Origin of the sequence: Streptomyces sp. 1114.5 (assembly GCF_003635085.1) — a bacterium.
Classification (GTDB): domain Bacteria; phylum Actinomycetota; class Actinomycetes; order Streptomycetales; family Streptomycetaceae; genus Kitasatospora.
Map to the genome: position 1 here is coordinate 1,813,874 of NZ_RBXE01000002.1, position 57,671 is coordinate 1,871,544.

At 72.3% G+C, this 57,671-nt stretch carries 35 protein-coding genes and 3 rRNA genes (2 of these 38 running past the window's edge); 26 read left to right on the forward strand and 12 right to left on the reverse strand.

Annotated features, from left to right (window positions below; genetic code table 11):
- The 3 genes from BX285_RS31060 to BX285_RS31070 form a co-directional block, all read right to left on the reverse strand.
- Window positions 1-918, reverse strand: partial view of an extracellular solute-binding protein gene (locus tag BX285_RS31060; RefSeq protein ID WP_259470862.1) — the 5' portion only. Its footprint begins 360 nt before the window's first position; the window shows 918 of its 1,278 coding nt (coding positions 1-918); the start codon lies at window positions 916-918; the stop codon falls past the left edge of the window.
- Window positions 919-1,114: 196 nt separating this feature from the next.
- Entirely contained in the window at window positions 1,115-1,873 is a 759-nt protein-coding gene (locus BX285_RS31065) for a DeoR/GlpR family DNA-binding transcription regulator (RefSeq protein ID WP_097234852.1), read from the reverse strand.
- On the reverse strand, window positions 1,860-2,966 hold the full coding sequence (locus BX285_RS31070) for a LacI family DNA-binding transcriptional regulator (RefSeq protein ID WP_121178931.1): 1,107 nt from the start codon (window positions 2,964-2,966) through the stop codon (window positions 1,860-1,862). Before BX285_RS31070 ends, BX285_RS31065 begins: the two co-directional genes overlap by 14 nt.
- A gap of 226 nt (window positions 2,967-3,192) precedes the next feature.
- Here BX285_RS31070 and BX285_RS31075 point away from each other — a divergent pair, with 226 nt between their 5' ends.
- Window positions 3,193-5,670: an RICIN domain-containing protein gene (locus tag BX285_RS31075; RefSeq protein ID WP_121178932.1), complete on the forward strand. Its 2,478-nt coding sequence runs from the start codon at window positions 3,193-3,195 to the stop codon at window positions 5,668-5,670.
- Between the two features lie 102 nt (window positions 5,671-5,772).
- On the opposite strand, the gene nagA is transcribed toward BX285_RS31075, so the two are convergent.
- On the reverse strand, window positions 5,773-6,951 hold the full coding sequence (gene nagA / locus BX285_RS31080; RefSeq protein WP_259470863.1) for an N-acetylglucosamine-6-phosphate deacetylase: 1,179 nt from the start codon (window positions 6,949-6,951) through the stop codon (window positions 5,773-5,775).
- Window positions 6,952-7,037: 86 nt separating this feature from the next.
- On the opposite strand from nagA, the gene BX285_RS31085 reads away from it, so the two are divergent.
- From BX285_RS31085 to rrf, 8 genes are all read left to right on the forward strand, one after another.
- Window positions 7,038-7,940, forward strand: a complete 903-nt coding sequence (locus BX285_RS31085) for an SIS domain-containing protein (protein WP_121178934.1) — start codon at window positions 7,038-7,040, stop codon at window positions 7,938-7,940.
- Window positions 7,937-8,989, forward strand: a complete 1,053-nt coding sequence (locus BX285_RS31090) for an ROK family protein (protein WP_121178935.1) — start codon at window positions 7,937-7,939, stop codon at window positions 8,987-8,989. Before BX285_RS31085 ends, BX285_RS31090 begins: the two co-directional genes overlap by 4 nt.
- Window positions 8,986-9,957, forward strand: coding sequence for a 1-phosphofructokinase family hexose kinase (locus BX285_RS31095; RefSeq protein WP_121178936.1), 972 nt, complete (start codon window positions 8,986-8,988; stop codon window positions 9,955-9,957). Before BX285_RS31090 ends, BX285_RS31095 begins: the two co-directional genes overlap by 4 nt.
- Window positions 9,945-10,781, forward strand: coding sequence for a class II fructose-bisphosphate aldolase (locus BX285_RS31100; protein ID WP_121178937.1), 837 nt, complete (start codon window positions 9,945-9,947; stop codon window positions 10,779-10,781). Before BX285_RS31095 ends, BX285_RS31100 begins: the two co-directional genes overlap by 13 nt.
- A gap of 141 nt (window positions 10,782-10,922) precedes the next feature.
- Complete coding sequence (locus BX285_RS31105) at window positions 10,923-11,912, forward strand: phospholipase (RefSeq protein ID WP_259470864.1); 990 nt, start codon at window positions 10,923-10,925, stop codon at window positions 11,910-11,912.
- 437 nt (window positions 11,913-12,349) lie between these two features.
- A 16S ribosomal RNA gene (locus BX285_RS31110) occupies window positions 12,350-13,873 on the forward strand.
- A 276-nt stretch (window positions 13,874-14,149) separates the two neighbouring features.
- Window positions 14,150-17,270, forward strand: a 23S ribosomal RNA gene (locus BX285_RS31115).
- Window positions 17,271-17,341: 71 nt separating this feature from the next.
- A 5S ribosomal RNA gene (gene rrf, locus BX285_RS31120) occupies window positions 17,342-17,458 on the forward strand.
- The 16S, 23S and 5S rRNA genes sit together here, the layout of an rRNA operon.
- 78 nt (window positions 17,459-17,536) lie before the next feature.
- Here rrf and BX285_RS31125 read toward each other — a convergent pair.
- From BX285_RS31125 to BX285_RS31140, 3 genes are all read right to left on the reverse strand, one after another.
- The gene (locus tag BX285_RS31125) at window positions 17,537-18,517 is read right to left on the reverse strand and encodes a ParB N-terminal domain-containing protein (protein WP_121178939.1); all 981 of its coding nucleotides are present in this window, start codon (window positions 18,515-18,517) and stop codon (window positions 17,537-17,539) included.
- Between the two features lie 931 nt (window positions 18,518-19,448).
- On the reverse strand, window positions 19,449-19,733 hold the full coding sequence (locus tag BX285_RS31135; RefSeq protein ID WP_121178941.1) for an acyl carrier protein: 285 nt from the start codon (window positions 19,731-19,733) through the stop codon (window positions 19,449-19,451).
- A 76-nt stretch (window positions 19,734-19,809) separates the two neighbouring features.
- Window positions 19,810-20,442 carry a 2OG-Fe dioxygenase family protein gene (locus BX285_RS31140; protein ID WP_179852660.1) on the reverse strand — a complete coding sequence of 211 codons (633 nt, stop codon included), beginning with the start codon at window positions 20,440-20,442 and terminating at the stop codon, window positions 19,810-19,812.
- A gap of 489 nt (window positions 20,443-20,931) precedes the next feature.
- Here BX285_RS31140 and BX285_RS31145 point away from each other — a divergent pair, with 489 nt between their 5' ends.
- The 11 genes from BX285_RS31145 (at window position 20,932) to BX285_RS31195 (ending at window position 37,044) form a co-directional block, all read left to right on the forward strand.
- The gene (locus BX285_RS31145) at window positions 20,932-23,448 is read left to right on the forward strand and encodes an amino acid adenylation domain-containing protein (RefSeq protein ID WP_121178942.1); all 2,517 of its coding nucleotides are present in this window, start codon (window positions 20,932-20,934) and stop codon (window positions 23,446-23,448) included.
- Window positions 23,445-24,746: an ATP-grasp domain-containing protein gene (locus tag BX285_RS31150; protein ID WP_097234839.1), complete on the forward strand. Its 1,302-nt coding sequence runs from the start codon at window positions 23,445-23,447 to the stop codon at window positions 24,744-24,746. Before BX285_RS31145 ends, BX285_RS31150 begins: the two co-directional genes overlap by 4 nt.
- A gap of 53 nt (window positions 24,747-24,799) precedes the next feature.
- Window positions 24,800-26,743 (forward strand): hypothetical protein, encoded by a 1,944-nt coding sequence (locus BX285_RS31155; RefSeq protein ID WP_147465253.1) that lies wholly within the window; start codon window positions 24,800-24,802, stop codon window positions 26,741-26,743.
- 233 nt (window positions 26,744-26,976) lie between these two features.
- Window positions 26,977-27,171 carry an MbtH family protein gene (locus BX285_RS36940; RefSeq protein ID WP_147465254.1) on the forward strand — a complete coding sequence of 65 codons (195 nt, stop codon included), beginning with the start codon at window positions 26,977-26,979 and terminating at the stop codon, window positions 27,169-27,171.
- Between the two features lie 61 nt (window positions 27,172-27,232).
- Window positions 27,233-29,041 carry a condensation domain-containing protein gene (locus BX285_RS31165; protein ID WP_121178945.1) on the forward strand — a complete coding sequence of 603 codons (1,809 nt, stop codon included), beginning with the start codon at window positions 27,233-27,235 and terminating at the stop codon, window positions 29,039-29,041.
- A gap of 2 nt (window positions 29,042-29,043) precedes the next feature.
- Entirely contained in the window at window positions 29,044-30,693 is a 1,650-nt protein-coding gene (locus BX285_RS31170; protein ID WP_220783991.1) for an amino acid adenylation domain-containing protein, read from the forward strand.
- Window positions 30,662-32,236, forward strand: coding sequence for a carbamoyltransferase C-terminal domain-containing protein (locus BX285_RS31175; RefSeq protein ID WP_097234835.1), 1,575 nt, complete (start codon window positions 30,662-30,664; stop codon window positions 32,234-32,236). Before BX285_RS31170 ends, BX285_RS31175 begins: the two co-directional genes overlap by 32 nt.
- 109 nt (window positions 32,237-32,345) lie before the next feature.
- The gene (locus BX285_RS37580; RefSeq protein ID WP_183107259.1) at window positions 32,346-33,182 is read left to right on the forward strand and encodes a hypothetical protein; all 837 of its coding nucleotides are present in this window, start codon (window positions 32,346-32,348) and stop codon (window positions 33,180-33,182) included.
- Window positions 33,183-33,198: 16 nt separating this feature from the next.
- Window positions 33,199-34,122, forward strand: coding sequence for a 3-oxoacyl-[acyl-carrier-protein] synthase III C-terminal domain-containing protein (locus tag BX285_RS31185; protein ID WP_121178946.1), 924 nt, complete (start codon window positions 33,199-33,201; stop codon window positions 34,120-34,122).
- A gap of 115 nt (window positions 34,123-34,237) precedes the next feature.
- A complete protein-coding gene (locus BX285_RS31190) occupies window positions 34,238-36,091 on the forward strand; it encodes an FAD-binding oxidoreductase (protein WP_147465255.1) in 1,854 nt (617 codons plus the stop codon).
- The gene (locus BX285_RS31195) at window positions 36,088-37,044 is read left to right on the forward strand and encodes a formyl transferase (protein ID WP_121178948.1); all 957 of its coding nucleotides are present in this window, start codon (window positions 36,088-36,090) and stop codon (window positions 37,042-37,044) included. Before BX285_RS31190 ends, BX285_RS31195 begins: the two co-directional genes overlap by 4 nt.
- Before the next feature lie 66 nt (window positions 37,045-37,110).
- Here BX285_RS31195 and BX285_RS31200 read toward each other — a convergent pair whose 3' ends face one another.
- From BX285_RS31200 to BX285_RS31210, 3 genes are all read right to left on the reverse strand, one after another.
- Window positions 37,111-38,265, reverse strand: coding sequence for a glycine amidinotransferase (locus BX285_RS31200; protein WP_097234831.1), 1,155 nt, complete (start codon window positions 38,263-38,265; stop codon window positions 37,111-37,113).
- 50 nt (window positions 38,266-38,315) lie between these two features.
- A complete protein-coding gene (locus tag BX285_RS31205; protein ID WP_121178949.1) occupies window positions 38,316-39,857 on the reverse strand; it encodes an AMP-binding protein in 1,542 nt (513 codons plus the stop codon).
- A 192-nt stretch (window positions 39,858-40,049) separates the two neighbouring features.
- The gene (locus BX285_RS31210; RefSeq protein ID WP_121178950.1) at window positions 40,050-41,363 is read right to left on the reverse strand and encodes a peptide ligase PGM1-related protein; all 1,314 of its coding nucleotides are present in this window, start codon (window positions 41,361-41,363) and stop codon (window positions 40,050-40,052) included.
- A 215-nt stretch (window positions 41,364-41,578) separates the two neighbouring features.
- Between BX285_RS31210 and BX285_RS31215 the strand changes: the two genes are divergently transcribed.
- The 6 genes from BX285_RS31215 to BX285_RS31240 all read left to right on the forward strand — a co-directional run bounded on the left by BX285_RS31215 (window position 41,579) and on the right by BX285_RS31240 (window position 54,952).
- On the forward strand, window positions 41,579-42,742 hold the full coding sequence (locus BX285_RS31215; RefSeq protein ID WP_183107260.1) for a GNAT family N-acetyltransferase: 1,164 nt from the start codon (window positions 41,579-41,581) through the stop codon (window positions 42,740-42,742).
- 89 nt (window positions 42,743-42,831) lie between these two features.
- Entirely contained in the window at window positions 42,832-43,572 is a 741-nt protein-coding gene (locus tag BX285_RS31220; protein ID WP_147465256.1) for a trans-aconitate 2-methyltransferase, read from the forward strand.
- Between the two features lie 256 nt (window positions 43,573-43,828).
- On the forward strand, window positions 43,829-45,541 hold the full coding sequence (locus BX285_RS31225) for an ABC transporter ATP-binding protein (protein ID WP_257032238.1): 1,713 nt from the start codon (window positions 43,829-43,831) through the stop codon (window positions 45,539-45,541).
- Window positions 45,538-47,307 carry an ABC transporter ATP-binding protein gene (locus BX285_RS31230; protein WP_121178953.1) on the forward strand — a complete coding sequence of 590 codons (1,770 nt, stop codon included), beginning with the start codon at window positions 45,538-45,540 and terminating at the stop codon, window positions 47,305-47,307. The genes BX285_RS31225 and BX285_RS31230 overlap by 4 nt, the downstream gene beginning before the upstream one ends.
- A 73-nt stretch (window positions 47,308-47,380) precedes the next feature.
- Window positions 47,381-47,686, forward strand: a complete 306-nt coding sequence (locus tag BX285_RS31235) for an acyl carrier protein (protein WP_179852658.1) — start codon at window positions 47,381-47,383, stop codon at window positions 47,684-47,686.
- Between the two features lie 27 nt (window positions 47,687-47,713).
- The gene (locus BX285_RS31240) at window positions 47,714-54,952 is read left to right on the forward strand and encodes a non-ribosomal peptide synthetase (protein WP_121178955.1); all 7,239 of its coding nucleotides are present in this window, start codon (window positions 47,714-47,716) and stop codon (window positions 54,950-54,952) included.
- Window positions 54,953-55,007: 55 nt separating this feature from the next.
- On the opposite strand, the gene BX285_RS31245 is transcribed toward BX285_RS31240, so the two are convergent.
- Entirely contained in the window at window positions 55,008-56,309 is a 1,302-nt protein-coding gene (locus tag BX285_RS31245) for a pyridoxal phosphate-dependent aminotransferase (protein ID WP_121178956.1), read from the reverse strand.
- Window positions 56,306-57,671: the 3' portion of a KamA family radical SAM protein gene (locus tag BX285_RS31250; protein ID WP_121178957.1), read on the reverse strand. 38 nt of this gene lie beyond the right edge of the window; only the last 1,366 of its 1,404 coding nucleotides appear in the window; its start codon lies off the right edge, out of view; the stop codon is at window positions 56,306-56,308. The genes BX285_RS31245 and BX285_RS31250 overlap by 4 nt, the downstream gene beginning before the upstream one ends.

The window sequence follows — 57,671 nt, forward strand, 5'->3', positions numbered from 1 at the left end:
GGAGCCGAGCGGGCCCGCCTTGCCGGGGATGGGCGCGACGCCGTAGTCGACCTTGCCCTCCTTCGCCATCCGGATCAGCGACGGGTGGCCGTCGAGCATGGCGGCCTTGCCGGCCGCGAAGTCCGCGAAGGCGGTCTTGCGGTCGGTGGTGGCGGGGTTGGCGTAGGTCAGGCCGGGGTCGACCAGGTTGGTCCTGAGCCAGCGGAAGGTGTCGATGTCGGCCTGGCTGTCCAGGGCGTACGAGCCGTCCTTGGCGGTGGGGCCGCCGCCGTTGCCGAGCTCCCAGATCATGCTCTCGCCCTGGGCCTCCTCGGGGCCGAGCGGCAGCGCGTACGGGGTGACGCCGGGGACCTTGGCCTTGACCTGTTCGGCGGCCTGGCGCAACTCCTCCCAGGTGGTGGGGGGTTGGGCGACGCCGGCCTGCTGGAGGAGCGCCTTGTTGTAGAACAGGAGCCGGGCGGAGGAGACGAACGGGATGCCGTACTGCACGCCCTTGACCTGGCCGGCCCTGGCGAAGCTGTCGATCAGGTTGCCCCGGGTGGCGGGGGAGAGCACGTCCTCCGCCGTGTAGAGGAGGTCGTCGGCGACCTTGTCGGCGTAGCCGCCGGTCTGCAGGACGTCCGGCACGTTGCCGCTCTGGATCATCGTCTTGACCTGCTGGTCGATGTCGTTCCAGTTGACCACCTGGACGTCGACCCTGATGTCGGGGTTGGCTGCCGTGAACGCGGTGGCGACGCCGTTCCAGTAGGCCTTGGAGCTGTTGGACTCCTTGTCCCCGTAGTCGGCGGCGACGAGTTTGAGCGTCACCTTGCCGTCGGCGTCGGTTCCGCCGCCGCTACTGCCGCTGCTGCCGCAGGAGGTGAGGGTGAGGGCGCCGAGGGCACACACCGTGAGGAGGGCCGGTATCCGTTTGTCCACCGCAGGGACCGCCTTCGTTCGTGCTTGATCTGGTGATCGCAGATGCTTGAAGTGAGCTGGTTTTGCGCAGGTTTGAAAGAGCTTGCTGCGTCCGAGGGGCCATGTCAACGGCGGAACGGCAGAAAAGCCCGCCCGGAGCCACGGAAAAGCCCGGCCGGGGAGGCCCCGGCCGGGCGTCGTGGGTGGTGCGCGGGAGTCAGACCCGCTGGACCCGCACCCCGCAGGCGGCGAAGGCCTCCTCCTCGGCCGCATCGGCCTCGGTGTCGGTGACCAGGTCGTCCACCTCGGTGAGCGGGCAGATCCGGGCGAAGGTGACCCGGCCGATCTTGCTGCTGTCGGCCAGGACCACCGAGCGCGCGCTGCTGCGCAGGAACGCGCGGTCGGTCTGCGCCTCCATCTCGTCGTGGGTGGTGCAGCCCTCCTGCGGGGTCAGGCCGTCCACGCCGATGAAGGCGAGGTCGAGGTGGTACTGGGCGAGCATCCGGTCCGCGGCGGGGCCCACCAGTTCGTAGCTGGTGGTCCGGGCGATGCCGCCGACCACCACCAGGCGGACGTCCGGGCGCACGATCAGGTCGGCCGCGATGTTGACGGCGTTGGTCACGATGGTGATCCCGCCGCGCTCGGCCAGCACGCGGGCCAGCTCGCTCGTCGTCGAGCCGCCGGTCAGCCCCACCACCGCGCCGTCCGGCACCAGCCGGTCCGCCGCGAGCGCGATCCGGCGCTTCTCCGCCTGCCGGGTGCCGTGCTTGTGGCGCAGCGGCAGTTCGAGGTTGACGGCGCCGGTGACCGCCCCGCCGCGGGTGCGGTGCAGCAGGCCCTGGTCGTGGAGCTCCTGGAGGTCCCGGCGGACGGTGGCCGAGGAGACCCGCAGGAGTTCGGCCAGCTCGTGCACGTCGGCGCTGCCCGCCTCGGTGAGGTGCGCGAGGATCCTGGAGGTGCGGTCAGCTTTGAGCATGTCGGAAGTGTAGTGCGCCGCCGCACGGGGAGGACTCCGCGCAGAACTGCGCACGCTGCCCGCCGACCGGCCCGGTGTCGGCCGCCGGCCCGATGTCGACGGCGGGCCCGGTGCTGTCCCGGACGACGAGCTCCGGGCGCAGCAGCTGGAGCGAGTTGGCCGGGGCGCCCGACCGGCGGAGGGCGCGCAGCAGCAGTTCGACCGCCTCCCGGGCCATCTCCCGCTTGGGGATGGCGACGCTGGTGAGGGCGGGCCGGGCGAGCCCGATCTCCGGGCTGTCGTCGTGGCCGACGATCGACAGGTCGTGCGGGACGCAGCGGCCGGCGGCGCGGGCGGCCTCCAGGGCGCCGAGGGCGAGGACGTCGTGAGTGGCGAAGAGCGCGGTGATCCCCGGGTCGGCGGCCAGCGCGGCGCTCGCCGCCGCGTACCCGCCCGCCGGGGTGGGTTCGGGCGCGAGGTGGACGGCCGTGTCGGGGACGGTGAGGCCGTCGGCGGCGAAGGCGCGGCGGAAGCCCGCGACCCGCGGGGCGTGGTCGGGGCTGGCGAGGACGGCGACGCGCTCGTGCCCGAGCTCGCGCAGGTGGCGTCCGGCCAGCTGCCCGGCGCGCTCGTAGTCGATGGTGACCACCGGGAAGCGGTCGGGGGTGTCGGTCTCCCAGGCGCACAGGGCGACCGGGAAGGAGGCCTCGGCGAGCGGCGGCAGGTGGTCGATCAGGTCCCGGTCGCCGGCGATCAGCAGCGCGTCCACCGAGCGGCTGGTCAGGCCCGCCAGGTGCCGCGCGGCGCGCTCGCCGTCGAGGCGGGTGGTGCACAGCAGCAGGTGGTAGCCGTTCTCGTCGAGGACGTCCTCGACCTCCTCGACGATCGAGGCGTAGAAGGGCGCCGTCACGGTCGGGACGAACAGGCCCACCGTCCTGGTGGCGCCGGTGGCCAGCGAACGCGCGACCAAGTTGGGCGTGTAGCCCAGCTCCTCGACCGCGGCGCGCACCCGCGCGGCGGTCGCCGAACTCACGGCTCCCCGGCCCCTGATGACGTTGGAGACGGTCTGCTTGGTGACCCCGGCGCGCTCGGCCACGTCCTGCATCGTCACCATGGGGGTCCTTCGGAATTGACCGGTCAACTTGGTTCCCGTGCAACCTAGGACACCGCTGCGGGGCCGTCAAGCAGCGGGATCTCAGCGCGCTTCGAGGGTTTCTGCCAGCTCTCTTGATTTACCGGTCAACCCGACCGTATCTTCCGCATGGCCGACGGCCGGAACCGCCGTCCCCCGGCCGCGTCTCCGTTCCGCACCCCCACCCCCACAGGGAAGAGGAGAACAAGTGCCAGCCCATCGACGCCGATTGCTCGCAGCCCTCACCGCCGCCGCCCTGGCCGCCTTCGGCACCGGTGCCCTCACCGCCGCCCCGGCCGCCGCTCGCCCGGCTGCGCCGCCGCCCGCACCCCCGACCGCCGCCACGTACACCGTCACGGTCGGGAAGACCGGCTCGTACCCGTACCCGGACGACACCCCGGCCGCCGTCTACACGGACAAGGACGGCACCTTCTACTTCCAGCAGTCGCACTCCCTCTACGGCGCGAACGACTCCCGGCAGTGGGACTTCTACACCGGCCGCGACTTCGACCACGCCACCAGGTCCGCCACGATCAGCGACGCCGTCAACCCCGCCGACCCCACCGACCGCAACGACGACACCACCGCACGCTGCAACAACAGCCCCACCGGCCGGCAGTCCAGCTACGCACCGACCGGCTCGGGCTACGCCCAGCGCAACTACTGCGACCTGTCGGGCGTCTGGGTCGACCCGGACACCGGCGACTGGTACGGCCTGGTGCACAACGAGTTCACCCCGCAGCCCTTCGGCGACGGCCTGCACTACGACGCCATCGACTACGCCGTCTCCACCGACCAGGGCCGGACCTGGACCATCCGGGACCACGCCATCACCTCGCCGTACAGCACCACCCGCGGCGACACCGCCGCCTTCCCCGCCCAGACCTACTCCTACGGCGACGGCGACCAGCGCCTGTTCACGGACACCGCCTCCGGCTACTTCTACGTCTTCTACGGCTCGCGGATCGTCGACAAGGGCGGCAGCTGGGGCGCCTTCCAGCAGCACGTCGCCCGGGCCCCGATCGCCGCCAAGATGGCGCCCGGAAGCTGGCAGAAGTGGTACGACGGCGCCTGGTCGCAGCCCGGCGCGGGCGGCCGGGAGAGCGACCTGGTGCCCGCCGACTCCGCGAACCCGACCGGCTACCTGCCGCCCGCCAAGGAGTACGACCCGGCCAACCCCGGCACCGTCAAGCAGCAGATCGCCGCCGGGACGCTCGCCCCCAGCACACCGCTGTTCGTCATGAACATCGCCTACGACGCCTACCTGGGCCTCTACCTCGGCACGCCGCAGGCCGTCGACCAGAGCGGCAACGCCCCGCAGCAGATCTACGCCACCGCCGACCTGTCCACCCAGCAGTGGACCCTGCTCGGCGACACCGGCGGCTACCACACCGCCTCCTGGTACCGCTGGTTCCTGGACAGCGCCACCCTGACCGGCTCCACCATCGTCGGCAAGACCTTCCGGTCGTACTGCGCCTTCGCCTGCTCCGGCTCGGACGGCCAGTACGCCGAGCTCACCGTCGGCTCCAGCCGGCCGGCCCCCGCGCCCTTCGACCCGACCAGGACGTACCGGATCGCCAACGGCGACGGCCGGGTGCTGGCCCAGCGCAGCGGCAGCCCGGCGACCACCTCGCTGCCCGGCGCCACCGGCTCCGCCCTGGAGTCCTGGTCCTTCGTCGGCAACGGCGACGGCTCCTACCGGATCGTCAACGCCGCGACCGGCGGCGCCCTCGGGGTGGACACCTCGGCCGACACCGGCCGCGCCGGCCGCGCCTGGGGCGCCGCCCCGACCGTCGGCGGCGGCAACGGCGCCGGGCAGCAGTGGTTCCCGGTGCCCGCCGGCAGCGGCTTCCGCCTGGTCAACCGCTACAGCGGCCTGGTGCTCGGCCTGACCGCCGCCGGCAGCCCGGCCGAGACCACGCCCGCCCGGTACTGGACGGACACCACCGGCTCGGCCGTCGGCGGCGGACGCACCGCCGCCCGGCAGACCCTCACGCTCACCCCGACCGGCACGGCCACCGAGACGGTCGTGTTCGCCGGCCCCGGCGACCAGTCAAGCACCGTCGGGCGGGCCGCATCGGTGCAGCTCAGCGCGACCGACAGCGCCGGCAAGCCGCTGACCTTCACGGCGACCGGCCTGCCCGCCGGGCTCACCGTCAGCCCCGCCGGCCTGATCTCCGGCACCCCGACCGGCCCCGGCGTCTCCAAGGTCACCGTCACCGCCACCTCCGGCACCGCCCGCGCCTCCACCACGTTCACCTGGAGCGTCACCCCGGCCCTCACCGGCACCCACACGCTCACCACCGGCGGCCGGGCGCTCGACGACGCCGACAACAGCACCACCGCCGGGAACCGGCTCATCACCTGGCCGCTGTCCGGTGACAGCAACCAGCTCTGGCAGTTCCGCGCGCAGCCCGACGGCTCGTACGAGCTGGTGAACGGCCGGTCGGCGATGTGCGCCGACGTCAGCGGCGGCTCGGGCGCGGCCGGGGCCGCGGTGATCCAGTGGCCGTGCACCGGCCGCGCCAACCAGCACTGGACCGTCCGGCTGCTGGCCGACGGCCGCTACGCCCTCGCCTCCGTCGGCAGTGGGCTGCTGCTCACCGCCGACTCGGCGGCCGACGGCACCCCGGTGGCCCAGCAGCCGGACACCGGCTCACCGCTGCAGCGGTGGTCGATCGGCTGACCCGGGCCCGCCCGGGCGGACTGCGCTGACGCCGGACGTGGCGTCAGCGCAGTCCGTTGCCGGGCGCCCGTCCGTTGTCGGCCGCCCGTCCGCCGGTGGCTGTCAGTGGCCCCGGACGTGGTCGAAGCGCTCGCCGCCGAGCACCCAGCGGCCGTGGCGCATGACGGCGACCAGGTCGTAGCCGGTGGAGTCGAGCACGACGAGGTCGGCGAGTTTGCCGGTCTCCAGGGAGCCGACGGTGTCGGCGAGGCCGAGCAGGCGCGCGGGGGTGGCGGAGAGCGACTCGACGGCCTGGGGGAGGGTCAGCTTCCCGAGGGTGACCGCTCTTCGGAAGACCCGGTCGAGGGTGAGGGTCGAGCCCGCGATGGAGCTGCCGTCCGGGAGCATCGCCACGCCGTCCTTGACCTGGACTTGGAGGGGGCCGAGGGGGTAGAGGCCGTCGCCCATGCCGGCGGCGCCCATGGCGTCGGTGATGAGGGCGACGCGGGTGGGGCCGGCGGTGTTGTAGGCGAGGTCGAGGACGGAGGGGTGGAGGTGGATGCCGTCGTTGATGAGTTCGACGGTGACGCGTTCGTCTTCGAGGAGGGCGACGATGGGGCCGGGGGCGCGGTGGGCGATGCCGGGCATGGCGTTGAAGAGGTGGGTGGCGACGGTGGCGCCGGCGTCGATGGCCTGGAGGGTGGTGGTGTAGTCGGAGTCGGTGTGGCCGACGGCGGCGATGATGCCGAGGTCGGTGAGCATGCGGACGGAGTCGAGGCCGCCGGGGAGTTCGGGGGCGAGGGTGACCATTTTGGCGTGGCCGCGGGCGGCGTCGAGGAGTTTGCGGACGAGGGCGGGGTCGGGGTCGCGCAGCAGGTCGGGGCGGTGGGCGCCGCAGCGGTTGTGGGAGATGAAGGGGCCCTCGAAGTGGATGCCGGCGAGGGTGCCGTCCTCGACGAGTTCGGAGAGGACGGCGGCTTGGCGGGCGATGTCGTCGATCTCGCCGGTGACGGTGGAGGCGATGGTGGTGGTGGTGCCGTGGTGGAGGTGGGTGCGGGCGGCGTGGAGGGCTTCTTCGGCGAGGCCGGAGGCGTAGGAGGCGCCGCCGCCGCCGTGGACGTGGAGGTCGACGAAGCCGGGGACGACGGTGTGTCCGGTGAGGTCGAGGTCGCCGGGTTCGGTGTCGCCGCCGAGGGCCGCGATGCGGGTGCCCTCGATCGCGAGCCGGTCGCCCTCGACGACGCCGCCGGGCAGGACCAGGCGGGCGCCGGCCAGGGCGAAGCGGTGCGCAGTGGGTTCCACGGTGACCCTCCTGTTCAAAATTGATCGACTAGCCTATCTTTTGCTCAGATCCAATCATCCCATTGCAGCTTTGCGCAGGAGGATTGATGAGCCACGCCACCAGTCACGTCACCGCCGAGATCGCCAGCCAGCCCGAATGCTGGTCCCGTGCCCGGGAGTTGAAGCCCGAAGGCCTCCCCGAACCGGGGGAGCGGGTCGCCGTCCTGGGCTGCGGCACCTCGCTCTACATCGCGCAGGCCTACGCCTCCCTGCGCGAGGAGGCCGGCCACGGCGAGACCGACGCCTTCGCCGCGTCCGCCTTCCCCGACACCCGCCGCTACGACCGGGTGCTCGCGATCACCCGCTCCGGAACCACCACCGAGGTCCTCGCCGCCCTCACCCGCACCCGCGCCGCCCGCAGCGACGCCCGGGCCGCGACGACCGCGATCACCGGCGACCTCGCCACCCCCGTCACCTCCGCGGCCGACACCGTCGTGGACCTCTCCTTCGCCGACGAGAAGTCCGTCGTGCAGACCCGCTTCGCCACCACCACCCTGGCCCTGCTACGCCACCACCTCGGCCTGAGCCCCGCCGAACTGCCCGCCCAGGCCCGCACCGCCGTCCTCGCCGAACTCCCCGAAGCCGCCCTGGCAGCAGAACAGTTCACCTTCCTCGGCACCGGCTGGACGGTCGGCCTGGCACACGAGGCAGCCCTCAAGCTCCGTGAGGCCGCCGGAAGGTGGACCGAGTCCTACCCGGCGATGGAATACCGCCACGGCCCGATCAGCATCAGCGCCCCCGGCCGCGTCGTCTGGTTCTTCGGGCCCCCGCCCACCGGCCTGCCCGAGCAGATCCGCGCCACCGGCGCCACCATCGTCACCTCCGACCTCGACCCGCAGGCCGACCTCGTCCGCGCCCAGCGCCTCGCGGTCGCCCTCGCCGAGCGGTGCGGCCTGGACCCGGACCAGCCGCGCAACCTGACCCGCTCGATCATCCTCGACCAGCCGTGACCGTCCTCGCCCTGGACATCGGCGGCACCGAACTCAAGGGCGCCGTCGTCGCGGCGGACGGCACGGTCGTCCGGACCGTGCGCCGGCCCACCCGGCCTGTGCGGCCCGCCCGGCCCGCTCGGCCGACCTGCGGCGCGGGGACTGCCCTCGACGCCGCGCTCGACTGCGCCACCGAACTCGCCGAGCTCGCCCGGCGCGCCGGGCTCCGGCCCCGGGCCGCCGGCGTCGCCGCACCCGGCCTCGTGGACGAGGCCGCCGGCACGGTGGTCAGAGCGGTCAACCTGGACTGGCACGACGTCCCGATCCGCGACCGACTGGCGGAACACCTCGGCCTCCCGATCGCCTTCGGCCACGACGTCCGGGCTGGCGGCCTCGCCGAGGCCCGCCTCGGCGCCGGCCGGGGCAGCCACTCCTTCGTCTTCGTCCCCGTCGGCACGGGCATCGCGGCGGCCGTCCTGACCGGCGGCCGCGCCATGACCGGAGCGCGCGGGATCGCGGGCGAACTCGGCCACCTCGTGGTGCGGCCCGGCGGCGAACGCTGCGCCTGCGGCGGGCGGGGATGCCTGGAGACCGTCGCCTCGGCCGCCGCGATCGCCCGCCGCCACGCCCGGCTCACCGGTATGACGACGAGCGGCGCCGAGGACGTCCACCGGCGTGCGGTCGACGGAGAGGCCCAGGCCGGGCAGGTCTGGGCCGAGGCGGTCGAGGCACTTGCCGACGGCCTGGCCGCCACCGTCGCCCTGCTCGACCCGGAGCGGATCGTGATCGGGGGCGGTCTCGCCCGGGCCGGGGACCACCTCCTCGCTCCCCTTGCCGCAGCGCTCACCGAGCGGCTGGCCTTCCGGACCGCGCCCCGGCTGGTCGCCGCCGAGCTCGGCCGCCGCGCGGGCTGCCTGGGCGCGGCCCTGCTCGCCCAGGACCTGCTCGTCGGGGACCCGGTGGCCGAGGGCCTACTCACCGAGGACCCGCTGGCCGAGGACCCGCCGGCCGAGGGCCTGCTCGCGACCGGCCGCGCTGCTGAGGCACTGCCACCCGGAGGCGCGCCGTGATCCTCACCGTCACCCTCAACGCCGCCGTCGACGTGACCTACCGGCTCGACCGGGTGGCCCGCCACGGCAGCAACCGGATCGAGACCGTCACCGAACGGGCCGGCGGCAAGGGCGTCAACGTGGCGCGGGTGCTTGCCGCGCTCGGCCATGACACCGCCGTCACCGGCCTGGCCGGCGGCGTCACCGGGCAGGCCCTGCGCGCCGAGCTCGCGGCCGCCGGGCTGCGGGACGAACTCGTCCCGATCGGCGGCACCACCAGGCGCACCGTCGCCGTGGTCGAGGACGTCACCGGCGACGCCACCGTCTACCTGGAGCCCGGCCCCACCGTCACCACCGAGGAGTGGTCCGACTTCACCGTCCGGTACCGCCGCCTGCTACGCACCGCCCGGGCGGTCGTGCTGTCGGGCTCGCTTCCCCTCGGCGTGCCCCCGGACGCGTACGGCCGGCTGGTGGCCCTCGCCACCGAGGCAGGCGTACCCGCGGTCCTCGACGCGGAGGGGCCCGCCCTGCTCGCCGGCCTGGGCGCGGGCCCGGCATTGGTCAAGCCCAACGCGGCCGAACTCGCCGCGGCGGCAGGCCCGGTGGCCCCGCTCACCGGCGCCCGGATGCTGCGTACGGCCGGTGCCCGCGCGGTCGTGGTCTCCCTCGGTCCCGGCGGGCTGCTCGCCAGCACCCCGGAGGGGGACTGGCGGGCCCGGCCGCCCGAGGCGGCGCGCGGCAATCCGACCGGTGCCGGTGACTCCGCCGTGGCCGCCCTCACCGCCGGTCTGGTGGCCGGCACCCCGTGGCCGGAGCGGCTGGCCGAAGCGGTCGCCCTGTCCGCGGCGACCGTGCTCGCGCCGCTCGCCGGGAGCTTCGACCCGGCCGCCCACCGGCGCTTGCGGCCGCTCGTCCGGGTCGAGCCCGTCCACCCGTCCTCCTCCACGTCCACCTCCTGCGGCCCTCAAGGAGAACCGTGCCCCTCGTAGCCACCGGCTCGATCGTCGAGCCCGCAGTCCGGGACCGCCGCGGTGTCGGCGCCTTCAACGTCATCCAGCTGGAGCACGCCGAGGCGATCGTCGCCGGGGCCGAACGGGCCGGGGCGCCGGTGATCCTGCAGATCAGCGAGAACGCCGTGCGCTACCACGGCGCGCTCACTCCGATCGGCCGGGCCGCGCTCGCCGTGGCCCGGGACGCGAGCGTGCCCGTCGCACTGCACCTGGACCACGTGACCTCCACCGACCTCGTCCGGGAAGGGGTCGAACTCGGCTTCGGCTCCGTCATGTTCGACGCCTCCGCGCTCGACTACGAGGCGAACGTGCAGGCCACGGCGGCTGTCGTCGCGCGCTGCCACGCGGAAGGCGTCTGGGTGGAGGCCGAGCTCGGCGAGATCGGCGGCAAGGACGGCGTGCACGCCGCCGGCGCCCGTACCGATCCGGGGGAGGCGGCGGCCTTCGTGGAGAGCACCGGGGTGGACGCGCTCGCGGTGGCGGTCGGCAGTTCGCACGCCATGCTGACCCGGGACGCCGTCGTCGACCTGGACCTAATCGCCGGGATCGCCCGCGCCGTCCCGGTGCCGCTGGTGCTGCACGGCTCCTCCGGCGTCGCCGACGACAACCTGGCGGCGGCCGTCCGGCACGGCATGACCAAGATCAACATAGCCACCCACCTGAACAAGGCCTTCACCGCCGCCGTCCGCACCTGTCTGCGCGAGGACGACCACCTGGTCGACACCCGCCGCTACCTCGGCGCGGGCCGTACGGCCGTCACCGACGAGGTCGCCCGCCTGCTGGGGGTGCTCGGGTCGGCCTGATGATCCATCATCACCGTTGATCGGTCGGGAAGTTGTGGATAGCTCGTTCATCGTGCGTCAACGCACGGTTGGTGAGATAGTCATGTCCACCTCAGTTCCTCTCGGTTCTTCTCGGTTCCTCGGACAGAAGGAGCACCTTCCTTGACCACTCACCACAGGCACAGGCCCAGCAGGCGGACGGCGTCGGCGCTGATGGCGACGCTCTGCGGGATCATCGGAGCCACCGCCGCCGGCACCACCCCGGCGGCGGCAGCCGACCAGCGCCACCCGATCTACGCCATCGCCCACCGGGTCGACACCCTGGACGGCGTGGACGCCGCGATCAACCACGGCGCCAACGGCATCGAGATCGACGTGTGCGCCTGGTGGAACCCGAACGAATGGCGCGCCTACCACGACTGCTCCTCGGCCGGCGAGAACCGGCTGGGCCCCAGCTTCGACAGCATGATCGACCGGATCCTCGCCAACGCCAACGCGGGGCGCCGGCTGTCGCTGGTCTGGCTGGACATCAAGGACCCGAACTACTGCGGGGAGCAGCCGAACCGCACCTGCAGCGTCGCCGGACTGCGCGACAAGGCGCAGCGGCTGACCTCCGCCGGGATCCAGGTGCTCTACGGCTTCTACGAGTACCACGGTGGCAATACCCCGGACGTTGGCGGCCGGGGCTGGAAGAGCTTGGAGGGCAAGCTCGGCCCCCTGGAGGGCATCACCACCACCGGCAGCCGCGACAAGGTCCGCAGCGCCTTCGCCGCATCCGGCTCCGGCTTCGCGCCCGGCCACCGGGCGATGGACTACGGCGACAGCGACATCACCAAGGGCTTCGGCAACTGCACGGAGGCCGGCTACAACACCTGCACGGAACTGAAGAAAGGCGCTGCGGACCGCGACGCGGGCCAGCTCGGGGCGACGCTCTCCTGGACGACCACGTACAACGACCCGTGGTACGTCGACAAGCTGCTGGGCGACGCCCGCGTGGACGGCATCATCGCCGGCTATGGCGCCTTCACCGGAGTGCGCGAGTACGACAACAGCTGGCAGTGCGCCAACGCCGTCAACCTCGTCCGCGACTGGGTGAACCGCCACGGCTCCACCCACCGCATGGCGACCAGCGGGGACCGCCTCTTCAGGTAGGGGCAGACACAGCGGTAAGGACAGGCTCGCTCGCGAGGCCGTCTGACTCCCCGTCAGGGGCGATTTGCACGCAGCGGGCCCGTCCCCGTACAGTTCCGGAGTCGCCGCGGGAGACCGGGGCGGCAAAGCGGAAAGCAAATCCGATGAATGAGGTTCCGGAAACGGGGCGGAAATCTTCTGATAAGCTGAAAGCACGAATGAACGAAGCCCGGAGGGTCCGCTGGAAGGCGGTCCGAAGGAAGCGTCCGTTCCTTGAGAACTCAACAGCGTGCCAAAAGTCAACGCCAGATATGTTGACATCCCCGGCCTCGGTCATTCTGATCGGGGTTGGAGATTCCTTTTGAAATAACACTAGCGAGGACGCAGTGCGCGGGATCACCCTATTCCGGTGGTTGCCGTGCCGCTCAACGCGAGTGCCGCCCGATTACGGGTAGACATTCACGGAGAGTTTGATCCTGGCTCAGGACGAACGCTGGCGGCGTGCTTAACACATGCAAGTCGAACGGTGAAGCCCTTCGGGGTGGATCAGTGGCGAACGGGTGAGTAACACGTGGGCAATCTGCCCTGCACTCTGGGACAAGCCCTGGAAACGGGGTCTAATACCGGATATGACCCGGGAGCGCATGCTCTCGGGTGGAAAGCTCCGGCGGTGCAGGATGAGCCCGCGGCCTATCAGCTTGTTGGTGGGGTAATGGCCTACCAAGGCGACGACGGGTAGCCGGCCTGAGAGGGCGACCGGCCACACTGGGACTGAGACACGGCCCAGACTCCTACGGGAGGCAGCAGTGGGGAATATTGCACAATGGGCGAAAGCCTGATGCAGCGACGCCGCGTGAGGGATGACGGCCTTCGGGTTGTAAACCTCTTTCAGCAGGGAAGAAGCGCAAGTGACGGTACCTGCAGAAGAAGCACCGGCTAACTACGTGCCAGCAGCCGCGGTAATACGTAGGGTGCGAGCGTTGTCCGGAATTATTGGGCGTAAAGAGCTCGTAGGCGGCCTGTCGCGTCGGATGTGAAAGCCCGGGGCTTAACCCCGGGTCTGCATTCGATACGGGCAGGCTAGAGTGTGGTAGGGGAGATCGGAATTCCTGGTGTAGCGGTGAAATGCGCAGATATCAGGAGGAACACCGGTGGCGAAGGCGGATCTCTGGGCCATTACTGACGCTGAGGAGCGAAAGCGTGGGGAGCGAACAGGATTAGATACCCTGGTAGTCCACGCCGTAAACGTTGGGAACTAGGTGTTGGCGACATTCCACGTCGTCGGTGCCGCAGCTAACGCATTAAGTTCCCCGCCTGGGGAGTACGGCCGCAAGGCTAAAACTCAAAGGAATTGACGGGGGCCCGCACAAGCAGCGGAGCATGTGGCTTAATTCGACGCAACGCGAAGAACCTTACCAAGGCTTGACATATATCGGAAACGGCTAGAGATAGTCGCCCCCTTGTGGTCGGTATACAGGTGGTGCATGGTTGTCGTCAGCTCGTGTCGTGAGATGTTGGGTTAAGTCCCGCAACGAGCGCAACCCTTGTTCTGTGTTGCCAGCATGCCTTTCGGGGTGATGGGGACTCACAGGAGACTGCCGGGGTCAACTCGGAGGAAGGTGGGGACGACGTCAAATCATCATGCCCCTTATGTCTTGGGCTGCACACGTGCTACAATGGTCGGTACAAAGGGCTGCGATGCTGTGAGGCGGAGCGAATCCCAAAAAGCCGGCCTCAGTTCGGATTGGGGTCTGCAACTCGACCCCATGAAGTTGGAGTTGCTAGTAATCGCAGATCAGCATGCTGCGGTGAATACGTTCCCGGGCCTTGTACACACCGCCCGTCACGTCACGAAAGTCGGTAACACCCGAAGCCGGTGGCCTAACCCGTAAGGGGAGGAGCCGTCGAAGGTGGGACCAGCGATTGGGACGAAGTCGTAACAAGGTAGCCGTACCGGAAGGTGCGGCTGGATCACCTCCTTTCTAAGGAGCAAATATGCCGGTTGCAGGCGAATGTTCTGCACGGTTGCTCATGGGTGGAACGTTGACTATTCGGCACAGTTCAGACGATGTTTCCTAGTACTGCTTCGGCGTGGAAGAGATTCATGGTCTGGGTGTGTCGGGCACGTTGTTGGGTCCTGAGGGAACGGGTAACCGTTGTCTCAGTGGTTGCCGGCCTCACTTGAGGTGGTCTTCGGATCATTGAGGGTGGGTGACTGGTCGTTGTTTGAGAACTGCACAGTGGACGCGAGCATCTGTGGCCAAGTTTTTAAGGGCGCACGGTGGATGCCTTGGCACCAGGAACCGATGAAGGACGTGGGAGGCCACGATAGTCCCCGGGGAGCCGTCAACCAGGCTTTGATCCGGGGGTTTCCGAATGGGGAAACCCGGCAGTCGTCATGGGCTGTCACCCGCTGCTGAACACATAGGCAGTGTGGAGGGAACGCGGGGAAGTGAAACATCTCAGTACCCGCAGGAAGAGAAAACAACCGTGATTCCGGGAGTAGTGGCGAGCGAAACTGGATGAGGCTAAACCGTTTTGGTGTGAGACCCGGCAGGGGTTGCCATTGCGGGGTTGTGGGAATGAGCTTCAGTCGTCTGCCGGCGGCTGGGCGAGTCAGAAACCGTATGGGTAGTCGAAGGACATGCGAAAGGTCCGGCGTAGAGGGTAAGACCCCCGTAGACGAAATCTGTACGGCTTGCTTGCTCATCTCCCAAGTAGCACGGGGCCCGAGAAATCCCGTGTGAATCTGGCGGGACCACCCGCTAAGCCTAAATATTCCCTGGTGACCGATAGCGGATAGTACCGTGAGGGAATGGTGAAAAGTACCGCGGGAGCGGAGTGAAATAGTACCTGAAACCGTGTGCCTACAAGCCGTGGGAGCGTCGTTCATCAGCTTGCTGGTGGGCCGTGACTGCGTGCCTTTTGAAGAATGAGCCTGCGAGTTTGCGGTGTGTAGCGAGGTTAACCCGTGTGGGGTAGCCGTAGCGAAAGCGAGTCCGAATAGGGCGTCTGAGTTGCATGCCCAAGACCCGAAGCGGAGTGATCTAGCCATGGGCAGGTTGAAGCGCGGGTAAGACCGTGTGGAGGACCGAACCCACCAGGGTTGAAAACCTGGGGGATGACCTGTGGTTAGGGGTGAAAGGCCAATCAAACTCCGTGATAGCTGGTTCTCCCCGAAATGCATTTAGGTGCAGCGTCACGTGTTTCTTGCCGGAGGTAGAGCACTGGATAGGCGATGGGCCTTACCGGGTTACTGACCTTAGCCAAACTCCGAATGCCGGTAAGTGAGAGCGTGGCAGTGAGACTGTGGGGGATAAGCTCCATGGTCGAGAGGGAAACAGCCCAGAACACCGACTAAGGTCCCTAAGCGTGTGCTAAGTGGGAAAGGATGTGGAGTCGCAGAGACAACCAGGAGGTTGGCTTAGAAGCAGCCACCCTTGAAAGAGTGCGTAATAGCTCACTGGTCAAGTGATTCCGCGCCGACAATGTAGCGGGGCTCAAGCACATCACCGAAGTCGTGTCATTGCAGCATTGAGGGCCAACGCCTGCTGTGATGGGTAGGGGAGCGTCGTGTGCCGGGTGAAGCGGCGGTGGAAACCAGTCGTGGACGGTATACGAGTGAGAATGCAGGCATGAGTAGCGATACAAGAGTGGGAAACTCTTGCGCCGATTGACCAAGGGTTCCTGGGTCAAGCTGATCTGCCCAGGGTAAGTCGGGACCTAAGGCGAGGCCGACAGGCGTAGTCGATGGACAACGGGTTGATATTCCCGTACCCGCTTTGAAGCGCCAACGCTGAACCTCTTGATGCTAAGCCCGTGAAGCCGGCCCGGAGTCTTCGGACAATGGGACGTGGTGGAGCCGGTGGCCCAACGGGGTAGTAGGTGAGCGATGGGGTGACGCAGGAAGGTAGTCCAGCCCGGGCGGTGGTTGTCCCGGGGTAAGGGTGTAGGCCGTGAGGTAGGCAAATCCGCCTCACATTAAGGCTGAGACCTGATGCCGAGCCGATTGTGGTGAAGTGGATGATCCTATGCTGTCGAGAAAAGCCTCTAGCGAGTTTCATGGCGGCCCGTACCCCAAACCGACTCAGGTGGTCAGGTAGAGAATACCGAGGCGTTCGGGTGAACTATGGTTAAGGAACTCGGCAAAATGCCCCCGTAACTTCGGGAGAAGGGGGGCCATTCCTGGTGACGGGCCTTGCGCCTTGAGCTGGGGGTGGCCGCAGAGACCAGCGAGAAGCGACTGTTTACTAAAAACACAGGTCCGTGCGAAGCCGTAAGGCGATGTATACGGACTGACGCCTGCCCGGTGCTGGAACGTTAAGGGGACCGGTTAGCTCCATTTCGGTGGGGCGAAGCTGAGAACTTAAGCGCCAGTAAACGGCGGTGGTAACTATAACCATCCTAAGGTAGCGAAATTCCTTGTCGGGTAAGTTCCGACCTGCACGAATGGCGTAACGACTTCTCGACTGTCTCAACCATAGGCCCGGTGAAATTGCATTACGAGTAAAGATGCTCGTTTCGCGCAGCAGGACGGAAAGACCCCGGGACCTTTACTATAGCTTGATATTGGTGTTCGGTTCGGCTTGTGTAGGATAGGTGGGAGACTTTGAAGCGGCAACGCCAGTTGTTGTGGAGTCGTCGTTGAAATACCACTCTGGTCGTGCTGGATGTCTAACCTGGGTCCGTGATCCGGATCAGGGACAGTGTCTGGTGGGTAGTTTAACTGGGGCGGTTGCCTCCTAAAGGGTAACGGAGGCGCCCAAAGGTTCCCTCAGCCTGGTTGGCAATCAGGTGTTGAGTGTAAGTGCACAAGGGAGCTTGACTGTGAGACTGACGGGTCGAGCAGGTACGAAAGTAGGGACTAGTGATCCGGCGGTGGCTTGTGGAAGCGCCGTCGCTCAACGGATAAAAGGTACCCCGGGGATAACAGGCTGATCTTCCCCAAGAGTCCATATCGACGGGATGGTTTGGCACCTCGATGTCGGCTCGTCGCATCCTGGGGCTGGAGTAGGTCCCAAGGGTTGGGCTGTTCGCCCATTAAAGCGGTACGCGAGCTGGGTTTAGAACGTCGTGAGACAGTTCGGTCCCTATCCGCTGTGCGCGTAGGAGTGTTGAGAAGGGCTGTCCCTAGTACGAGAGGACCGGGACGGACGAACCTCTGGTGTGCCAGTTGTCCTGCCAAGGGCATGGCTGGTTGGCTACGTTCGGGAGGGATAACCGCTGAAAGCATCTAAGCGGGAAGCCTGCTTCGAGATGAGCACTCCCACCTCCTTGAGAGGGTAAGGCTCCCAGTAGACGACTGGGTTGATAGGCCGGATATGGAAGCCCTGTGAGGGGTGGAGTTGACCGGTACTAATAGGCCGAGGGCTTGTCCTCAGTTGCTCGCGTCCACTGTGTTGTTCTGAAACAACGACCGCCCTGTCGGCGGGTCGATAGTTTCATAGTGTTTCGGTGGTCATAGCGTGAGGGAAACGCCCGGTTACATTCCGAACCCGGAAGCTAAGCCTCACAGCGCCGATGGTACTGCAGGGGGGACCCTGTGGGAGAGTAGGACGCCGCCGAACAATTCTTGTGAAGAACCCCCATCCGGATCCCGGATGGGGGTTCTTCGCGTTTCCCGGGCCTTCGTTCGGCCGGTTCGTTCAGCCGGTCTTGGGGATGTCGCGGAGTTCCTGCGGCTGTTCCAGATCGTTCGCGAATTCTGCCCACCAGCGACTACAACACTTGGCCATGTAGGCGATCCGGGCCTTGTTGTGCGCCGGGAGCGACCTGATGAGGCTGGCGCGGTTCTCCTGGCTGATGGCGTGGAAGCTGAGCCAGCGGAGGAGGAATCGGCCGCTGCCGGTGAGCCGTAGGGACGGGTCCTTCTGCAGGCTGTTGAGGTCGGACACGTAGGAACCGTCCATCGGGTCGGGGCCGGGGTCGGCGGTCGGAGGTCCGGAGGGGTCGAGCGGGCCGGCAGCCGGGTGGGTCGCCGGGTGGGGGCCGGGGAGGAAGCGGGCCGGGATCGGGTCCTCGCCTCGGCTCAGGCGTTTGCGGACGTCCCGGGCGGTGCCGACGGAGATCCCGGCTCGTCTGGCGATCTCACGCAGGCTCAGATTCGGTTCGGAGTCGATGAGTTCGCCGGCCCGCAGCCGACCGGCCGTGGTGTTGAGCGGTCGGACCCGGCCGTCGCGGCCGAGCCTGGACTGGGCGTCGGCGTGGCCGTCGGCCAGGGAACGGGCTCGGATCCGGGCGACGGTGGGGGCACTGAGGCCGGTCATCCGGGCGATGGCCCGGTCCGACCAGCTCTCGCCGGATTCGAGGATGCGGGCGGCGGCTGACTCCCGGTCGGCGAGCGAGAGCGGCAGTCCGTGCGTGACGTTCAGCTGGACGGCCCGGATGAAGGCCTCCAGCTCGGTGCCGTCGAAGAACTCGACGGCCACCTCGGTGTCTCCGCGCGACTGGGCGACGCGCAGCCGGTGCATCCCGTCGATGACCCGCATGGATCCGCGGTGGACCAGGATCGGCGGGAGGGTGGCGTCGGATTCGGCCAGGAGTCGTATGTGGTCGGGGTCCTCGCCGTCGAGTCGGGGGGAGTCGGCCGGCCGGATCCGGTCGATCCGGACGGTTTCCACCGTCATGTTCCATGAACGACGAGCGATCTGGACGGCACTGTCTGGAGTGGGGGTCGAACGCCCTTCGCTGTGCAATTTCACCTTCACTGGACGAATGGAAACCGCAGGGGGAAGCCGGTCCTGATTGATTTTGACTGAATATGTGCCGGAGACTGAACGGTGTGGTGTGCCGCATAATATCGGCCACTTTCATTTGCCTTCCGGCTGATTCACCTCCGTATCGGAGAGTATTTTGCGAGCTGGGGCATGTCAAGAGAGATCGTCAAGGAGCTCCGGGGAAGCGTTTGGCCTGGTCGTCGGGGGTGACCCGGCCATGCGCCGGGTACCCAGGGAAAGCGTCGCCAAAACCGGCAGATATGGCGTGGGTGTTTCCGGGTGAATCGCGCATGTTGCGGGCGTACGGCAATATCACGAAGAAATCTCGTCATGGGAATAAAATTGAGAGTGGCCGATACCGGGCCGATGAGGACGGCAGCAGACGGCAGCAGACGGCCCGGACGTCGGCCAGTGCCAGCACCGTGCGTTCGCGCAGCGGACCGCGCCGGAGATGTTCGGCGCCGGGCAGTCGGAAGCCCTCGGCGGCCTGGAAGCGGTCGCCGAGGGCCAGGCGGGGCGAGGGCGCGGGGCAGGGGGCGCTGCGGCCGGCAGGTGCGCGCCTTCCCGGGCAGGTCCTCGATCGGAACCGCCTCGCGGGCCGACTGCCTGCGGTGGGCGCGCCCCGGATCGCGCCCCGGATCGCGGCGCGCGGGCGCGGCAAAGTGATCGCTGTACATCCCCGTCTCCCCCGTTGGTGACGTTCGTCTCCCGGTCAGCGGCAGCCGCTCGGCAACGAGCGAGGGCACGGCTGATCGGGCGTGTGCCGGGTTGGGTCAGGCAGGGCCTGGCCCGGACCGGCAGTCCCGGGCGGTCCGGCCGACTCGGCAGGACCGCGCTCGGGTCACTCGGTGCGCCTGCCCTGCGTCAGGCTCGGCCGGGTGGGGGCCGGCGGGGCCTGACGCAGGGCCTCGACGAGCTGGGTCACGGTCGGCGCCTCGATCACGGTCCGGACGCTGATCGCCAGCCCGAAGGTGGTGCGGACCCGGTCGACCAGGCGCAGCGCGTCGACCGAGCTGCCGCTGAGGGTGAAGAAGCTTGCCTCGTCGTCGACCCGGTCCAGTCCGAGGAGTTCGCACCAGATCGCGCGCAGGAGGTCGGGGGTGGGGGCTGGGTGTGCCGGGCTCATGGCGTCGGTCTCCGTCAACGGAAGTCGCGGTCGGTTACGGGGCGGCAGGAGGCTGAGGTCGGCAGGACGGCCGAGGTCAGCAGAACTCCAGGAAGAACATGTCGCGGTGTCCCTCGGTGGCCGGCGGGGCCAGCGCGACCGGGGACGCGGAGTGCAGGCAGGTGCGGTCGTCGAGGAAGATGAAGTCGCCCGGCTCGGTCAGGGTGTGGGTGAGCAGCGGCGTTCCGGCGTTGTCGTACAGGGTGCTGGCCCCGCCCGAGACGTCCCTCCGGGCGACCAGCATCATGACGATGTGTTCGACGCCGTCGCGGTGGACGCCCTCGGGGGTCGGGTGGCCGGCCTCCACCCCGGTCGCGGTGATCCGGTGCTGGTGGATGTTGACCCGGCGGACCGGGGCGGGCGGCCGGTCGTCCGGCGCGCTGTCGGCGATGCGCGCGGTGAAGTGGGCCAGCAGCCGCCGGAGCACGGGAGTGTCCAGCAGCCCCCGGTCGACTGCCTCGAAGCGGCGGACCACTCCGCCGTTCAGCGGGTTGATCTCCTTGCTCTGCAGAAAGCCCGCGTGTTCGAGCGGCCGGATCGCGCCGCCGTCCAGTTCGTACGAAATCGCGGAGTATTTCCGCCGCCGGTACGTGCCGCCGTCCCCCATGTGGCCGTCCAGCGGCAGATTCTCCCAAAACCGGCTGAATCCCTCCCAATGGCCGGAGTTCAAGAGCGGATCGTCGCGGACATTCCCCAGCGAATAGTTCGGCTCATCCATTCTTCCCAGGCTCATGACGGCCCGAGGCCCTGTCAAGGGTCGTCGGACCAGGGGTGCGACGGCCGTTCGACGGGGCAATTCGCACCGGTGGAATTACCGGGCGCATTCGGGTATGGTCGCTCGTCCCGCTCGCACGGGGGGCCGGTTGCGGCCCGCTCCGGGGTGGTGTGTTCAACTGCCACGATCTGTCAGTTGCCCGCCCTGTGACGGCACTCGGCGGGAGCCCGGCGGAAACCGACGAGCCTTGACGAACGCTCGGGCCCTCGCCGTTACTGGCTTCCGGCCGGAGCTCACCCCAGCTCCACGCTCCCGGCCGTTCCGCCCTTCCGGCCCGGCGGAAATCGTCGTCCGATCCGCCGTCGGCGATGCGAGGCGTTGCGCGGGTGTCGAGTCCGGCCCAGCAGCGCCGGGCCCCCTCGACTCGACACGTGAAGGAGCCGCATGGCCATGGCCGAGGGCCTCGACACCACGACGACCGGGAGCACGGTCCCGCGCTCCGACGGTCTCCCGGAAGCGCCGTCCGACCTCCTGCCGGGCGAACTCGCCGCCGGGATCGCCGACTTGAGCCGCACCCAGGACGTGCCCGAGGAGCTGACGCTGCTCGCCGCGTTTGCCGTGCTCGCCCTGCGGCACGGCGGCGGACCGGAGCCGGAGGCGACGCTCCACACGGGCGAGCCGGCCGGCACCCGGGTGCACCGGGTGGAGCTGGCCGACGACCCGTCCTTCGTCGAGCTGCTGGCCCGGCTGCGCAAGCAGGCGCCCGTCGAGCCGTCGGCAGGGCCGGCCGGCCTGCGGATCGAACTGCGCCCCGGGGCCGGTACGGCCGACGGCCAGGCGGCAGACGGCTCTGCGGACGGCCGGGCGGACGACGCGGCCGGCCGGCCCGCCCTGACCGTCCGTCGCTCGCCCGAGGGCCTGCACACCCGGCTCGACCACCGCCCCGAGGCGGTCGCGCGTTGGACCGCGCGCTGGCACGCCCTCCTCGCCGCCGTCCTCGCCGACCCGACCGTCCCGGTCGGGCGGACCGCCGTCCTGCCGCCCGCCGAACGGGCCCTGCTGCTCGGCGCCTGGTGCCGTACGGGCTCCTCGGTGCCCGCCGCGCCGCTGGTGCACCGGCTGGTGGAGGCCTGGGCCGAGCGGACACCGGAGGCCGTCGCCCTGGTTCAGGCCGAACAGGCCGTCAGCTACGCGGAGTTGAACACACGGGCGAACCGGCTGGCGCACTGGCTGCGGGAGCGGCAGGTCGGCCCCGAGGTCGCGGTCGCGCTCTACGGCGGCTCCACCGTCGGGATGCTCACCGCGATGCTGGCCGTGCTCAAGGCCGGCGGCTACTACGTGCCGCTGGACGTCGCCGCGCCACCTGCCCGTACCGCCGAGGCCCTGGCCGAGTGCGCGCCCCGGCTGGTGCTCACCGAGGCCCCGCACGCGGCCCGGCTCGCCGAACTGCCCGCCGGCTACGGGGAGATCGGCCGGCCCGGACTCGGCGTGCCGGAGATCCACGACCTGGCCGACTGCGACCTCGCCGACCGCCCGGCCGACGACCCGCAGACCCCGGTGCACGGCGAGAACCTCGCCTACGTGATGCACACCTCCGGCTCCACCGGCCGCCCCAAGGGCGTGGCCATGCCGCACCGCGCGCTGGTGCGGATCATCGACTGGTACGTCGACGCGACCGCGATCGAACCCGGCGCGCACGTCCTGCAGTTCAGCGCGCTGAGCTTCGACGCCTCGTTCTGCGAGATCTTCGGCGCCTGGCACGCCGGGGCCCGTCTCGTCCTGCTGCCCGACGAGTCCGTACGGCGCGAGCCCGAGGCGCTGCTCGACCTGCTGGAGCGCGAGGCGATCGAGCACCTGGAGGCGCCCTACTCCGGCCTGCTCAACATCGCGCACTGGGCGGCCCGCCCGGACGGGCGCCGGGTCACCCGGCTGCGCACCGTCGTCACCGGTGGCGAGCAGCTGGTGATGGCTCCCGACCTGGTGCGCTGGCTGGAGCAGATGCCCGGCTGTGTGCTGCGCAACGGCTACGGCCCGTCCGAGACCAGCGTGGCGACCACCCACTGGTTGCGCGGGAACCCGGCCGACTGGCCGCGCCTGCCGTCCATCGGACGTCCGATCACGGACGCCGCGGTGTACCTGCTCGACCGGGCCCTCCAGCCGACCCCGACCGGCGTGGTCGGCGAGCTGTACGTCGGCGGGCCGATCGTCGCCCGGGGCTACGCCGGCCGGCCGGGGCTGACCGCCGAGCGCTTCGTCGCCGACCCGTTCGCCCCCGAGCCCGGCAGCCGGATGTACCGCACCGGCGACCTGGCCCGCCACCGGCCGGACGGCTCGCTGGAGTTCCTGGGCCGGGCCGACCAGCAGGTGAAGATCCGCGGCCACCGGATCGAACTGGGCGAGGTGGAGTCGCGGCTGCTGGAGCACCCGCAGGTCGGCGAGGTCGCCGTCACCCTGCACGAGGACGCCACCGGCCGCAGCCTGGTCGGGCACGTGGTCGCCCGGGACCCGGCCCGCACCCCGACCGCGCGGGAACTGCGGGAGCACGCCGCCCGGTTGCTGCCCGAGCACATGGTGCCCGCCCGGTTCGTGACGCGCTCCGCCCTGCCGCTCACCCCCACCGGCAAGCTGGACCGCGCCGCCCTGGAGCTGCCACCGCCGGAGCCGTCCGGGACCGGGCGTGCGGCTGAGGCGGGGTCCGAACCGCCCGGCGCCGCGGCCGGGTTGACGGAGACCGCCGCGGCACTGCTCGGCATCTGGCGCGAGGTGCTGGCGATCCCGCAGATCGAGCTCACCGACGACTTCTTCGACCTCGGCGGCCACTCCCTGCTGGCCACCCAAGTCGTCTCCAAGATCCGCACCGGACTGGGCAAGCGCGTCCTGATCGGCGACATCTTCGAGTGCCCGACCGTCGAGCTGCTGGCCGCCCGGATCGACCAGACCGCCACCCGGGAGGCCAAGTGAGCCGCCCCGTCGTCGTCATCGTCGAGCCCTACTCCTCCGGCAACATGTACGCGCCCGCCCTGCGCCGGGCGGGCTTCGCGACCTGCGGGGTCACGCTGCGCTCGGCGGCCCCGTTGGCCGCCTCGTTCCGGGCCGAGGACTTCGACCACCACTTCGAGTACGGCGCCGACGACGCCGCACCGATCACCCCCGAACTGCTCGACCCGGTCCTGGAGCGGCTGCGCCCGCTGGCGCCGGTCGCGATCCTGCCCGGCGAGCAGCACGGCGTCCGGCTCGCCGACCGGCTGGCCGCCGAACTCACCCCGGACCGCGCCAACCGGCCCGAACTCGCCGCCGCCCGCTGGCACAAGGGCGAGATGTACGCCGCCGTGGCCGCTGCCGGACTGCCGATCGTCGAGACCCTCTGCACCCGCGACCCGGAGCAGGTGGCCGACTGGCTGCGCGAGCGCGGGCTCACCGGCCGCGACCTCGTGGTCAAACCCGCCAACGCCTCCGGCACCGACGGCGTGACCAGGCACCCGGGCGGCGCCGGCTGGCGCGAGGCCGTCACCGGGCTGGCCGGCGCGGTCAGCCGGCACGGCATCCAGCTCACCGACGTCGTCGTCCAGGAGTACGTCACCGGCGTCGAGTACGCGATCGACACCTTCAGCCACGACGGCGTGCACACCGTGACCGACATCGTCCGGTACCGCAAACTGGACTCCGGCGGCCGGATGGCGATCTACGAGAGCATGGAGTTCGTCCCGTACGACGCCCCGGGCCACGCCGAACTCCTGCGCTACACCCGGCAGGTGCTGGACGCCCTGGGCGTCCGGTTCGGCGTCGCGCACACCGAGGTGATGCTCACCGACCGCGGGCCGCTGCTGATGGAGGTCAACGCCCGGCCGCCGGGCGGGGCGCAGCCCTGGGCCTGCCAACTGGCCACCGGCGACAACCTGATCGACCGCGCGGTTCGCCACCTGGCGGGGGAGAGCGACGTCCGCCCGGATTACGACCTGGAGATGACCGTCCTGGTGGTGTTCTTCTCGGTCCGTTCGGCCGGCCGGATCAGCGGGATCGCCGGCCTGGACGCCATCACCGAGCTGCCGAGCTGCTGCCACCTCAAGGTCAACGTCGAGGACGGCGACGAGGTGCCGGAGACCCTGGACCTGATGGACGCGCACAAGCTCGGGGTGGCGGTGCTCGCCGACCCCGACCCGGCGCAGGTCGCCGCCGACCACCTGGAGGTGCGGCGGATCGCCTCCCGGGTCGGCCGGCCGGGGGGCTTCACCGTCGACGTGGCCGCGGTGACGCCGTGACCGTCGGCCCGCCGGACACCGTGCACGGTCAGTACACAGCGGACGCTCCGTACGTGGCGCACCCTGACCAGGCCGGCTATCTCGAAGCGCTGCGGGATCCGGGGCTCATCCCGGTGCTGGGTGAGCTCGGCGGGTTCGGCGGGTTCGGCGACGGCCTCGCCGAGCTCGCCGAACTCTCCTCACCCACAGGGAGGTTGACGCCGCCCGCGCTGACCGGTGGGGTGCTGGTGTTGACCCCGCCCGGCTCCGCCGCCGCCCCGCTGGGCGCCGCGCTCGCCGAGCGCGTCGGTGGGACCTTCGCCGCCTGCGCGCCCAGCGAGCTGCCGGCACTCGACGCCGTCGCCGACCACGTGGTGCTGGCCGCGCTCTCCGACGAGCTGTCGCTGGACCTCCTGCTCGAAACCCTCGACGCGACAGCCGGGTTGCGCCGCGCCGGCCGCGGCGAGGCGGCGCTCGGCGTGCTCTCCGGCCGGAGCCTGGAGGAGCTGAGCCGGCTGCTCGCCAAGGGCCTCGGCGCCGCCCTGCGACCGCCGCCCGACCACCCGCAACTGTGCGTCGCCCCGTGGGGCGGCCCGCAGCGGGCGGAGGTGCCCGGCCTGCACTGGGTGACGGGCGCCGACACCCGGGCCGAGGTGCTGGCGCCGCTGCTCACCGGACGGCGGCACGGCCTGGTGTCCTTCGCCGTGGCCGGGCGCGAGCACGGCCTGGTCCTCGCCGACACCGTGGTCTGCGGCGCCACCGCCGACCGCACACCCGGGCCCGGCCAGGGGCCGGTGCCGGACGGCGCGCCGAGCTGCGCCTTCACCGGGAAGTGCTTCCGCCCGGGCGTGGCCGCGGCCGAGGTCATCCCGGCCCGGGCGATCCGCGCCGACGTGGTCCTCGCCAACAGCTGCACGTCCTGGCGGCCCGGCGACGGTTTGGTGGCCGCCGAGTACCGGCTCACCGAGGCCTTCGCCCGGGGTGGCGCCGCGGCCTTCATCGGGGCCGTGCACCGGATGGTCCCGGACGTGCGGCTCAACCGCCTCGCCCACCGCGCCGCGGCCGCCGGGGCCACCGTCGGGCAGCTCGGCGTCCTGCTGAACCGGCAGGCCGGCGACCGGGAGGTGCCGTACCACCTGGTCCTCGGACTCCCGTGGGTGGTGCCCGTCCCGGGGGCCGGCCCGGCCCGGCTGGCGGACCTCGCGACGCTGCTCGACCGCAGGGACACCGCCGGGGAGACGGCGGCGAGGGCCGGGCTGCGGCGGGCCGGGCGGGCGATCCGGGCGCTGCGCGAGCTGCCGCTGGCCGGGCTGCTGCCGGCCGAGGGCCTGCCCGAGCTCGACGCGCAGGTCGGTGCGGCGGTGGCCGCGCTCAAGGGGGATCCGTCGGTGCTGCGGACGGACGCCGAGGGCGATCCGGTGGAGCGGCTGCTGGAGCTGGTGGCCGAGGCGGAGTACGGCGTGGCGCTGGACCTCCACGACTTCGGGCAGGTCAGCGAGTCCCCGCTGAACGAGGTCTGGGAGGACTTCCTGGAGACCACCGCGGTGCCCGGCGGCGAGCGCTGCCCGTACTGCGCGGGACCGACGGCCACCGTGACCGGCCGGCACCCGGCCTACCCGGAACTGCGGCGCGAGGTGTGGGCCTGCCACCGCTGCGGGCCGGTGCTCGACCTGCCCGCCGGGGCTCCGGTCCGCGGAATCGGGCTGGACTTCCCGCCGCTCTGGCCGAGCCCGGGCACGGTGGAGGTCGAGGTGACGGTCACGGCGGCCGACGGGGCGGGGGAGGGGCTGCCGGCGGCGGTGCTGGTCCAGGTGGCCAAGGCGGCGGCGCACGGGCTGGTCGTACCGGAGCCGCAGCGGGTGCTGCTGGTGCCCGGCAGCCCGGTCCGGGTGCGGGCCGAGGTCGAGGTCGGGGAGCACGCCTTCGCGCACCACGAGCACGCCGTCCGGGCGATCGTGGTGGCGGGCGGGCAGGTGCACGGCGCCTCCCGGCCGGTGGCGGTGCGGCCGTCGTATTGACGGGATGTGGACGTCCGGCCCGGGAATCCTTCGGAACGCCTCCGGAACGCCTTCGGGGCGTCGCCGGAACGTCCCCGGGAATTCCTGGCGGCGCCGTTCAACTGACAGGAACTCACGGTTGCACGCACGGCCGCGGCCGGCGAAACCCGGGGAAAGCTTGTGCACGCCCGGGCCGGTCGGATGTAGTGGTCGGGTTGCCGACGCAGGATCAAGGTGCCTGGAAAGGTGGAGAATTGAATCCGTTCGACGACCCGGAGGCCTCCTTCGTGGTGCTTGTCAACGACGAGGGGCAGCATTCGCTCTGGCCCGAATTCCTCGAAGCCCCCGCCGGTTGGCGGACCGCCCACCCGGCGGCGAGCCGGGCGGAATGCCTGGAATTCATCGAGCGGAATTGGACGGACCTGAGGCCGGCGAGCCTGACGGCCTGACCTCGACGGCCCGGCAGCACAAGAAAGCAGAAGGCAGAAAGCAGCAGGAGACGGAGGGGACATGGCTGCGGCGCCGCTGTCGTTCGGACAGGAGCGGTTCTGGTTCCTGAACCAGGTCGAGGGATTCTCGGCGGCCCACAACTCGGCGGAGGCCTTCCGGCTCTCGGGCCCGCTGGACGCCGGGGCGCTGGAGGCGGCACTGGGGGACGTGGCCGCGCGGCACGAGGTCCTGCGGACCGTGTTCCCGCTGGTCGACGGCGACCCGCAGCAGCGGGTGCTGCCCGTCGAGGAGGGCCGGCCGGGCCTGGTGGTGGCCGCGTCGACCGAGCAGCAGGTGCGCGCCGAGGTGGCCGAGGCCGCCGGGCGCGGCTTCGACCTGACGGTGGACCGCCCGCTGCGCGCCTGGCTGTTCGTGCTGGCACCGCAGGAGCACGTGCTGCTGCTGGTGTTCCACCACATCGTCTGGGACGCCTGGTCGGCCGGGCCGTTCTGGGGCGACCTCGCCCGGGCCTACCGGGCCCGGCTGGCGGGCTCCGCACCGGACTGGCCCGCGCTGCAGGTCCAGTACCGGGACTTCGCGGTGTGGCAGCGCACCGTCCTCGGGCACGAGGACGACCCGGAGAGCACGCTGGCCCGGCAGTTGGCCCACTGGCGTGGCGAACTCGCTGGGATCCCGCGGGAGTTGGACCTGCCCGTGGACCGTCTGCGGCCCGCCGTCCCCAGCCGGGTGATCGGCACCGTTCCCTTCCGGATCGAGACCGAACTGCACGGACGCATCCAGGAGTTGGCCCGCGAGGGCCAGGCCACCGTGTTCATGGTGCTGCACGCCGCGATCGCCGCGCTGCTGACCCGGCTGGGCGCCGGCACGGACATCCCGGTGGGCACCCTGGTGGCCGACCGGGGCGACGAGGCGCTGGGCGAGCTGGTCGGCTTCTTCGTGAACACCCTGGTGCTGCGCGCCGACACCTCCGGCGACCCGGACTTCAGGACCCTGCTGGGCCGTGTCCGGGACACCGACCTCGCCGCCTTCGAGCAGAAGGACCTGCCCTTCGAGAAGCTGGTGCACGCGCTCAATCCGGAGCGGTCGGTCGACCGCAACCCGCTCCACCAGGTCTCGATCGCCTTCTACGACGGCGTGGAGAACGCGCTGGAGCTGACGGGCGTCCACGCCCGGCACGAGAGCATCGACACCGACAGCGGCACCCTGGACCTCGTCTTCGACCTCAACCAGACCAGGACCGCGGACGGCGGGCCGGGCGGCATCGACGGCGTACTCGCCTACGCGGTGGACCTGTTCGACCGGGACACCGCCGAGCACCTGGCCCGCGGCCTGCTGCGGCTGCTCGAAGCGGCGGCCGCGGACCCGGAGGCGCCGATCGGCCGGGCCGACCTCGCCTTCCCGCTCGACCGCTACCGGGCCGTCCGGCAGGCGCGACCGGCCGGACCCAAGGAGGGCGCGCCGCAGTCCGCCCAGGCCGCCCAGGCCGAGCCGTCCGCCGGGGCCGCCCAACCCGCGCCGTCGCCCGACGCCGTGCAACCCGCCCAGCCCGAGCCGTCCCCGGCGGCGGACCGGGGCGCCCGCACCCCGCTGGAGGAGACCCTGTGCGGGCTCTTCGCCGAGGTGCTCCAGCGCACGCCGATCGCGGTCGACGACGACTTCTTCCTGCTCGGCGGGCACTCGCTGGCGGCGACCCGGCTGGTCAGCCGGATCCGCTCGGTGCTCGGGGCCAGGCTCGGCGTCCGCGAGTTCTTCGACGAGCCCACCGTCGCGGGCGTCGCCCGCCGGCTCGGCGACTCGGACCGCAAGGACCCGCTGCCGCCGATCTCCCGCCGGGCGGCCGCGCCGGGCGGCACCGGCCGGGGCGTCTAGCGGTGGCCCCCGACACCGGACTCAACGCGGACCTGCCGGCCTGGCGGCCCGGGGCGTCGACCGAACGGTGCCTGCACGAGGTCTTCGAGGAGCGTGCCGCCGCCGACCCGGCGGCCCTGGCGGTGGCCTGCGGTGAAGAACGGCTCAGCTACCGCGAGTTGGACGAACGGGCGGACGCGCTGGCCCGCCGCCTGCTGGCCGCGGGCGTACGGCGCGGGGAACTGGTCGGCGTCCACCTGGAGCGCGGTACGGAGATGGTGGTCGCCATCCTGGCCGCGCTCAAGGCCGGGGCGGGCTACCTGATGCTGGACCGGGACTTCCCGGTGGAGCGGCTGCGGGCCATGGCCGAGGACGCCGGCCCGGCCGTGCTGGTCGCCCGTACGGCGGCGGACGCGAACCGGCTCGGCACCACGGCGGGCTTCGTCCCCCTGGCCGATCCCGCTGCCGATCCCCACGCCGGTACCGGGCCGGCGCCACCCCGCGCCGCTGCCCGCGCCCGGCCGGGGGACACCGCCTGCGTGATCTTCACGTCCGGCTCCACCGGCCGCCCGAAGGTGGTCGCCGCCCCGCACCGGGCGATCGTCGGCACCGTGCTCGGCCAGCACTACACCCGCTTCGGCCCGCAGACCGTGTGGCTGCAGTGCGCGCCGGTCTCCTGGGACGCCTTCGCGCTGGAACTGTGGGGGCCGCTGCTCTCCGGCGGCGCCTGCGTCATCCACCCCGGGAGCCCGGACCCGCTCCGGATGGAACAACTCGTCGCCCGGCACGGCATCACCACGATGAACCTCCCGACCGTCCTGTTCCACGTGATCATGGACACCCGTCCGGAGGTCTTCGCCGGCCTGCGGGACCTGCTGGTCGGCGGCGAGGCGCTGTCGCCCGGGCACGCCGCGCGGGTGGTCCGGCGGTTCCCGCGGCTGCGCTTCGTCAACGGCTACGGGCCGGTGGAGTGCATGGTCTTCGTGACGACGCACCGGGTCGAGGCCGCCGACGCGGACCGCCCGTCGGTGCCGATCGGCCGCCGCCTGGCCGGCAAGCCCGTCCACGTCCTGGACGGGCGGCTGCGCCCGGTGCCCGACGGGGAGGTCGGCGAGCTCTACGCCTCGGGCGTCGGGCTGGCCCACGGATACCTCGGCCGGCCCGGGCTGACCGCCGAACGCTTCGTCGCCGACCCCTTCGGGCCGCCGGGCGCCCGGATGTACCGCACCGGCGACCTGGTACGCCGGTACGGCGACGGGGCGTTGGAGTTCGTCGGCCGCGCGGAGGCACAGGTGAAGATCCGCGGCACCGGCGTCGACCCCGCCGAGGTCGAGGCGGTCCTGACGGCGCACCCCGACGTCACCGGGGCCGTCGTCCTGGTCGCCGGCGACCGGGCGGAGGACCGTTCCCTGGTCGCCTATCTGACGATCCGCCAGAGAGTCGGACAGCAAGCTCGACGGCAGGTCGCAGAGGCGTACGCCGACCTCGATCTGCGCGGCTATACGGCCGGGAAGCTCCCTGATTTCATGGTCCCGTCGCGGTTCGTGATCGTGGACTCGTTCCCCCGGACGCACAACGGAAAGCTCGATCGCACGGCCCTGGTCGGACTCGACGCAGGCACGCCGCTCGGAGGTGGGCACAATGCTGGTTCTGGGATTCAAAGAAGGCCATGACGGCTCGATAGCCGCGATCGACGACGGCCGGCTGCTGTTCTCCCTGGAGGCGGAGAAGGACTCGTTCCCGCGCTACGACCGGCTGACGGCCGAGGTGCTGCTGCTCGCCGCGGAACGGCTCGGCCGGATCCCCGACGCGGTGGCCGTCGGCGGCTGGGTGAAGGGCGCGCACTCCGTCGAACCGCCGTCCAGGACGGGGTACTTCGGCGTCGGCCCGGGCGCGGTGACGGACGAGGCGGGCAGGTTCTTCGGCAAGGACGTCCGGATCTTCTCGTCCACGCACGAACGCTCGCACATCATGACCGCGCTGGGCCTGTCCTCCTTCCGGCCCGGGCAGCCCTGCTACTGCCTGGTCTGGGAGGGGAACATCGGCTCCTTCTACCTGGTCGACGAGCACGGCACGGTGACCCACCTGCGCCACGTGCTGGCGGACCCGGGCAACAAGTACGCCTACCTGTTCGCCCTCGCCGACCCGCGCTTCCCCGCGAACAAGGGCCTGCTGCGCCTGCAGGACGCCGGCAAGCAGATGGCGCTGACCGGCTTCGCCCGGAAGGGCGGCGCCACGGCGGCCGAGCAGGAGCTGATCGACTTCCTGCTCGCCCAGGACCAGATCATCCTCAGCCTGGCCAAGGACCAGATGACCTGGACCCCGTTCCACGACATCGGCGTGGAGTCCCAGGAGTACAAGGACGTTGCGGCCCGGCTGTCGGACGCGATCTTCGAGCGCTTCCACGACTACGCCGCGAAGGAGCTCACTGCGGGCTACCCGCTGCTGATCTCCGGCGGCTGCGCGCTCAACTGCGAGTGGAACCGCCGCTGGCGCGAATGCGGGCTGTTCCCCGAGGTGTTCGTGCCGCCCTGTCCGAACGACAGCGGCTCGGCCCTGGGCACGGCCATCGACGCGCAACTGCACTACACCGGCTCGGCCGCGGTGGAGTGGGACGTCTATGCCGGCGACGCCTTCGTCGAGGACGCCTCCTTCGACCCGGCCCGGTACGACGTGCGGCCGCTGGACTTCGCCGAGGTGGCCCGGTTCATCGCCGACGGGAACGTGATCGCCTGGGCGCAGGGCCGCTGGGAGATGGGCCCGCGCGCGCTCGGCAACCGCTCCATCCTGGCCGCGCCGTTCAGCCGCGACACCACCACCCGGCTCAACAAGATCAAGCAGCGCGAGGGGTACCGGCCGATCGCCCCGATCTGCCTGGAGGAGGACGCCGAGCGCTGGTTCAGCGGCTCCGTCCCCGACCCGTGGATGCTCTACTTCAGCCAGGTGACCTCCGACGCGCTGCAGGCCGTCACCCACGTCGACGGCACCGCCCGGGCGCAGACGGTGACCCCGGAGCAGAACCCGGAGATCGCCGGGCTGCTGACGGCCTTCCGCGACCTGACCGGGTTCAGCGTGCTGTGCAACACCTCGCTCAACTTCTCCGGGCGCGGCTTCATCAACCGCACCACCGACCTGATCCGGTACGGCGAGGAGCACGGCCTGGACGGCTACGTCGTGGGCGACACCTTCGCGGTGCGCCGCGGGCCGAGGGCGTGAGGCGGACCGCCGTGCGCCGGACCGCCCTGCCCTGCACCGCCGTGCCTCGCACCGCGCGCCGCGCCCTGATCCTCCACTCCACCCACGCCAACGGGAAGGCGGTTCGACCGTGAGTCCAGAATCCCGTCCAGTCGCCGGATTCCAGGCGGATCCGGAGTTCTTCCGCCTGGAGGAGCGCACCGAGTTCGACGCCGGGCTGGTCCTGGAGGTGCTGCAGGGCCGACGGCTCGGCGTCATGTTCCGGGGGGTGATCCCGGCCGAGGCGCAGAAGGAGTCGGTCGCCCGGTTCTGGTCCAGCCCGGCGCGCCGGCACCGCGAGGGAGAGCCCTCGCACTACATCGGCTCGTACCACTGGAACAAGTCGACCGAGACCTACCTCGCCGAGACCGAGAAGATCACCGCGGACGTCCGCGAGGTGCTCGACGTGCCCGGCTCGCCCTGGCAGTCCTTCCGGGACGGGCTGGCCGATGAACTCGCCCGGCACGGCGCCGTGTTGAGGATCGCCGAGCACGAGGGCGCCGAGGCCTGCCCGGCGCTGATCCGGGCCTGGGACAAGGAGGGCAGCTTCGCCCTCGAACCGCACGAGGACGAGGCGCAGTGCGGTGACCCCCGGCAGGCCGGCTTCGAGATCCAGGGAGTGCGCGACCACGAGGTCTGCGCGGTCAACATGTGCGTGGAGCACGAGGAGGGGGGCCGGCTGGTGATCTGGAACATCCGCCCCGACGCGGAGAGCCGCCGGCGGCTGGGCATCGAGCACACCGGGTTCTCCTACCCGGCCGAGGCGCTGGCCGGCTTCGACGAACTGCGCATCGAGGTCGGCCGCGGGGACGTCTACGTCTTCAACGGCGCCTACGTGCACGCCGTGGACGCCAGCACCGGGAACCGGACCAACCTGTCCTTCCTGATGGGCTTCATCGACGACCGCACCGTGGTCTCATGGACGTGACCCCCGGCGGCGCCCGATGAGCGCCCTCCAGCTCTCCGCCCTCGCGTACGTGCACGGCGAGCGGCGCCCGATCGCCGAACTGGCCGACCGCCTCGCCCCCGAACTGCTGGCCCCCGATACCGGGTTGGCCTGGTACCGGGCGAGCGAGCGGGAGATCTGGCAGCTCGCCGCGGAGGCCGGTGCCCGGACCGTCGAGGCCGCCGTCGAACCGCCCGACCTGCTGGTCTACGTGAGCGAGAACGACCACGGCAGCAGCGACTCGCTGACCCACCTGGTCCGCGCACTCGGCCTGCCCGCCACCCGGTACCTGCGGGTCTCCGGGCACGACTGCGGCAACCTCGGCCCGGCCCTGCACCTCGCCGGGCAGGCGCTCGCCTCGGGCGAGCACCGCCGGGTGCTGCTGCTGATGGCGGACCGGGTGCTGGACGGGGACCGCAGCCAGGCCGACACGCTCTCTGTGGTCAGCGACGGCGCCGTCGCCTGCCTGGTCACCGCGGGGGAGCCGGACGGCGGAACGGACGACGAACTGTCCTCGGACGGTGTGCGGTTCGCGGTGCACGGCGTCTCCACCGTCACCGACGCGGAGGCCGGGGCCGGGGCGGGCGTCGGCGACCGGATCCTGGCCACGGTCGCGCTGGCCGTGGCCGGCACCGCGGAGATCGCCCGGCAGTGCGGCCGCGCGGCCGAGGACTTCGACCACCTGCTCTTCCCCAACTACCGCACCGTCGCCCAGCAGTTCCTCTGCTCGGCGATGGGCGTGCCGGTCGAGCGCGTGCTGTTCGGCCCGATGGCCGAGTACGGGCACTGCTTCTCGGCGGACAGCCTGGTCTCGCTGGCGCACTGCGCCGAACGCGGGGGGATCCGGCCGGGCGAGCACGTGCTGGCCTTCGGCGACGGCCCCAACTCCTGGTCCTCGCTGGCCGTCGAGCGGATCGCCTGACCACCGGCCCCGCTCCACCTCGGAACGAGCGCCGGAACGAACGGGCGCCGGAACGAACGAGCGCCGGAACGAACGAACCTCGGAACGAACGAACGTAGGGAACCAGGGAACCACCATGCCCATAGTCGTAACCGGCCCAGTGAACCGCGCGGTGCGCGAGCTCGTCGAGGACGGGACGGACCCGCGGGACCGCGCCGGCTTCGTCACCGACCCCCGGCGGGCCGTCGTCGTCGCCGACGACCGGCAGGCCCCGGCCGCCGGCTCCGGGCCGTCGGCGCAGGACCTGGTGACGGTACGGGCGTACGAGGCGGCGCCGGCCCCGTTCGCCTCGACCGGTGCCCCGTTCGCCTCCTCCGGCGCCCCGTTCGGGCCGACGGGCGCCGCGCTGCCGCTGGTCGAGGCCCTGGGCGCGCCGACCGGCGCGTTCCTGACCGCCCTGCGCCACGCCGAGCAGCACTGCCGCACCGGCGGGGAGGAGGTCGCGCTGGCGCAGGCCCCCGGCCGTGACGTCGTCCTGGTCGGCGCCGGGGTCGTCAACCTGCTGACCGCCTGGTACCTGGTCCGGGCCGGCCACCGGCTCCGGATCCTGGACGCGCGGCCCGACCCGAGGACGGCGCTGCCCTGGACGGCGTACGGCTGCAGCCGCGGCGGCGGCGGAGCCCGGATGTTCACCCTGACCGAGGCCGACGACTACCACGCCAGGACCGCCGCCGACCGGCCGTTCGTCAACGGGGTCTTCCGCCGCTCGCTCGGCGCCCGGGGCTGGAACGTGAAGGCGACCCCGTTCACCGCCGAGGAGGAGCGCTGGATCTCCCAATTCGAAGCCGTGCCAGGCTGGTTGGCCCAGATCTACAATGACGACATTCTCTCGTTCAACCGGGAGAGCCGCAAGCTGTGGCGCACGCTCCGCGAGGAGTGCCCGGGCCTCTTCGAGGACGTGGAGTACACGCCGGGAGTCCTGCGGCTCTACACGGACGGCGCGCAGCTGGAGCAGTCCGCGCAGCGCCACGCCGGCCTCGGCGCCCTGCGCGCGGTGCTCGACCCGAAGGAGCTCCGCCGGCGCCACCCCGGACTCGCCGGTGCGACCGGGGATTTGGCGGGCGGCCTGGAGGTGCCCGGCTTCACGGTGGACGTGCACGCCTTCATGGCCCGGCTGGTCACCCGGCTGGAACAGGCCGGGGCGGTGTTCCGCTGGTCCACCCCGGTCGAGCGGCTGGAACGCGCCGCCGACGGACGGCTGCACGGCCTGCGCCTGCCCGGCGAGGTGGTCACGGCCGACAGCTACGTGTTCTCCCCGGGCGCCTACGGCCGGGAGCTGCTGGCCGGCACCCGCTCGGCCGGCCGGATCCACGGCGTGCTCGGCGTCTGGATGGAACTGCCCAACCTGGCACCGGAGTTGCGCCACTCGCTGAAGATCGCCCGGCGCGGCCACCTGACCGAGGACGCCAACGTCACCCTGGGGACCGACGGCCGCGGCCGCCCGGTGCTGATCGTCGGCTCCGGCTACGGCTACACCGGCGCCGACCCCGCCGACATCGAGCCGGCCGCCCTGGAGCGGATGTTCGCCGCCGTCGAGGACACCTGCCGGCAGTTCTTCCCGGAGGCGTACGCCCGGGCCATCGCGGACGGTTCGCTGCGGCGCGGCCGCCGGCTCTGCGTGCGGCCCTGGACCTCCGCCAACCTCGGCGTCCTGGAGACGCTGCCGACCACCGCCGACGGGGTCGGTGTCATCACCGGTGGCCACAACACGGGCGGCTTCGCCCAGGCACCGAGCGTGGCACAGGCCGTCGTCGCCGCCCTGAAGGGACGGCCCCACCCGATGCACGAGCTGTACCACCCGCTGCGCCTGGAGCGGTTCCTGCACCCCGCCGGGGACGGCCACGCGTGGCCGCGCACCCCGGCCGCCTCCGGTGCTTCTGTCGGTTCCGCTGCTTCCGCCGCCCTCCCCGCCGGGCAGGTGCTGCGATGACCGTGGAACGCCGCAACGGCAACGAGTGGCACCTCACCCCGGAGGCCCCGGGCGCGCGCCTGCGGGTGGCCGTGCTCTGCTCGGACGACCCGCACCACCGCTACCTGGTCGCCCGGATCGCCCGCGACCTGGACCTGGTCGGCCTGGTCGTCGAGCCGGGCGCCGCGCAGCAGAGCCGGCTCTGGGCCCGGCGCGCCTGGACGGATGCCGTCGCCCGCGGCTACCAGGTCCGCCGCCAGCGCTACACCGGACGGTCCGCCTACCGGCGCCGCTACTTCGCAGCCCTGACCCGCGCGCTGACGCCCCCGCTGTCGTCTCCGGGAGAGGCGCCGGCGCAGGCCCCGGCGGCGCCGTCGCCGTCGCCGGAGCGGGTGCTGCGGGTCGACTGGATCAACTCGCCCGAGGCCGTGGCGTTCCTCGAAGACCTCCGCCCGGACGTCACCGTCGTCTGCGGGACGACCTACCTGAAGCGCCCGGTCATCGAGGCCGGCCACCTGATGATCAACATCCACGGTGGCTACCTGCCGCAGTACAAGGGCAACCACTGCGTGTTCTTCGCCTTCCTGCGCAAGGACTACCGGCGCATCGGCGCCAGCCTGCACCTGGTCACCTCCCGGCTGGACGGCGGCGAACTGGTCGAGGTGGTCCGGCCGGAGGTCCTTCCGCAGGACAACGACGAGCACCTGTACGACCGTTCGGTGCACCTCGCGATCGACCGGCTGGCGGAGATCCTCACCGTGTTCGAGGCCGGCGGCGGCGACACCGTGCTGCGCACCGTCGCCCAGGAGGACACCGGCGAGACCTTCCGGCACCGCAGCCGCAAGCCCCACCTGGACCTGTGGGCCTGGCTGCGGATCCGGCTCGGCCTGGAACGGGTGCCGCACATCCCGCGCCCGCAGCCGCCGATCGACTGCCTGGTCCCGCGTGAGGCCGTCGAACCGGTCGAATCATAAGAGCGCCGGAAAGACCGAGGGGCGATCCCGCAACGGGACCGCCCCTCGGTCGTGCCTGCGCCCGGTTCAGCCGAGGTAGTCCTCGGGCGTCGAGCCGCGGCGGACGGTGTCCAGGGTGAAGCAGTGCAGGCCGCCGCCGAACAGCCGGCGGTGCCGGTGGCGGACCGGGACGGCGGTGAAGCCGTGCCGCTCCAGGGTCCGCATCAGCTCCGGGCAGGCCTCGTTGACCAGGACCGTCTCCTGGTCCACGGACAGGACGTTGAGGTCGATGTACGGGCTGGTGAGCACCAGGTCGTCGTCATCGTAGGACGGGAAGGCGTTGATCTCCGGCTCCGGGGCGAAGATCATGTCCCACTTGCGCAGCGGCTCGGGCAGCATCTCGGCGACCCGCGGGGTGCGCACCAGCAGCAGGCCCGGCCGCAGGGCCAGCACCATGCTGTCGATGTGGTTGTCCGTGATCGACACGCGGTGGATCCGGAAGCGGCCCTCCAGGTGGCGTTCGAGCCAGTCGACGCCCAGCGCGTGGTTGGCCGTCGAGACGTTGATCATCAGGTCCCGGCCCAGGCGCAGACACTGCGCGCCGTCGATCATCATCTCGAAGCCGGTGTCGTACGGCGAGGACTCCGGCTCCTTGATGAACTCGGCCGGCCCGCCGGGCGAGCGCTCGGCGTACGAGGGGTCGAAGGAGGCGTCGGTCATGATCGGCCGGGGCATCACCGTCCAGCGGGCGCCCTGCTCGAAGTAGCCCTGGAAGACCTTCTTCAGCAGCTGCGTCTCGAAGTACCGGGACCGCACCTGTGGCGGGGTCTCGATGATCTCGTCGCCCAGGATCAGGGTGTTGTCCCGGATGTTCAGCGGCGGCAGCACGGCGGCCGGCCAGGCCAGCGTCTCCACACTGCTGACCTCGGCCAGCGGCATCGGCCGGTGCACCGTGACGGAAAGGGACTCCAGGGTCCGCGCGATGCCCTCGACGTCCTCGTTCAGTTCCTCGACGTACCGCTTCTTGATCGGCGACTGGGGGCCGGCCTCCGCGCTCTTCCCGGAGCCGCGCGGGGAGATCACCGGGTAGTACTGCCGGTCGTAGAAGGACTTCTGCTCGGAGAGCTGGTCGTAGAAGAACAGCTTGAAGGAGAGTTCGGTTTCGTGGGTCGTGTAGTTCTCGGCCGAGCCGACGATGACCTCCTGGAGCGGGGACCAACCGTCGTAGCTGTTCAGGCGCACGGGCCTGCCTCCTTCTTCGGTTCCTTCGGCGGTTCTTGGTTCGGTTCTGGTCAGGACGCGGGTGCGTGGGGTGCGGTGGGTGCCGTGGGTGCGGGGGCCGCGGCGGCGACCAGCCGGGTCAGGGTTCCCAGGGTGGGTGCGGCCAGGAAGGCCGGCACCGAGACGGCCACGCCGTACTCCGCCCGGACCCGCTGCAGCAGCCGCATGACCCGGGCGGAGTCGCCGCCGCTGGCGAAGAACTCGTCCGGCAGGGCCGCGGTGTCGCGGGCCAGCACCTCGCACCAGAGCTCGGCGACCCGGCGTTCCTGCTCGGTGCGCGGCGCGTCGCCCGGCTCCGCCGCCTCCGCCGCCTCCGCCGCCTCCGCCGCCCGCGGTGCGGGCAGTCGCGAACGGTCGAGCCGGCCGGTCGGGTCCAGCGGCAGCCGGGGCAGGACGACGATCCGCTGCGGCACCGCGTACTCGGGCAGCGCGGCGCGCAGGTGGCGCAGCAGCTCCTCGGGCGCGGCGCCCTGCGGGCCGGGCGAGGTGACGTACCCGGTCAGGCGGTGGCCGGGCGGGGCCTGCGGGTCGGCCAGGACGGCCGCGTGCCGGACGGTCGGGTGGGCGCGCAGCAGCACCTCCGCCTCGGCGGGCTCGGACCGGCGCCAGCCGGCGGTCCCGGCGGCGTCGTGAGCGGCGTTCACGGTGACCAGCTCGGCCCCCGGGAAGTGGCCTGCCACATCGGGCAGTTCGCCGTCACCGGAGACGGCGACGGCCCGCAGGCCCGGTACGGGCGCGCCGGCGCCCAGCTGGACCAGGAACAGCCGCAGCAGGTCGGCCGTGCCGTGCAGGACCGTCGCCCGCTGCCGGGCGAGCTCGCCCAGCAGAGTGGCCGGCGGCGCCGCGTACGGGTTGAGGACGTGCAGGCTCGCGCCGGTGAGCAGGGCGGCGAACAGCTCGGGCGCCGAGCCGTCCAGCGCGTGCCGGGCGACCAGCGGCACCCGGTCCTCGGCGGTCAGGCCCAGCCGGCCGGCGAAGCCGAGCGCCTGCGCCAGCACCTCCCGGCTGCTCTCCGTGCCGCCGTCCGGCCGGACGCGGGCGGGTGCCCCGGCGGTGTCCTGCGCTGCGAAGGCCGGTCCCCGGAGGCCGCCCCCGAGGTCGCCCCCGGGACCGTCCCCGGCGATGGCGAGCACCGGCACCCCCTCGGCCGCGCGCTCGGCCGCCCGGGCGTGGGCGGCGTCGGTGAGGAGCAGCGTCGGTGCGGTGGCGGCGAGGACGGCGGGCTGCGCCTTGGGCTGCTGCGGGTCCAGCGGGACGTAGGCGGCGCCGGTCTTGAGCACCGCCAGCACGGCGGCGACCGCCGCGATGTCGTGGCCGCACCAGAGCGCGACCCGGTCGCCGGGGCCGGCCGTGGGCCGGATCCGGGCCGCCAACTCGTCGGAGGCGGCGTCCAGTTCGCGGTAGGTCCACTGACCCGAAGGGCCGTGCACGGCGAGCCGGTCGCCGAAGCGGGCGGCGGTCGCGCGGAACCGCTGGACCGGGGTCTCGTCGGGGGCGGGCGGGGCGGCGTCGGTCGGTCGCCCGCCGGGGTGTGCGGTCTGCTTCCGCGTCATTGCTGTGCTCCTGTCGGGCGGATCAGGCAGGTCGGCCGGTGTCCGTGGCCCGGGCGGGCCGGGCCGCCGGCTCAGGCGGGCTCATCCCGGCTCAGGCGGGCTCATCCCGGCTCGGGCGGGCTCATCCTGGCTCGGGCGGGCTCATCCGGGCTCAGGCGGGCTCAGGCGGGCTCGGGCGGGTTCATCCCGGCTTCAGGCCGGGATGAACAGCTCGCCGAGCCGTTCGTTGACCTCCCAGGCGTCGTCCAGGTCGGCCGCCACCGTGCAGTAGGTCGCGCCGAGCCGTTCCGGGTTGTGGCCGCTCACGACGATCACGCCGGTCCGGGTGGCCGGGTCGTAGGCCAGCCCCGCGCCGGCGATGGCGTCGCGCATCGCCTCGAAGGACGGGGTGGCCCAGCCGCGCGGCCACACGTTGGTGAGCAGCACCCGGTCCTTGGTGTAGCCGGGGCCGACCACCACCTCGCCGAGGATCCGGTAGGCGTGCGTCGAGCTGGTGATCCGGCCGTTCCACTCGGTGAAGAGCACCTGCCGGTCGGGGGTGATGATCGCGTCGGCGCTCAGGTTGCCGCGGTAGCCCATGGCGTGCAGCGGCGCGCAGACCTTGCGGCCGCCGTCGATCAGCGCGGCCTGCAGGTCGGCGTCGAGCTCGGGCGGGGTCACCTCGGCCAGGTAGCGCGGGGCGTGCATGAGCTCGCCGAGGCCGCCGAAGACGACCTCCTCGTCCTCGATCCGGAACTCGGCGTAGTAGGCCCGACTGCCGCTGAAGTACCGTTCCACGACGAGCAGATGGGCCCCGTCGTCGGTCAGCCAGGCCCAGTGCTCCGCCAGGTACCGGCGCACCGCGGCCCGGTCGGTCAGGTGCACCGTCCGCCGGGCGCCGACCGGCCGCGTGCCGTCGACCGGGCTGAGCACCTCGTTGCCGCCGCCGCCCGCGCCGTACTCCAGCTTCACCATCACGCTGTGGCCCTGCTCGATCAGCCGGGTGACGGCCTCCTCGGCGGCCGGGAGGTCCGCGCAGACCGCGCCCGCGGGCAGCGGTGCGCCCGCGCCCGCCGCGGCGGCGCGGAAGACCGCCTTGCTGGTGGCCACGGCGCCGCCGCCCTGGCCGAGGAACGCGTACCCGGGCAGCACGGTGCGGGCGTTCAGCCGGTCGGCCAGCACCGCCACCGAGGTGTGCGGCCACATCGGGAAGATCTCGTCCACCGGCCGTCCGTCGAGCGCGGCCAGCACCTCGTCGGCGAGCCGCGGATCGGTGAGCTGTTCGCCGGTGAGCATTCCGGCACTCGACGTGGATTCCTTCGGCGGAACGACGACGGTGAGCGTTTCCCGGTCGACTCCGGTGTGCTCGGTCACGTACCGGAGAAAGGCCTCCTCCGGGGCCTGCGGAAGGATCAGGACGTCGTGGTCGCGGGCGAACCAGACGAAATGGTCGACCCACCAGACGGCCCCGTCCGCATGCCTGCCGAGGTTTTCGTCCCAGTCGTTGCCGATGAGAACCCTTGCCATCTCAGCCCTCCCTGGAAAACATGGCGGTTGAGTGACCGTCAGCTCGATTCCCGCCCCGTCGGATGATGTCACAGACGGTCCGGCGTGCAAGCGGGTGCACATTTCCGCACCGGCCGTCCGGCGTGCAATTCCGCGCCGTTCCGTGTCGTTCCGCGCCGGGATTACGCCGCCGTCGGCCGGTGGGGCCCGGCAATTCACGAGGGGATTTCGTCACGATGCAGCTACGGGTCCAGGTGCGGGTGCACGACACCCTCGCGGCGGTGCCGGCGGCCGACTGGGCGGCGGTGGCCGCCGGTGCCGGGCTGTACGCCTCCCACCCGTGGCTGAGCCTGGTCGAGCAGGAGACCCCGGGGCGGTGCCGCTACCTGCTGGCCCACGACGACACCGGGCTCGCCGGCGCCCTGCCGGTCTACCTGACGGCCGACGAACCCAACCGCTACTACCACCCGGGTGCCGTCTTCCGCGCCGCCGCCCCCGGCCCGGACGGCGGGTACTGCGTGGCCGGCGGCCGCAGCGGCTACCGCACCGAGGTGCTGCTCGCCGACCGGCTCACCGAGGCAGGGCGGCGCGCCACCGTCGCCGCCCTGCTCGACCGGCTGGCCGAACTCGCCGCGGCCGAGGGCCGCTCGCACGCCTACCTCCTCCACCTCACCGAGCGCGGCCTGCGCCAGGTCACCGGGTACGCCGGCGACCTCACCCCGGTCGTCGGCTACAGCGGCGACGCCTGGCTGCCCGCCCCCGGGCGCGACTTCGAGGACTACCTCGCCGCCCTCAGCCCCACCCGGCGCAAGACCACCCGCAAGGAACTGCGCCGCTACGCCGCCCACGGCCTGAGCACCGTCCGTGCCGACCCGGCCCGGGAACTCGACCTGATCGCGCGCTTCGCCCGGCTGGGCAACGAGAAGTACGGGGTCGAGGAGGACGAGGCCGAACTGCGAACCCGCTTCGAGCGCCAGTACGCGGCCCTCGGCGACCACGGCGTGCTGTTCGTCTGCCGGCGCGGGCCGGTACCGGTCGGGATGGCGCTCGCCTACCGCTGGGGCGACTGGCTTTACCTGCGCGCCTCCGGCTTCGACCACGACGCGGCCGCCGGCGCCTACCCGTACTTCAACGTGGTGATCTACGAGCCGCTGCGGTACTGCTACGAGAACGGCCTGCGCGGCCTCCACCTGGGCTCCGGCTCCCACGACGCCAAGGCCGCCCGCGGGGCCCGGATCGGCCCGCTCGGCTCGGTGGCACTGCCCGCGGCCGGCGCTCCCCGCACCGACCCGGCCGCGCCCACCGCGCGCCCGGGCGTACGGCGGTACTGGGAGCAGCAGTTCGCGACCGTGCCGCACCTGCTGGACCAGGACCTGTGGCGGCCGTGGCTCGGCCGCTGAGCACGAGCGAACTGAAGCCGGGCACGAGCGAACCGAAGCCGAGCACGAGCGAACCGAAGCCGAGCACGAGCGAATCGAAGGGGACACGCATGGACGAACCCACCTGGGACGCCGATCAGGCCGCCCGGTACGACACCGAGCACGCCCGGATCGACACCCCGCTCACCGTCGCCTACCTCGCCGAACTGTCGGGCGGCGGCGACGTGCTGGAGTTCGGCGTCGGCACCGGCCGGCTGGCCGTCCCGCTCGCCGGGAAGGCCCGCAGCGTGCTCGGCGTGGACAACTCGGCCGAGATGCTGGCCGCGGCCCGCCACCGGCCACTGCCGGACAACCTGGCCCTCGCCCTGGGCGACGCGCAGACCTGGACCACCGAGCGCCGCTTCGACCTGGTGCTCTGCGTCTACAACCTGCTGCTGCACTTCACCACCCAGGACGCCCAGCTCGCCGTCGTCCGCAACGCCGCCGCCCACCTCGCGCCCGGCGGGCACCTGGTGGTGGAGAACCTGCACCCGCCGCTGCGGGCGATGGAGGAGGGCGAGCGGATCAGCACCCTGCGGCTGGCCGGCGCCGGCATGGCGATCAGCACCCAGCGCTTCGACTGGAAGTCGCTGCTGCTGGACCAGAGCGTGCTCTACGTCGACGAGGACGGGCACCGCGTCCGGCAGATCGCCCAGCGGATGCTGCTGCCCTCGGAACAGGACCTGATGGCCCGGCTGGCCGGGCTGCGCCTGGTCCGGCGGATCGCCAACTGGCGCGGCGGCTCCTGGCGCGCGGACTCCAGCGCCCCGGCGGCCAGCAACGTCATCTCCGTCTACCGGCGGGCCGAGTGACGGCGCGCCGAACGATCGCGGTTCCTGGCATGATCGCCTCGGTCCGGAGCCGTTCAACCGAGAATGCCTGACAGTTGAACGCGCGCCGTCAGGAGCCCGTCCGGGGATCGCGGGCGACCGGCCCACGGGCGCAAGACCGGCCCCAGGCCTTGGACGATGGACAGATCACGCGCGTACCGCGGTTAATTGCCGTGCCGACGACCTGAGATGGAGGCGCATGTGTGGGGCAGGCTTCACCCGGCGAAGGGGCTGAGCGGTGCGTGACTTCTTCGACCGGCCACCCGGCACCCCCGACCTGCGCGGCCCGTGGCGCTACCTGCTGTGGATGGCCGTCCGCCATCGCGGGGTCCTGCTGCTCGACTGCCTCGCCAACATGGGGTGGGCGGCCGGGCTCGGACTCACCCCGGCCGTGATCGGCCAGGCCATCAACCAGGGCCTGGTCGCCAGGGACCAGACCGCACTGGTCGGTTGGGGCCTGGCCGTACTCGGGGCGGGCGTGCTCTCCGCGCTGTCCGCCATGTTCGTGGAGCGCCTGGAGACCCGGCTGCGGGTCGAACCCGGTTACGAGACCATGCAGTTCGTCACCCGCAAGGCCTGCGAGCTGGGCACCACCGTCGGCCGCAAGGTCTCGGCGGGGGACCTGGTCACCGTCGGCGTCTCCGACATCAGCCTGATCGGTCAGGCCCTGGAGGTCGGCGCCCGCGGCGTGGGCGGGGTGGTCGGCTTCGTCGCCGTCGCCGTGTTCATGCTGGTCGCCTCCTGGCAGGTCGGCCTGCTCGTGCTGGTCGCGGTGCCGGTCATGCTGGTCGTCACCACCCGGCTCGCCCGGGTGCTGCGCAACCGGCAGGGCCAACTCCGCACCCACCAGCGCGAACTCGCCGACCAGGCCGTCGACATCGTGCGCGGACTGCGGGTGCTGCGCGGCATCGGCGGCGAGGAGCAGTTCGCCGCCCGCTACCGCGAGGGCTCCCAGCGCCTGCGCGCCACCGCGCTGCGGCAGGGCCGCGCCTCGGCGGTGCTCGGCGCCACCCGGACCTTCCTGCCCAGCCTGCTGCTCGCCGCAGTGGTGGCCCTGGCCGGCGAACTCGTCCTCGACGACCGGCTCAGCGCCGGACAGATGGTCGCCTTCTACGGGTACGCCACCTACCTGGTGATCCCCACCAACCAGATCACCTTCGCCGTCTCCAAGGCCATGCAGGGCCACGTCGCCGCCGAGAACGTCGTCCGGCTGCTCCGTACCGTCCCGGACCTCGCCCCCGGACCGGACACCGGCACCGTACCGGGTACCGGCGTCCTCGCCGACCCCGACTCCGGCCTGCGGGTGCCCGCCGAGGGCCTGACCGCCGTCGTCTGCTCGTCCGCCGACGCGGTCGCGCTGGCCGACCGCCTGGGCCGCCAGACCGACTCCGCGGCGACCTACGCCGACGTGCCGCTGACCGCGCTGCCGCTGGCCGGGGTCCGCGAACGGATCCTGGTCGCCACCGCCGAGGACCACCTGTTCGCCGGGCCGCTGCGCCGGGAGCTCGACCCGGCCGACCGGCTGCGGCCCGGCGACCCCGACGACGCGCTCTGGGCCGCCGTCGACGCCGCCGCCGCCCGGGACGTCGTGGAAGCCCTGCCGGACCGGCTCGACACCGAGATCGCCGCCGGCGGCCGGGAGTTCTCCGGCGGCCAGCAGCAGCGCCTGCGGCTGGCCCGCGCCCTGATGGCCGACCCGGAGGTGCTCGTCCTCATCGACCCGACCAGCGCCGTCGACGCACACACGGAGAACCGGATGGCCGAGGGCATCGCACGACTGCGCCGGGGGCGCGCCACCGTCGTGTTCACCACCAGCACCTTGCTGCTGCACCAGGCCGACCACGTCGCCCTGGTCCTGGACGGCGGCGTGACGGCCGAGGGCACCCACGAGGCGCTGATGGCCGACGACCGCTACCGCGAGCTGGTCGAGCGCTGGACGGCTGCCGCATGAGCGAGCTGCCCGTCGCTTCGAACCGTGAGCTCGCCGCCTACGCGCGGCGCGCCGTCCTCGCCCACCGCGGCGAGTTCGCCCTGGTCGTCGGCCTGCAGGCGCTCGCCGCCGTCGCCGGTCTGTTCGCCCCCTGGCTGCTCGGCACCCTGGTCTCCGACGTCACCCACGGCCACGACACCGTGCTGCGCCTGGTGCTGTCCATCCTCGGCTGCCTGGCCGCCCAGGCCGTGCTGGTCCGCCTCGCCGAGTACGCGGCGGCCAGGCTCGGCGAGAAGATCCTGGCCGACCTGCGCGAGGAGTTCGTCTCCGATCTGCTGGGGCTGCCGCCCGAGACGGTGGAGGACGCCGACGCCGGTGACCTGATCACCCGCACCACCCGGGACATCGACCAGCTCTCCAACGCCATCCGCGCCGCGATCCCGGCCACCATGACCTCGGTCGGCATCGTCTGCTTCACCCTCGGCGCCCTGGTCCTGATCAGCCCGCTCCTGCTGCTGCCCTGCCTGCTCTCGGTGCCGGTGCTCTACGGCGCCGCCCGCTGGTACCTGCGCCGGGCGCACCAGGGCTACCTGCGGCAGGCGGCCACCTACTCCCGGCTCACCGAGAGCCTGGCCGAGACCGTCGAGGGCGCCCGCACCGTCGAGGCGCTGCGGCTGACCGCCCGCCGGATGGACCTGGTCGACGAGTCCATCGCCACCTCCTACGCCGCCGAGCGCTACACCCTGCGGCTGCGCAACGTCTTCCTCCCGCTCTGCGACACCAGCTACGCCCTGCCGGTGGCCGCCATGCTGATCTTCGGCGGCACGCTCTACCTGCACGGCGTGGTCTCCCTCGCCGCGGTCACCGCCGGCACCCTGTACGCCTCGCAACTGCTCAACCCGCTCGATCAGTTGATGTTCTGGCTGGACTCGCTGCAGTCCGCGGGCGCATCGCTGGCACGGCTGCTGGGGATGGCGCGGTTCCGCGCACCGGCCCCGGCCGCCATCGGCGCGGGCAGTGCGGCGCAGCCCGCCGAGGCCAGTGGAACGACGGCCCGCGACATCGAGTTTCGCGACATCGAGGTGCGCGACCTCCGCTACGCCTACCAGCCCGGCCAGGACGTCCTGCGCGGCATCGACCTGACCATCCGGCAGGGCGAGTGGCTGGCCGTGGTCGGGCCGTCCGGGGCCGGGAAGTCGACCCTGGCCAAGCTGCTGGCCGGCATCTACACCCCGGACAGCGGCGGCATCACCGTCGGCGGCCGCCAGGTGGCCGCCCTCGACCCCGCCGAGCGGCGCGGCACGGTGGCCCTGGTGACCCAGGAGCACCACATCTTCCGCGGCACCCTGCGCGACAACCTGACCATCGCCCGCCCGGGCGCCGACGACGAGGAGATCGCCGCCGCGCTGCGCGCCGTCGACGCCTGGGAGTGGGCCGAGGAACTCGGCGTGGACAGCGGGATCGGCCCCGGCGGACACGCACTGGACCCGGCGAAGGTGCAGCAACTCGCCCTCGCCCGGCTGCTCCTGGCCGACCCGGACATCCTCATCCTGGACGAGGCGACCTCGCTCCTGAACCCGCAGGCCGCCCGGCACCTGGAACGCTCACTGGCGGCCGTGACCCGCGGCCGTACGGTGATCGCCGTCGTGCACCGGCTGCACACCGCGCAGGACGCCGACCGGATCGCGGTGCTCGACGACGGCCGCGTCACCGAATTCGGCACCCACGAGGAACTGCTCGCCAAGAACGGCTCCTACGCGGGCCTCTGGCACGCCTGGCAGGGATGACACGGACCGGCCGGCCTTTTCGCCGGCCGGAATTCCGTGGTCGTCCGGGAGGGGGAAGGGGGTGATTTTCGAATTGAGCCAGCGGATACTGGAGGACGTCCGGGCGGCGTGGGGCGATGTCTTCGGCGCCGCCCCGGCCGATCCCGAACGGGATTTCTTCGACTGCGGCGGGAATTCCCTGCTGGCCATCCGGCTGCAGCAGGCCGTTCTCGTCCGGACCGGTGCGGCGCTCAGCATCGCGGAACTCCTGCGGCACCGGACGGTCGCCGCGCAGGCCGCGCACATCGCGGACGCCGCCACCGCCGGCCCGGGGCCGGATCCCGCCCCGGCGCCGAACACCGATCCGGGCCCGGATTCCGCGCCGCCCGTCGAACTCTGATCAGGTTGATCCGACCAAGGGGAACAGATGCCGAACGACGTCCTGCTGCCGCTCTCCTTCGCCCAGCAACGGCTGTGGTTCCTTGACCAGTTGGCCCCGGGCGGCACCGAGTACCTGATCCCCGTGGTGCTGCGGCTGACCGGGGAGCTGGACGTCCCGGCGCTGTCCGCGGCGGTGGCCGACCTGGTCGCCCGGCACGAGTCGCTGCGGACGGTCTTCGGCGAGCGGGGCGGCCGCCCGGGCCAGCGGGTGCTCGACCCGGGCCCGGAGGTGCTGCGGGTGGCCGCGGCACCGGCCGGCCCGGGGGAGGCCGCGGCCACGGCGACCGCCCCGATGGACCTGCAGCGCGGCCCGCTGTTCCGGGCCGTGCTGTACCCCCAGGGCCCGGCCGAGCACCTGCTGGCTCTGACGTTCCATCACATCGTCGCGGACGGCTGGTCGATCGGCATCGTGGTCGACGAACTGAGCGCGCTCTACGCGGCGCACCTCGAAGGCCGAAAGCCCGAGCTGCCGGAACCGCCCATCCAGTACCCGGACTTCGCGATCTGGCAGCAGGAGACCCTGGACGGGCCGGTGCTGGCGGAACAACTCGCCTACTGGACGGGGAAGCTGGCCGACCCGACCCCGTTGGAGCTGCCCGTCGACCGGCCCCGCCCCGCGGTCTGGTCGGCGCGCGGTGCCACGCTCTCCTTCCGGATCCCGGCCGACCTGGCCGAGCGGCTGAAGGAGGTGTTCCGCGCCCACCGGGTAACCCCGTTCATGGGCCTGCTGGCCGCCTTCCAGGTGCTGCTGGCCCGGTACAGCGGCCGGGACGACATCGCGGTGGGCACGCCCGTGGCCGGCCGCAACCGGGCCGAGACCGAGGGCCTGATCGGTTTCTTCGTCAACACCCTGGTGCTGCGCGCCGACCTCGCCGGGGACCCGTCCTTCGCCGACCTGCTGGCCCAGGTCCGGGAGACCGCGCTGGCCGCCTACGACCACCAGGACCTCCCGTTCGAGCGGCTGGTCGAGCACCTCGCCCCCGACCGCGACCTGTCCCGGACCCCGCTGTTCCAGACCATGTTCAACATGCAGGACCCGCAGGCCGCCGGCCACGCCTGGGCACTGCCCGGGATCGAGGTCACCGCCGAACCGCTGGACTGGGACGTCGCCAAGTTCGACCTCTCGCTGGAACTCGCCGAGACCGCCGCCGGGTTCAGCGGGACGCTGGAGTACGCCACCGACCTGTTCGACCGGAGCACCGCCGAACGGATCGCCGGCCACTACCTGACCCTGCTGGCCGGCGTGGCGGCCGACCCGGCCACCGCCGTCTCCCGGCTGCCGCTGCTCACCGAGGCCGAGGAACAGCGGCTGCTCGCCGACGGGAGCGGTCGCGCGGCGCGCTTCCCGGCCACCCGGGTGCACGAGCTGGTGGCCCGCCAGGCCGCCGAGACCCCGCAGCGGACCGCCGTGGTCTGCGGCGAACGCGCGCTGACCTACCGGGAGCTGGACGAGCGGGCCGAGCGCCTGGCGCACCGCCTGCGGCGAGCCGGTGTCGGGCCGGAGACCCTGGTCGGCCTCTGCCTGGACCGCAGCCCCGACCTGGTGGTCGCCCTGCTGGGCGTCCTCAAGTCCGGCGGCGCCTACGTGCCGCTGGACCCGGCACACCCGCGCGAGCGGCTGGCCCGGCTGCTGGCCGACATCGCCGCCCCGGTGGTGGTCACCGAGCGGCACCTGGCCGAGCGGATCCCCGAGGCGCAGGGCCGTACGGTCCTCCTCCTGGAGGACGCCCTGAACGCGGACGCCGCGGACACCGAGGGCGCCCCGGACACCCCGGCCGCCGCGGACACCCCGGTCCTCGCCCCGGCGCCCGGCGCCACCCCCGGCGACCTCGCCTACGTCGTCTACACCTCCGGCTCCACCGGCACCCCCAAGGGCGTCCAGACCCGGCACGACAACCTGGTCAACGGCCTGCTCGCGATGCAGGACGTCCTCCGGCTGGGCCCCGAGGACCGGCTGCTCGCCGTCGCCCCGTACACCTTCGACATGTCCAGCGTCGACCTGCTGCTGCCCCTGCTGCAGGGCGCCCAGGTCCACCTCGCCACCCGCGAGCAGACCACCGCGCCCGCCCGCCTCGCCGCCCTGCTCGCCGACTCCGGCATCACCGTCCTCCAGGCCACCCCGCCGCTGTGGCGCCTCGTCGTCGAGGAACTGCCCGACCTCTCCGACCGGCTGCACGTCCTGCTCGGCGGCGAGGCGCTCGACCCCCCGCTCGCGGCCGCCACCCGCCCCAAGGTCCGCCGGCTCACCCACCTGTACGGCCCGACCGAGACGACCATCTGGACGCTGGGCGCGGACGTCGGAGCGGACTGCGCGGCACAGCCCGCCATCCCGATCGGCCGACCGATCGCCAACACCCGGGTGTACGTGCTCGACGCCGGCCTCGCCCCGGTGCCGGTCGGCGTGCCCGGCGAGCTCTACATCGCCGGCGCCGGGCTGGCCCGCGGCTTCCTCAACCGCCCCGCCCTGACCGCCGAACGCTTCCCAGCCTGCCCGTACGGGCCGCCCGGCGAGCGGATGTACCGCACCGGCGACCTGGTGCGGTGGCGCGCGGACGGGGACCTGGAGTTCCTCGGCCGCTCCGACAACCAGGTGAAGATCCGCGGCTTCCGGATCGAACCGGCCGAGGTCGAGGCCGCGCTGCGGGCCGGCGGGCTGGTCGGCGACGCGGTCGTGATCGCCCGCGAGGACGTGCCCGGCGACCGCCGCCTGGTGGCCTACGTGACCCCCGCCGCACCCGGCGCCGAGGTCGACCCGGCCGCGCTGCGCCGACGGGCCGGCGAGCGCCTGCCGGACTACATGCTGCCCTCGCACACGGTGGTGATCGACGCCGTCCCGCTGACCGCCAACGGCAAGGTGGACCGGCGGGCCCTGCCCGCCCCCGACGTCGCACGGCCGCGCACCGGCCAGGCGTACGTCGCCCCCGCCAACCCGGTGGAGCAGTCGATCGCCCGGGTCTGGGAGCAGGTCCTGGGCGTGGAACGGGTCGGCGCCGAGGACAACTTCTTCGAACTCGGCGGCCACTCCCTGCTGGCCACCCAGGCCGTCTCCCAGCTGCGCCAGGAGTTCGGCGACGGCCTCGGCGTGCAGAGCGTCTTCGCCGCCCCGACCGTGGCAGGCCTCGCGGAGATCGTCAGCGCGAGCGGCGAACCGGGCCCGGACGCCGAGCCGGTGCTCGGCATGCCGCCGATCCGGCGGGTGCTGCGCAACGGGCCGCTGCGCGCCTCCTTCGCGCAGGAACGGCTCTGGCTGCTGGACCAACTCGTCCCGGACAGCGCCGAGTACGTCATCCTGCGGGTGCTGCGGCTCACCGGCGACCTGGACCGGGACGCGCTGGAACGGGCGCTGACCGAACTGGTCGCCCGGCACGAGGTGCTGCGCACCCGCTTCGAGGCCGAGGACGGCGTCCCGGTCCAGGTGATCGAGCCGCCCGCGCCGCTCGCCCTGCCGGTGACCGACCTCAGCGCGCTGCCCGCCGAACGGGCGGAGGCCGAGACCGCGGCCCTGGTGGCCGCCGAGACCGGCCGGCCCTTCGACCTCGGCGTGGCCCCGCTGCTGCGCGCCCGGCTGCTGCGCCTGTGCGCCGAGGAGCACGTGCTGGTCCTCGCGGTGCACCACATCGCCGCCGACGCCTGGGGCATGGGCGTGCTCAACCGCGAACTCGCCGCCCTCTACCGGGCGTTCCGCCACGGCCTGCCCTCCCCGCTGGAGCCGCTGCCGATCCAGTACGCCGACTTCGCGGTGCGCCAGCGGTACTGGCTGCGCGGCGAGATACTGGACGGCCAACTGGACTACTGGCGCGAGCGGTTGAGCGACCTCACCCCGCTGGAGCTGCCCACCGACCGGCCCCGCCCGGCGGTGCGCTCCGGCCGCGGCGCGGGCCACGAGTTCAGCCTGCCCGCGGAGTTGAGCGATGAGCTGCGCGCCCTCTCGCACCGCGAGGGCACCACGATGTTCATGACCCTGCTCGCCGCCTTCCAGACCCTGCTGGCCGGCTACAGCGGCCAGGAGGACATCGCCGTCGGCACCCCGATCGCCAACCGCAACCGGGCCGACACCGAGGGGATGGTCGGCTTCTTCGTCAACACCCTGGTGCTGCGCGCCGACCTGGCCGGCGACCCGTCCTTCACCGGGCTGCTGGCCCAGGTGCGGGAGAGCGCGATCGGCGCCTACGCGCACCAGGACCTGCCGTTCGAGCGCCTGGTGGAGGAGCTGCGCCCGGAGCGCGACCTCGCCCGCAATCCGTTGTTCCAGGTGCTGTTCATGTTCCAGAACGCCCCCCGGACTCCGCTCGTGCTCGACGGGCTCACCGTCACGCCGGGGTACTGGGAACAGAAGGTAGCCAAGTTCGACCTGACGCTCTCCGTCAACGACAGCGACGGGCAGCTGGACTGCCTGATCGAGTACAGCACCGACCTCTTCGACGCCGGCACCGTCGCACGGATGGCCGGCCACTTCGCGACCCTGCTGGCCGGGATCGCGGCCGCCCCGCAGAGCCGGCTCTCCGAGCTGCCCGTCCTGACCGGGCCCGAGCGGCGGCAGCTGCTGGAGGAGTGGACCGACACCGCCGCGCCCTACCCGCACGACCGGTGCGTGCACCAGCTCTTCGAGGAGCAGGCCGCCCGCACCCCGGAGGCCGTCGCGCTGATCGCGGGCACCGCCGAGGGGGCGACCGTCGAGGGTGCGGCCACCGAGCGGTCGGCCACCGAGCTGACCTACGGCGAGCTGAACCGCCGCGCCAACCGGCTCGCGCACCACCTGATCCGGTCCGGCGCCGGCCCGGAGACCCTGGTCGGCGTCTGCCTGGAGCGCGGCCCCGACCTCGCCGTCGCCCTGCTCGGCATCCTCAAGTCCGGTGCCGCCTACGTGCCCCTGGACCCGGTGCACCCGCGCGAGCGGCTGGCCGCCCTGCTCGCCGGCACCGGGGCCGCGCTGCTCGTCACCCGGCAGTCGCTCCTGGAACGGCTCGGCGTCGACACCAAGGGGGTCTGCACCGAGGGGGTCTGCACCGATGTGATCTGCCTCGACCGGGACGCGGCCGCGATCGCCGCCCACCCGGACCAGGACCCCGCCCCGACGGCCGGGCCCGGCAACCTCGCCTACGTGGTCCACACCTCGGGCTCCACCGGCACCCCCAAGGGCGTCGCCGCCGAACACCGCGGCGTGAGCGCCTACCTTTCCTTCGTCACCTCCCGCTACGGCATCACCCCCGGCACCCGGGTGCTGCAGCTGGCGTCCATCGGCTTCGACGCGTCCGTACGGGACCTGCTCGGCCCGCTCAGCTGCGGCGCCACGGCCGTCCTCGCCCCGCTGGACGGCCCGTTCGACCCGGCCGCGATCGCCGAGTGCATCGAACGTCACCGGGTGGAGGTGCTGCTCAGCACCGTCCCGTCCCAGCTGCGGGAACTGCTCGCACTGCCCGGGGCGGAGCACGCCCTGGCCTCGCTGCGGCTGACGGTCGCCAGCGGCGAGAGCCTGCGGCTCGCCGGGCAGCACGGGCGCCGCACCCTGCCGGGCGCCCTGGTGAACCAGTACGGCCCCACCGAGTGCACCATGACCAGCACCTACTGGCCGGCCACCGAGGACTGGGCGGACCGCACCGAGGACCTCGTCGGCCGGCCGATCGCCAACAAGCGGGTCCACCTGCTGGACCGGCACCTGAACCCGGTGCCGGTCGGCGTGCCCGGCGAGGTCTACATCGCGGGCACCGGCCTGGCCCGCGGCTACCTGGGCCGGCCCGACCTGACGGCGGAACGGTTCCTCGCCTGCCCGTACGGGCCGCCCGGCGAGCGGATGTACCGCACCGGCGACCTGGCCCGGTGGCGGGCCGACGGGGACCTGGAGTTCCTCGGCCGCTCCGACGACCAGGTCAAGATCCGCGGTGTGCGGGTCGAACCTGGCGAGGCCGAGGCCGCGCTCCGCGCCGACCCCACGGTCGGCGACGTGGTGGTGCTGGCCCGCGAGGACGTGCCGGGGCAGCGGCGGCTGGTGGCCTACGTGACCCCCGCCGAGCCGGGCCGCCCGGTCGACCCGGCGGCGCTGCGCCACCGGGCCGGGGAGCGGCTGCCGGAGTACCTGGTGCCCGTGGTGGTGGCGATCGACGCACTGCCGCTCACCGTCAACGGAAAGGTGGACCGGCAGGCGCTGCCGGCCCCCGACGGAACCCGGCCGGACACCGGCCGCGCGTACGTGGCGCCGGTCGGGCCCGTGCAGCAGACGCTGGCCCGGATCTGGGAGCAGATCCTGAATGTGGGACGGGTCGGCGCCGAGGACAACTTCTACGAACTCGGCGGCGACTCCGTCCTCAGCATCCGGGCCGTCCACCGGGCGGGCCGCCTGGGCATCCACCTGACGCCCCGGATGATGGTCCGCCACCAGACCATCGCCCGGATCGCCGCCCACCTCGGCCGGGACGGCCTCGACGGCGCCGCCGCGGCCACCGGGCACGCCACCCTCACCCCGCTGAACAACAGCGCCGCCGAGCAGGAGGTCTTCTGCTTCCCCGTGATCGCGGGCAACGTCACCGGCTACGTCCCGCTGGCCCGCGCCCTGAGCGCCGACGCCAGGCTCCTCGGCGTCGAACTGTCCTGGTGGGACCGGCCGGACGCGGCCCAGTGGTCCATCCCGACCATGGCCCGCAGCTGCCGCGACGCGATCCTCGCCGGCCGCCCGCACGGCCCGTACCTGCTGGTGGGCTGGTCCTTCGGCGGCGTCCTGGCGCTGGAGACCGCCCGGCTGCTCCGGGCGGAGGGGCACCCCGTCCGGGTCGTCGCCCTGGACGGCATCCTGCCCACCGAGGAGTACCGGGAGGGCGTGCACGGGAACATCGCGACGATCGACGCACTGCTGGCCCGGCTCGCCGAGGGGCACGCTCCGGACGCGCTGCCCGAGGACGTGGCGGCCGGCCTGGAACAGCTGAACATCCCGCCGGAGCTGCACGAGGTCGCCGGCGCCGACCTGGTGCGCCACCTGACCGTGATGCGGGGCATCGGCACCGCCGTCCTGGCCTACCGGCCCGCGCCGGTGGAGTTCCCCGTCACCCTGTACGAGGCCGCGCACCGCGCGCTGCCCGACTGGATCGGGAGCACCATCCGGGAGACCTGGCAGCCGTACGTGCCGGACCTGGAGGTGCGGGGCACGCCGGGCGACCACTACTCGTTCCTGCGCTACCCGATCGTGCGCTCGCTCGCGGACGGCCTCCGGGAGACCGTCCGCGAGCACGGCTGAGCACGCTGAGCACTGCTGAGCACGGCTGACGCGGGGGCCGGGGCGGCGCCGCCGCTCAGGCCGACCGTTCCGCCGCGAGGACGCCCCGCGGCGGAACGGCCAGTGCGCCCAGCCCCCGCTCGATGACGGCCAACTGCCCGGCCACGTGCGGCAGGGCGGCGGGATTGGCGCTCTCCAGCGCCTGCCACTGCTCCTCGGCGGTCTCGCCGTAGAGCTTGCTGGTGGCGATCCGCAGGCGCAGCGCGCCGGGGTCGTCACCCAGGTGGTGCCCGGCGAGGACGGCGATGCCGGCCCGCTCCAGCAGGTGGTGCTGCAGCCCGGCGGAGCCGTCCACGCCGTGCGCGGCCAGCTCCGCGCGCAGCGGTTCGTAGTCCGGGTAGAGGTAGAAGCCGGCCTGCGGGGCCCGGCAGCGGGCACCCGAGTCGAGCACGATCCGGTGCACCGCCCGGGCCACCGCGGCGTGCAGCCGGGTCGAGGCGGCGAGGTGGGCGCGCAGCTCGGGCGGCTCGGCGAAGGCGTAGGCCGCCACCTCCTGCATCGGCCCGGCCAGCGTCGACCACACCTCGCTCGCGTAGCCCGTCACCCGGTCGCGGACGGCCCGGCCCCAGGGGCCGGCCGGGAACCGGGCCGCCCCGATCCGCCAGCCGCCGAGGGCGAGGTTCTTGCTGAGCCCGGTGAGCACGATCGTCCGCTCCGGCAGGACCTGCGCCGGGCTGAGGAACGGCTGCGCGGGATCGTGCACGAGGTCGCGGTAGATCTCGTCGGAGACGACCGTCAGCTCCTCCTCGGCGGCCACCGCGCACAGTTCGGTGACGAGCCGGGGGCCGGCCAGCGTGCCGGTGGGGTTGTCGGGCAGGGTGAGGAGCAGGATGCCGGGCCGCCGCCCCGCCGCCCGCGCCGCCCGTACCGCCGCGCGCAACGCCGCCGGCTCGGGCACCCCGCCGCACTCCGCCGGGATCGGAACCCGTACCACGGCCTTGCCGGCGAGCTCGGCCTGCGGGGCGTAGGTGTTCCAGGCCGGTGCGGGCAGCACCAGGTCACCGGGCAGCACCTGCTGCAGCGCCATCAGCAGCGGCTTGCTGCCGGGGGCCACCACGACCTGCTCCGGGCCGGTGGCGGCGCCGCGCCGGGAGAAGTACCCGGCGACGGCTGCGCGCACGTCCGGGCTGCCCGCGACCGGCCCGTAGCCGTTGCGCCCGGCCCCGGCGGTCAGCCGCTCGACCAGCGGCGGGAAGACGGGCAGGCTCGACTCGCCGAAGCCCAGGTGGACGATCCGCGCCCCCTCGGCCCGCCGCCGGGCCACCAGCTGGTCCAGCGCCATGTTCGGCGAGACGTGCCGGTCGCTGTGCTCGGTCATGCCAGGGCCTCCTCGGGGGACGGAACGTCGGTGATCGGTTCGGTGGGAGCTGTCGGCGCTGCCGGTGTCGTGGGCGCGGGGGCGATCGCCGCCCGGATCGCCTCCGGCACCGGCTCGGCCGGCCGCAGCTCGTCCAGCCAGGCGGCGTCCGCCGACCAGTGGGCCCGGAACGGCCGGCCGACCAGCTCCGGATCGCGGGCCTGCAGCAGCCGCAGCTGGAAGTACCGCCCCTGCGCGTCCTCCTCGACCCCGTCGACCACCACCTTGCCGGGCGCGGCGGACATCACCGGCCCGCGGACCGTCCGCGCCAGCCCCGGCAGCCGCCGGTGCGCCTCGGCGAAGATCCGCACCGCCTCGGCCAGCGGCACCTTGAAGTACTCGTGCGGCCCGGTGTCCCGCTCCACGAACAGGTAGTACGGGACGGCGCCGAGCGCGAACTCGGTGCGCCACAGCTCGGTCCACACCTGCGGGTCGTCGTTGACCCGGGCGATCAGCGGCGCCTGGCAGTACACCACCGCGCCCGTCCCGCGGATCCGGGCGACGGCCCGCCGGGCGATCTCGGGGGCCAGCTCGCGCGGGTGGCTGTAGTGGCCCATCACGGCGAGGGTGCGCCCGCTCGCGACCACCTCCTCGAACAGCCGCAGCAGGTCGTCCGCGTCCCGGTCGGTGACGAAGCGCTGCGGCCAGTAGGCGACCGCCTTGGTGCCGATCCGGATGGTCCGCACGCTCTCCACGGCCAGCAGCGGTTCGAGGTGGCGCCGCAGCCGCTCGGTGGACATCACCAGCGGATCGCCGCCGGTGACCAGGACGTCGCTCACCCCGGGGTGCGCGCGCAGGTACTCGACCAGCTGCTCCGGGCCCTCGGCGGCGAACCGCAGGTCGGCGTCGCCGACGAACTGGGCCCAGCGGAAGCAGTACGTGCAGTAGCTGTGGCAGCTCTGCCCCTGCTGCGGGAAGTACAGCACCGTCTCCGCGTACTTGTGCTGCACCCCGGCCAACCGCTGCCCGTCGACGCTCGGGACGTTCAGCTCCAGCTGGCCGGAGGGGTGCGGATTGAGCCGGTACCGGATCTCCCGCACCGCCTCGCGCGCCTCCGCCGTCGAGTCGTCGGGCAGCGCGGCCAGCCGGCGCAGGTCCGCGGCGGGCAGCATGCCCTCCTGCGGGAAGAGCAGTTGGAACATCGGGTCCTCGGGGACGCGCTGCCAGTCGATCAGCTCCGACAGCACGTGGTCGTTGACCCGGAACGGCAGGACCCGCGAGACCAGTTCGACCGTCCGGCGGACCTCCGCGGACAGCCCGAACCGCCGCGCGACCTGCTCCAACTGCCGCGCCCCGTAGGCGCGGAACCGGGGTGGGATGGTG

Excerpts from the sequence above, each read along its gene's own strand:
- BX285_RS31065 (WP_097234852.1), bottom strand. The coding sequence starts at position 1,873 with ATGCTCAAAGCTGACCGCACCTCCAGGATCCTCGCGCACCTCACCGAG.
- BX285_RS31070 (WP_121178931.1), bottom strand. The coding sequence starts at position 2,966 with ATGGTGACGATGCAGGACGTGGCCGAGCGCGCCGGGGTCACCAAGCAG.
- BX285_RS31085 (WP_121178934.1), top strand. The coding sequence starts at position 7,038 with ATGAGCCACGCCACCAGTCACGTCACCGCCGAGATCGCCAGCCAGCCC.
- BX285_RS31125 (WP_121178939.1), bottom strand. The coding sequence starts at position 18,517 with ATGACGGTGGAAACCGTCCGGATCGACCGGATCCGGCCGGCCGACTCC.
- BX285_RS31135 (WP_121178941.1), bottom strand. The coding sequence starts at position 19,733 with ATGAGCCCGGCACACCCAGCCCCCACCCCCGACCTCCTGCGCGCGATC.
- BX285_RS31145 (WP_121178942.1), top strand. The coding sequence starts at position 20,932 with ATGGCCATGGCCGAGGGCCTCGACACCACGACGACCGGGAGCACGGTC.
- BX285_RS31165 (WP_121178945.1), top strand. The coding sequence starts at position 27,233 with ATGGCTGCGGCGCCGCTGTCGTTCGGACAGGAGCGGTTCTGGTTCCTG.
- BX285_RS31175 (WP_097234835.1), top strand. The coding sequence starts at position 30,662 with ATGCTGGTTCTGGGATTCAAAGAAGGCCATGACGGCTCGATAGCCGCG.
- BX285_RS31185 (WP_121178946.1), top strand. The coding sequence starts at position 33,199 with ATGAGCGCCCTCCAGCTCTCCGCCCTCGCGTACGTGCACGGCGAGCGG.
- BX285_RS31190 (WP_147465255.1), top strand. The coding sequence starts at position 34,238 with ATGCCCATAGTCGTAACCGGCCCAGTGAACCGCGCGGTGCGCGAGCTC.
- BX285_RS31195 (WP_121178948.1), top strand. The coding sequence starts at position 36,088 with ATGACCGTGGAACGCCGCAACGGCAACGAGTGGCACCTCACCCCGGAG.
- BX285_RS31205 (WP_121178949.1), bottom strand. The coding sequence starts at position 39,857 with ATGACGCGGAAGCAGACCGCACACCCCGGCGGGCGACCGACCGACGCC.
- BX285_RS31210 (WP_121178950.1), bottom strand. The coding sequence starts at position 41,363 with ATGGCAAGGGTTCTCATCGGCAACGACTGGGACGAAAACCTCGGCAGG.
- BX285_RS31215 (WP_183107260.1), top strand. The coding sequence starts at position 41,579 with ATGCAGCTACGGGTCCAGGTGCGGGTGCACGACACCCTCGCGGCGGTG.
- BX285_RS31220 (WP_147465256.1), top strand. The coding sequence starts at position 42,832 with ATGGACGAACCCACCTGGGACGCCGATCAGGCCGCCCGGTACGACACC.
- BX285_RS31230 (WP_121178953.1), top strand. The coding sequence starts at position 45,538 with ATGAGCGAGCTGCCCGTCGCTTCGAACCGTGAGCTCGCCGCCTACGCG.
- BX285_RS31240 (WP_121178955.1), top strand. The coding sequence starts at position 47,714 with ATGCCGAACGACGTCCTGCTGCCGCTCTCCTTCGCCCAGCAACGGCTG.
- BX285_RS31245 (WP_121178956.1), bottom strand. The coding sequence starts at position 56,309 with ATGACCGAGCACAGCGACCGGCACGTCTCGCCGAACATGGCGCTGGAC.